Origin of the sequence: Enterobacter sp. SENG-6 (genome assembly GCF_001605945.1) — a bacterium.
GTDB lineage: Bacteria > Pseudomonadota > Gammaproteobacteria > Enterobacterales > Enterobacteriaceae > Enterobacter > Enterobacter cloacae.
In genome coordinates this window covers 1-57671 of record NZ_LOMM01000033.1, presented here as the reverse complement: position 1 = coordinate 57671, position 57671 = coordinate 1, and the positions used below count along the sequence as shown (strand labels likewise).

General features: G+C 55.4%; 47 protein-coding genes, 2 tRNA genes and 2 pseudogenes (1 of these 51 running past the window's edge). 33 read left to right on the top strand and 18 right to left on the bottom strand.

Going from position 1 to position 57671, the window contains the following annotated elements:
• Positions 1-184, top strand: the 3' end of a protein-coding gene (locus AX755_RS16035) for a MerR family transcriptional regulator (protein ID WP_062857071.1). It extends 875 nt beyond the left edge of the window; 184 of the gene's 1059 nt are visible here — the last part of the coding sequence; the start codon falls outside the window, past its left edge; the stop codon is at positions 182-184.
• Here AX755_RS16035 and dauA read toward each other — a convergent pair.
• From dauA to lolB, 4 genes are all read right to left on the bottom strand, one after another.
• The gene (dauA, locus tag AX755_RS16030; RefSeq protein WP_062857070.1) at positions 170-1849 is read right to left on the bottom strand and encodes a C4-dicarboxylic acid transporter DauA; all 1680 of its coding nucleotides are present in this window, start codon (positions 1847-1849) and stop codon (positions 170-172) included. The genes AX755_RS16035 and dauA overlap by 15 nt on opposite strands.
• A gap of 245 nt (positions 1850-2094) precedes the next feature.
• Positions 2095-3042: a ribose-phosphate diphosphokinase gene (gene prs / locus AX755_RS16025; protein ID WP_003856663.1), complete on the bottom strand. Its 948-nt coding sequence runs from the start codon at positions 3040-3042 to the stop codon at positions 2095-2097.
• A gap of 127 nt (positions 3043-3169) precedes the next feature.
• The gene (ispE, locus tag AX755_RS16020; protein ID WP_062857069.1) at positions 3170-4039 is read right to left on the bottom strand and encodes a 4-(cytidine 5'-diphospho)-2-C-methyl-D-erythritol kinase; all 870 of its coding nucleotides are present in this window, start codon (positions 4037-4039) and stop codon (positions 3170-3172) included.
• Positions 4036-4647, bottom strand: a complete 612-nt coding sequence (gene lolB / locus AX755_RS16015; protein WP_062857068.1) for a lipoprotein insertase outer membrane protein LolB — start codon at positions 4645-4647, stop codon at positions 4036-4038. The genes ispE and lolB overlap by 4 nt, the downstream gene beginning before the upstream one ends.
• A gap of 201 nt (positions 4648-4848) precedes the next feature.
• Here lolB and hemA point away from each other — a divergent pair, with 201 nt between their 5' ends.
• From hemA to kdsA, 7 genes and pseudogenes are all read left to right on the top strand, one after another.
• Positions 4849-6105 carry a glutamyl-tRNA reductase gene (hemA, locus tag AX755_RS16010; protein WP_062857067.1) on the top strand — a complete coding sequence of 419 codons (1257 nt, stop codon included), beginning with the start codon at positions 4849-4851 and terminating at the stop codon, positions 6103-6105.
• A gap of 41 nt (positions 6106-6146) precedes the next feature.
• Entirely contained in the window at positions 6147-7229 is a 1083-nt protein-coding gene (gene prfA / locus AX755_RS16005) for a peptide chain release factor 1 (RefSeq protein WP_013096233.1), read from the top strand.
• Positions 7229-8059, top strand: a complete 831-nt coding sequence (prmC, locus tag AX755_RS16000) for a peptide chain release factor N(5)-glutamine methyltransferase (RefSeq protein WP_062857066.1) — start codon at positions 7229-7231, stop codon at positions 8057-8059. Before prfA ends, prmC begins: the two co-directional genes overlap by 1 nt.
• A pseudogene (locus AX755_RS25160) lies at positions 8035-8127 on the top strand (siroheme synthase); the annotation flags it as partial. The gene prmC and the pseudogene AX755_RS25160, both read left to right, overlap by 25 nt.
• 123 nt (positions 8128-8250) lie before the next feature.
• A pseudogene (locus tag AX755_RS15995) lies at positions 8251-8393 on the top strand (siroheme synthase); the annotation flags it as partial.
• Between the two features lie 3 nt (positions 8394-8396).
• A complete protein-coding gene (gene sirB1 / locus AX755_RS15990; protein WP_013096236.1) occupies positions 8397-9206 on the top strand; it encodes an invasion regulator SirB1 in 810 nt (269 codons plus the stop codon).
• A gap of 36 nt (positions 9207-9242) precedes the next feature.
• Complete coding sequence (gene kdsA / locus AX755_RS15985) at positions 9243-10097, top strand: 3-deoxy-8-phosphooctulonate synthase (RefSeq protein WP_013096237.1); 855 nt, start codon at positions 9243-9245, stop codon at positions 10095-10097.
• 87 nt (positions 10098-10184) lie between these two features.
• Here kdsA and chaA read toward each other — a convergent pair whose 3' ends face one another.
• Positions 10185-11285, bottom strand: a complete 1101-nt coding sequence (chaA, locus tag AX755_RS15980) for a sodium-potassium/proton antiporter ChaA (protein WP_013096238.1) — start codon at positions 11283-11285, stop codon at positions 10185-10187.
• A gap of 269 nt (positions 11286-11554) precedes the next feature.
• Here chaA and chaB point away from each other — a divergent pair, with 269 nt between their 5' ends.
• Positions 11555-11785, top strand: a complete 231-nt coding sequence (chaB, locus tag AX755_RS15975; RefSeq protein ID WP_013096240.1) for a putative cation transport regulator ChaB — start codon at positions 11555-11557, stop codon at positions 11783-11785.
• A gap of 177 nt (positions 11786-11962) precedes the next feature.
• A complete protein-coding gene (locus tag AX755_RS15970) occupies positions 11963-12658 on the top strand; it encodes a gamma-glutamylcyclotransferase (RefSeq protein WP_013096242.1) in 696 nt (231 codons plus the stop codon).
• A 41-nt stretch (positions 12659-12699) separates the two neighbouring features.
• On the opposite strand, the gene AX755_RS15965 is transcribed toward AX755_RS15970, so the two are convergent.
• From AX755_RS15965 to AX755_RS15955, 3 genes are all read right to left on the bottom strand, one after another.
• On the bottom strand, positions 12700-12939 hold the full coding sequence (locus AX755_RS15965; protein WP_013096243.1) for a DUF1883 domain-containing protein: 240 nt from the start codon (positions 12937-12939) through the stop codon (positions 12700-12702).
• Between the two features lie 212 nt (positions 12940-13151).
• Complete coding sequence (locus AX755_RS15960; protein ID WP_062857065.1) at positions 13152-14936, bottom strand: methyl-accepting chemotaxis protein; 1785 nt, start codon at positions 14934-14936, stop codon at positions 13152-13154.
• Between the two features lie 106 nt (positions 14937-15042).
• Entirely contained in the window at positions 15043-15396 is a 354-nt protein-coding gene (locus AX755_RS15955) for a DsrE/DsrF/TusD sulfur relay family protein (protein WP_020690905.1), read from the bottom strand.
• Between the two features lie 72 nt (positions 15397-15468).
• Here AX755_RS15955 and nasR point away from each other — a divergent pair, with 72 nt between their 5' ends.
• The 7 genes from nasR to AX755_RS15920 all read left to right on the top strand — a co-directional run bounded on the left by nasR (position 15469) and on the right by AX755_RS15920 (position 27832).
• The gene (nasR, locus tag AX755_RS15950) at positions 15469-16653 is read left to right on the top strand and encodes a nitrate regulatory protein NasR (RefSeq protein WP_038419844.1); all 1185 of its coding nucleotides are present in this window, start codon (positions 15469-15471) and stop codon (positions 16651-16653) included.
• A 228-nt stretch (positions 16654-16881) separates the two neighbouring features.
• Positions 16882-18129 (top strand): CmpA/NrtA family ABC transporter substrate-binding protein, encoded by a 1248-nt coding sequence (locus AX755_RS15945; RefSeq protein ID WP_062857064.1) that lies wholly within the window; start codon positions 16882-16884, stop codon positions 18127-18129.
• A gap of 2 nt (positions 18130-18131) precedes the next feature.
• Positions 18132-19013, top strand: coding sequence for a nitrate ABC transporter permease (gene ntrB, locus AX755_RS15940; RefSeq protein WP_058678629.1), 882 nt, complete (start codon positions 18132-18134; stop codon positions 19011-19013).
• Positions 19014-19022: 9 nt separating this feature from the next.
• Positions 19023-19811 (top strand): ABC transporter ATP-binding protein, encoded by a 789-nt coding sequence (locus AX755_RS15935; RefSeq protein WP_013096250.1) that lies wholly within the window; start codon positions 19023-19025, stop codon positions 19809-19811.
• A 13-nt stretch (positions 19812-19824) separates the two neighbouring features.
• The gene (nirB, locus tag AX755_RS15930) at positions 19825-23814 is read left to right on the top strand and encodes a nitrite reductase large subunit NirB (RefSeq protein ID WP_073971466.1); all 3990 of its coding nucleotides are present in this window, start codon (positions 19825-19827) and stop codon (positions 23812-23814) included.
• Positions 23811-26288: a nitrate reductase gene (locus tag AX755_RS15925; RefSeq protein ID WP_062857063.1), complete on the top strand. Its 2478-nt coding sequence runs from the start codon at positions 23811-23813 to the stop codon at positions 26286-26288. Before nirB ends, AX755_RS15925 begins: the two co-directional genes overlap by 4 nt.
• Positions 26289-26425: 137 nt before the next feature.
• Positions 26426-27832, top strand: coding sequence for a YchO/YchP family invasin (locus tag AX755_RS15920; protein ID WP_062857062.1), 1407 nt, complete (start codon positions 26426-26428; stop codon positions 27830-27832).
• A 3-nt stretch (positions 27833-27835) separates the two neighbouring features.
• Here the strand turns inward: AX755_RS15920 and narL are convergent, their stop codons facing one another.
• Entirely contained in the window at positions 27836-28486 is a 651-nt protein-coding gene (narL, locus tag AX755_RS15915; protein ID WP_003856701.1) for a two-component system response regulator NarL, read from the bottom strand.
• Positions 28479-30275 (bottom strand): nitrate/nitrite two-component system sensor histidine kinase NarX, encoded by a 1797-nt coding sequence (gene narX / locus AX755_RS15910; protein WP_013096254.1) that lies wholly within the window; start codon positions 30273-30275, stop codon positions 28479-28481. The genes narL and narX overlap by 8 nt, the downstream gene beginning before the upstream one ends.
• A 309-nt stretch (positions 30276-30584) precedes the next feature.
• Here narX and AX755_RS15905 point away from each other — a divergent pair, with 309 nt between their 5' ends.
• The 5 genes from AX755_RS15905 (at position 30585) to narI (ending at position 39023) form a co-directional block, all read left to right on the top strand.
• A complete protein-coding gene (locus tag AX755_RS15905; RefSeq protein ID WP_013096255.1) occupies positions 30585-31982 on the top strand; it encodes a NarK family nitrate/nitrite MFS transporter in 1398 nt (465 codons plus the stop codon).
• Positions 31983-32363: 381 nt separating this feature from the next.
• Positions 32364-36107, top strand: coding sequence for a nitrate reductase subunit alpha (locus AX755_RS15900; RefSeq protein WP_062857061.1), 3744 nt, complete (start codon positions 32364-32366; stop codon positions 36105-36107).
• On the top strand, positions 36104-37639 hold the full coding sequence (narH, locus tag AX755_RS15895; protein WP_013096257.1) for a nitrate reductase subunit beta: 1536 nt from the start codon (positions 36104-36106) through the stop codon (positions 37637-37639). The genes AX755_RS15900 and narH overlap by 4 nt, the downstream gene beginning before the upstream one ends.
• On the top strand, positions 37636-38346 hold the full coding sequence (gene narJ / locus AX755_RS15890) for a nitrate reductase molybdenum cofactor assembly chaperone (protein WP_062857060.1): 711 nt from the start codon (positions 37636-37638) through the stop codon (positions 38344-38346). Before narH ends, narJ begins: the two co-directional genes overlap by 4 nt.
• The gene (gene narI / locus AX755_RS15885) at positions 38346-39023 is read left to right on the top strand and encodes a respiratory nitrate reductase subunit gamma (RefSeq protein WP_013096259.1); all 678 of its coding nucleotides are present in this window, start codon (positions 38346-38348) and stop codon (positions 39021-39023) included. Before narJ ends, narI begins: the two co-directional genes overlap by 1 nt.
• On the opposite strand, the gene AX755_RS15880 is transcribed toward narI, so the two are convergent.
• Positions 39020-39916 (bottom strand): DMT family transporter, encoded by an 897-nt coding sequence (locus AX755_RS15880; RefSeq protein WP_062857059.1) that lies wholly within the window; start codon positions 39914-39916, stop codon positions 39020-39022. The genes narI and AX755_RS15880 overlap by 4 nt on opposite strands.
• 107 nt (positions 39917-40023) lie before the next feature.
• Between AX755_RS15880 and AX755_RS15875 the strand changes: the two genes are divergently transcribed.
• A complete protein-coding gene (locus tag AX755_RS15875) occupies positions 40024-40467 on the top strand; it encodes an Lrp/AsnC family transcriptional regulator (protein WP_062857058.1) in 444 nt (147 codons plus the stop codon).
• Positions 40468-40605: 138 nt separating this feature from the next.
• On the opposite strand, the gene AX755_RS15870 is transcribed toward AX755_RS15875, so the two are convergent.
• The 4 genes from AX755_RS15870 to AX755_RS15855 all read right to left on the bottom strand — a co-directional run bounded on the left by AX755_RS15870 (position 40606) and on the right by AX755_RS15855 (position 42316).
• Positions 40606-40690 (bottom strand) — tRNA-Tyr (locus AX755_RS15870).
• Positions 40691-40725: 35 nt separating this feature from the next.
• Positions 40726-40810, bottom strand: a tRNA-Tyr gene (locus tag AX755_RS15865).
• A gap of 156 nt (positions 40811-40966) precedes the next feature.
• Complete coding sequence (purU, locus tag AX755_RS15860; RefSeq protein ID WP_013096262.1) at positions 40967-41809, bottom strand: formyltetrahydrofolate deformylase; 843 nt, start codon at positions 41807-41809, stop codon at positions 40967-40969.
• A 48-nt stretch (positions 41810-41857) separates the two neighbouring features.
• Positions 41858-42316, bottom strand: coding sequence for a YchJ family protein (locus AX755_RS15855; RefSeq protein WP_029883447.1), 459 nt, complete (start codon positions 42314-42316; stop codon positions 41858-41860).
• A 115-nt stretch (positions 42317-42431) separates the two neighbouring features.
• On the opposite strand from AX755_RS15855, the gene rssA reads away from it, so the two are divergent.
• The 3 genes from rssA (at position 42432) to galU (ending at position 45548) form a co-directional block, all read left to right on the top strand.
• A complete protein-coding gene (gene rssA, locus AX755_RS15850) occupies positions 42432-43334 on the top strand; it encodes a patatin-like phospholipase RssA (RefSeq protein ID WP_013096264.1) in 903 nt (300 codons plus the stop codon).
• Positions 43335-43425: 91 nt separating this feature from the next.
• Positions 43426-44439 carry a two-component system response regulator RssB gene (rssB, locus tag AX755_RS15845; RefSeq protein ID WP_013096265.1) on the top strand — a complete coding sequence of 338 codons (1014 nt, stop codon included), beginning with the start codon at positions 43426-43428 and terminating at the stop codon, positions 44437-44439.
• A 200-nt stretch (positions 44440-44639) separates the two neighbouring features.
• Entirely contained in the window at positions 44640-45548 is a 909-nt protein-coding gene (gene galU, locus AX755_RS15840) for a UTP--glucose-1-phosphate uridylyltransferase GalU (protein ID WP_029883446.1), read from the top strand.
• Positions 45549-45747: 199 nt separating this feature from the next.
• Here galU and hns read toward each other — a convergent pair whose 3' ends face one another.
• A complete protein-coding gene (hns, locus tag AX755_RS15835) occupies positions 45748-46161 on the bottom strand; it encodes a histone-like nucleoid-structuring protein H-NS (protein WP_008502781.1) in 414 nt (137 codons plus the stop codon).
• A 549-nt stretch (positions 46162-46710) separates the two neighbouring features.
• Between hns and tdk the strand changes: the two genes are divergently transcribed.
• A complete protein-coding gene (gene tdk / locus AX755_RS15830) occupies positions 46711-47325 on the top strand; it encodes a thymidine kinase (RefSeq protein ID WP_013096267.1) in 615 nt (204 codons plus the stop codon).
• 73 nt (positions 47326-47398) lie between these two features.
• On the opposite strand, the gene adhE is transcribed toward tdk, so the two are convergent.
• Positions 47399-50077, bottom strand: coding sequence for a bifunctional acetaldehyde-CoA/alcohol dehydrogenase (gene adhE / locus AX755_RS15825; protein ID WP_013096268.1), 2679 nt, complete (start codon positions 50075-50077; stop codon positions 47399-47401).
• A gap of 297 nt (positions 50078-50374) precedes the next feature.
• Positions 50375-50650 (bottom strand): hypothetical protein, encoded by a 276-nt coding sequence (locus tag AX755_RS25600; protein ID WP_162185062.1) that lies wholly within the window; start codon positions 50648-50650, stop codon positions 50375-50377.
• Here AX755_RS25600 and AX755_RS15820 point away from each other — a divergent pair.
• The 6 genes from AX755_RS15820 (at position 50556) to oppF (ending at position 57557) form a co-directional block, all read left to right on the top strand.
• Complete coding sequence (locus AX755_RS15820) at positions 50556-51203, top strand: YchE family NAAT transporter (protein WP_020690921.1); 648 nt, start codon at positions 50556-50558, stop codon at positions 51201-51203. The two genes, AX755_RS25600 and AX755_RS15820, sit on opposite strands and share 95 nt — an antisense overlap.
• A gap of 771 nt (positions 51204-51974) precedes the next feature.
• A complete protein-coding gene (gene oppA / locus AX755_RS15815) occupies positions 51975-53606 on the top strand; it encodes an oligopeptide ABC transporter substrate-binding protein OppA (protein ID WP_020690922.1) in 1632 nt (543 codons plus the stop codon).
• An 83-nt stretch (positions 53607-53689) separates the two neighbouring features.
• Positions 53690-54610: an oligopeptide ABC transporter permease OppB gene (oppB, locus tag AX755_RS15810; protein ID WP_013096271.1), complete on the top strand. Its 921-nt coding sequence runs from the start codon at positions 53690-53692 to the stop codon at positions 54608-54610.
• A gap of 12 nt (positions 54611-54622) precedes the next feature.
• On the top strand, positions 54623-55531 hold the full coding sequence (gene oppC / locus AX755_RS15805; protein WP_013096272.1) for an oligopeptide ABC transporter permease OppC: 909 nt from the start codon (positions 54623-54625) through the stop codon (positions 55529-55531).
• 11 nt (positions 55532-55542) lie between these two features.
• Positions 55543-56556 (top strand): ABC transporter ATP-binding protein, encoded by a 1014-nt coding sequence (locus AX755_RS15800; RefSeq protein WP_013096273.1) that lies wholly within the window; start codon positions 55543-55545, stop codon positions 56554-56556.
• Positions 56553-57557 (top strand): murein tripeptide/oligopeptide ABC transporter ATP-binding protein OppF, encoded by a 1005-nt coding sequence (gene oppF / locus AX755_RS15795; protein ID WP_020690924.1) that lies wholly within the window; start codon positions 56553-56555, stop codon positions 57555-57557. Before AX755_RS15800 ends, oppF begins: the two co-directional genes overlap by 4 nt.
• Positions 57558-57671 lie beyond the last annotated feature (114 nt).

The following is a 57671-nucleotide window of genomic DNA, read 5'->3' as shown; positions in this document are numbered from 1 at the left end:
GTTCCAGTCATACGCAGGAACAAACCCTGAGACGCAGCAAAAGTTTCGCGCTGCTATGCAGCAGGAGCCGCATCTGATGAAAGGGACGTGGATGACGCCTGCTGTGCTTGAATGGCTCCAGCAGGCGATAGGGATAATGATGCAGAGACGTTTCTCCGCATCAGATGAATCACAGATCCGCTAACGCGGCGTCGCGGTTGGGATAGAAGGCAAGGCGGCCAGGGATCGGCTGCACGCCAGCGCGCGCCATAGTGCGCAGCGGCTGAAATTCCAGATTACTCACCCGGAGCTCACAGCCTTCCGGCAGACGTTTTACAAAGCGCTGGAAGGCGTCCAGCCCACCGGCGTCCAGCACCGGTACGGCATCCCATTTCAGCACCACAATCCGTTTGCCCGCAATGCGGGATTCCAGATCGCTGAACAGGCCTTCCGCCGCAGCGAAGAACAGCGGACCGATTACCCGCAGCACCAGTACATCATCAGGCACCTCCACATTTACCGGGGAAAGGCGCGTCATCTGCGCGATCCGGCGCATAAACAGCAGGGAGGCCAGCACGATGCCGACGCTGATGGCGATCACCATATCGAACAGCACGGTCAGCGACATACAGATCAGCATGACGATGATGTCGTCTTTCGGTGCGCGACGCAGCAGGTTCACCACCTTATGCGCTTCGCTCATGTTCCAGGCCACCATCAGCAGCAGGGCGGCCATGGCGGAGAGCGGCAGCCAGGAGAGCAGCGGCGCGAGGATCAGCAACGCGAGGATCACCAGCAGGGAGTGGATAACCGCTGAAACCGGTGAGGTTGCACCCGCGCGCACGTTGGCCGCAGAACGGGCGATAGCCGCGGTGGCTGTAATACCGCCGAAGAACGGAGCGATGAGGTTACCTAAGCCCTGGCCGACCAGCTCGCTGTTGGCTTTGTGCTTGGTACCGGTCATGCCATCGAGCACTACGGCGCAGAGCAGAGATTCAATCGCCCCCAGCATCGCCATTGAAAAGGCGGCGGGCAGCAGTGCACGCAGCGAATCCCAGCTTAAGGTAAAGCTGGAGCCGGGCATGTCCCAGGGAAGAACCAGCTGCGGTAACAGTTGAGGAATACCGCTGCCCTGAGAACCGTCCGCCAGAACATAGTGGAACTGCGAGCCGATGGTGGCGACATGACTACCTAACATGTTGACGATGGCCATTACCGCACAGCCCAGCAGCAACGCGGGCAGGTGGCCAGGCAGACGAATGCCTAAGCGCGGCCAGACGATGAGCGTACCCAGCGTAACGATCCCGATGGCGGCATCGCCCATGTTGGCCGTGGGCAGTGCCATAAACAGCGCTCCCACTTTCTGCAGATAGTGCTCAGGAACGTGAGGCATCTGCAGCCCCAGGAAATCTTTAATTTGCATCGTTCCGATGGTGATGCCGATCCCGGAGGTGAATCCCAGCGTTACGGAAAGGGGAATATATTCAATCAGCCGGCCAAAGCGGGCCAGGCCAAAGAGAATCAAAAAGAGGCCAGACATGAGCGTGGCAACCAGCAGGCCTGCCAGACCAAACTGCTGTGATACCGGATAGAGGATCACCACAAAAGCAGCGGTAGGGCCGGACACGCTGAAACGCGAACCGCCCGTGAGGGCAATCACGATCCCGGCGACGGCCGAGGTATACAGGCCATACTGTGGAGCCACGCCGCTGCCAATTGCCAGCGCCATGGCCAGCGGAATGGCGATAATACCAACGGTGATCCCGGCAATCAGGTCACGGATAAAGCGTGACGAGGTGTATTTCTCTTTCCAGCATGCGTCGATGAGGGCGCGAAAGGGCAGAACATGTGAGGAAGTGATGTTTTTCACAATTATCTATCATCCGTATGCGCATCATCTGTCATATCAATGGCAGGTGAAGGAGGCATTAATCATTGCTCGTCATACTTCGCGCTGCAGATGCGTTGGCTGCGCTCATTCATCCCAGTCACTTACTTAAGTAAGCTCCTGGGATTCATTCACTTGCCGCCTTCCTGCAACCCGAATTATTTAGAGCATTAATAAATATCAGAAACAAAAAAACCCGCCGCAGCGGGTTTTTCGGCCGTGTTCGATTAGTGTTCGAACATTGCAGAGATGGATTCTTCGTTGCTGATACGACGAATCGCTTCGGCCAGCATCCCGGACAGGGTCAGGGTACGCACGTTTGGCAGTGCCTTGATCTCGTCACTCAGTGGGATGGTATCGCATACCACAACTTCGTCAATGACGGAGTTACGGAGGTTGTTTACCGCGTTACCGGAGAAGATCGGGTGAGTCGCGTACGCAAACACGCGCTTGGCACCACGCTCTTTCAGCGCTTCAGCGGCTTTACACAGCGTACCGCCGGTATCGATCATGTCGTCAACCAGCACGCAGTCACGGCCAGCAACGTCACCGATGATGTGCATCACCTGAGAAACGTTAGCGCGCGGACGGCGTTTGTCGATGATTGCCATGTCGGTATCGTTCAGCAGCTTAGCGATAGCACGGGCACGTACCACGCCGCCGATGTCCGGAGAAACCACAATCGGGTTGTCCAGGTTCAGCTGCAGCATATCTTCCAGCAGGATTGGGCTGCCGAATACGTTATCAACCGGGACGTCGAAGAAGCCCTGAATCTGCTCTGCGTGCAGGTCAACGGTCAGTACGCGGTCAACGCCAACGCTGGACAGGAAGTCCGCGACAACTTTAGCGGTGATTGGCACACGCGCGGAACGGACGCGACGGTCCTGGCGGGCATAGCCAAAGTAAGGGATTACAGCAGTGATACGGCCTGCAGAAGCGCGACGCAGGGCATCGACCATAACAACCAATTCCATCAGGTTGTCATTCGTTGGAGCACAGGTGGACTGGATGATGAAAATATCACCACCGCGTACATTTTCGTTAATTTGTACGCTGACTTCGCCGTCGCTAAAGCGACCTACAGCGGCGTCGCCGAGGGAAGTGTACAGGCGGTTGGCAATACGTTGTGCTAGTTCCGGGGTGGCGTTACCAGCAAAAAGCTTCATATCAGGCACGAGAAGAACCTCAGGCATGCGTCCATTGGTGGATAGCGTTCGCCGCAAACTGTGCGGGGCCAGGCGAAATGCTATCCAGGCGGTGTATTAAAGAGCGCGATGCAACGTCTGGAACAGGGTGACGTTGTCACCGAAACTCAGTCTGCGCCAGAATGGCCTGCTGTAGGGGGGAGGTGTTCATCCCGCGCGCTACAAAACCATGCAGCCAATCCGGCGCTTGCTCAAGCACCTGACGAGCGGCGGATTCGGTGTCAAATTCAGCAAAGACACAGGCCCCTGTACCAGTCAGGCGCGACGGCGCGTATTCTAACAGCCAGGAAAGCGCCGCATCAACCTCGCGAAAACGTTTTCTTGCGATAACCTCGCAATCGTTGCTGAATTCACAATTTAATAACGTTTCTATTGACCGCGCCGGGGTATTGCGTGGCAGCTCAGGATCTTTGAAGATGACCGGAGTCGGAATGCTGACGCCTGGATGGGCTACGAGGTACCATTTTTCCGGCGGTTCAACCGGGGAGAGGATTTCACCCACCCCCTCAGCAAATGCAGCATGACCGCGCACAAACACCGGGACATCCGCCCCCAGGGTTAACCCTAACGCGGCCAGTTCATCCGTTGACAATCCGCAGCCCCAGAGATGATTCAGGGCGACCAGGACGGTCGCGGCATTGGATGAACCGCCACCCAGCCCACCGCCCATCGGCAGACGCTTCGTAATGCGAATATCCGCACCGCTCCCGGCGGGCAAGCGCCCGGCGTCAGCCGCTGCGTTCATCAGCAGACGCGCGGCGCGCACGATCAGGTTATCCTCATGCGCTACGCCTTCCACCGGCGTCAGCAGACAAATCTGCCGGTCCTGACGCAGCTCAATCGAGAGCGTGTCGCCATAATCGATAAACTGAAACAGCGTCTGCAGGGTGTGATACCCGTCAGCACGTTGGCCGGTGATATATAAAAACAGGTTAAGTTTTGCCGGAGAGGGCCAGTGGGTCATCATTTAACGATCCAGTTGTCCATTTTCAGCTTGATGCGCTGGTTACCCTGCGTCAGCTCCATATTCGATGGCAGCGATGGTTTACTGTTGCTGTCATAGGCGCTGTACACCACCTTCCAGGTTTTACCGTTCTGCGTGTAGTTCACCTGGCTCAGACGGTACTGATCGTCCAGGGTGTAGTCGGTGGCGTCACCCGGCAGGCCCAGGATCCACTGGCGCAGGCTGTTCAGCGGGATAGGCATTCCGGTCAGTTTGCCAATCATCTCTTCCGCGTCGGTGGAGGTGTAGTGCTGGCCTTTGTTATCCGTGATCTGCGCTTCACCCGGCTTAGCGTTAAGCTCCAGCTCGGTACTGCCCAACGGGTTCAGCAGCAGCAGGCGGTAGTTATCCTGCCCCGTTTGCTGCCAGAAGAAGCGGGCATAAACCTTTTGTTCGTCAGAGAGATAAGCAAACGCGCCGCGGGTCTGGTACTGACTTAAATTACGTACGTCCTGCTGGTGCTGACGCCACTGTGGTGAGTCAGGGCTTTTGCCCGGGCCTTTTGGTTGAGTGACAGAACATGCGGTCAGAACCAGTGCTGCCAGCGGCAGCAGGCGAATCAGTCGGGTCATAATGAGGACAAATCCTTGAGATACGTTGCAGTTATAACTGTTAATGCTAGCGTTGAAGGGTGTCACCGTCTACGTTCAAATTATCTCAAAGCGTTGAGTAACCTATTACTCCGAAAGGGGGCAGTCTCTTTTATTGATCTCGCGCATCCTGTATGATGCGTCTTGCTAACCTTATTAACGCTGGTACTACTCCCGCTCAACATGACCCTATTAGCACTCGGCATCAACCACAAAACCGCCCCGGTTTCGCTGCGAGAACGCGTCACGTTTTCGCCGGATACGCTTGACCTGGCGCTGGATAGCCTGCTTGCACAACCGATGGTGCAGGGCGGGGTGGTGCTCTCGACGTGCAACCGTACCGAGCTTTACTTAAGCGTGGAAGAGCAGGATAACCTGCATGAAGCGCTGATCCGCTGGTTATGCGACTACCACAATCTCAACGAAGACGAGCTGCGTAAGAGCCTGTACTGGCATCAGGATAACGATGCGGTGAGCCATCTTATGCGTGTCGCGAGCGGTCTGGATTCGCTGGTACTGGGCGAGCCGCAAATTCTCGGTCAGGTAAAAAAAGCGTTTGCGGATTCGCAAAAAGGGCATCTGAAAGCCAGCGAGCTGGAGCGTATGTTCCAGAAGTCATTCTCCGTGGCGAAGCGTGTGCGAACCGAAACCGACATTGGTGCCAGTGCGGTTTCTGTTGCGTTCGCGGCCTGTACCCTTGCACGTCAAATCTTCGAATCCCTGTCGACCGTCACCGTGATGCTGGTCGGCTCGGGCGAAACCATTGAGCTTGTGGCGCGCCATCTGCGCGAGCATAAAGTGAAAAAGATGGTTATCGCTAACCGCACCCGCGAGCGGGCACAAGTGCTGGCAGACGAAGTCGGGGCCGAGGTGATTGCGCTGAGCGAGATCGACGAACGCCTGAAAGAGGCGGATATCATCATCAGTTCTACCGCCAGCCCGCTGCCGATTATCGGTAAAGGGATGGTAGAGCGCGCGCTGAAATCCCGTCGTAATCAGCCAATGCTGCTGGTGGATATCGCCGTACCGCGTGATGTCGAACCGGAGGTTGGCAAACTGGCCAACGCCTATCTCTACAGCGTGGATGATCTGCAAAGCATCATTTCACACAACCTTGCTCAGCGTAAAGCGGCAGCGGTGCAGGCGGAAACCATTGTCGAGCAGGAAGCCAGTGAATTTATGGCCTGGCTGCGCGCGCAAAGCGTCAGCGAGACCATCCGCGAATATCGCGGTCAGGCGGAGCAGGTGCGTGATGACCTGACTGCCAAAGCGTTAGCAGCTCTGGAACAGGGCGGCGACGCACACGCTATTATGCAGGATCTGGCCTGGAAACTGACCAATCGCTTGATCCATGCACCAACCAAATCACTCCAGCAGGCTGCCCGTGACGGGGACGATGAACGCCTGACTATTCTGCGCAACAGCCTCGGGCTGGAATAGCGCCCTATACCCATTTTCTATTACAAGGTGCACTTACGCCTATGAAGCCTTCTATCGTCGCTAAACTGGAAGCTCTGCACGAGCGCCATGAAGAAGTCCAGGCGCTGCTCGGCGATGCCGGGACCATTGCGGACCAGGAACGTTTTCGCGCACTGTCGCGTGAATATGCGCAGTTAAGTGATGTTTCAAAATGCTTTACCGACTGGCAACAGGTTCAGGAAGATATCGAAACCGCGCAGATGATGCTCGACGATCCTGAAATGCGCGAAATGGCGCAGGAAGAGCTGCAGGATGCCAAAGCGCGCTCAGAAGAGATGGAGCAACAGCTGCAGGTGCTTCTGCTGCCGAAAGATCCAGACGACGAGCGTAATGCGTTTGTGGAAGTCCGCGCCGGAACGGGCGGTGATGAGGCAGCACTGTTCGCCGGAGACCTGTTCCGCATGTACAGCCGTTACGCCGAATCGCGTCGCTGGCGCGTGGAGATCATGAGCGCCAACGAAGGCGAGCACGGCGGTTTTAAAGAGGTGATCGCCAAAATCAGCGGTGACGGCGTGTACGGCCGTCTCAAGTTTGAGTCCGGCGGCCATCGTGTGCAGCGTGTACCGGCGACCGAGTCGCAGGGCCGTATTCACACTTCAGCCTGCACGGTTGCGGTGATGCCAGAGCTGCCGGAAGCGGAACTGCCGGACATTAACCCGGCGGATCTGCGTATTGATACCTTCCGTTCTTCCGGGGCGGGTGGTCAGCACGTTAACACCACCGACTCCGCCATCCGTATTACCCACCTGCCAACCGGCATTGTGGTGGAGTGTCAGGACGAACGCTCTCAGCACAAAAACAAAGCCAAAGCGCTGTCCGTACTGGGTGCGCGTATTCACGCGGCGGAAATGGCAAAACGTCAGCAGGCGGAAGCGTCAACCCGTCGTAACCTGCTGGGCAGCGGCGATCGTAGCGACCGTAACCGTACCTACAACTTCCCGCAGGGCCGTGTGACCGACCACCGCATCAACCTGACGTTATACCGTCTGGATGAGGTGATGGAAGGCAAGCTCGATATGCTGATTGAGCCTATCGTGCAGGAATACCAGGCCGACCAGCTGGCGGCATTGTCCGAGCAGGAATAATGGATTTTCAGAGCTGGTTACGCCTGGCCACCGGCGCGCTCTCTGACAGTGAAAGCCCGAAGCGCGACGCCGAAATTTTGCTGGGATATGTGACGGGAAAAGCCCGCACGTATCTGCTGGCCTTCGGTGAAACTGAACTGACCGTAGAGCAGGAAGCGCAACTGTCCGCGCTGCTTGCCCGCCGTAAAACCGGCGAGCCGGTGGCACATCTGGTCGGGGAGCGCGAGTTCTGGTCGTTACCCTTGTTCGTCTCAGCGGCGACGCTGATCCCGCGTCCCGACACCGAATGTCTGGTGGAGCAGGCGCTGGCGCGGTTACCCGCAGCGGCCAGCCGCATTCTCGATCTCGGAACGGGCACTGGCGCAATCGCGCTGGCGCTCGCCACCGAGCGGCCCGATTGCGCGGTAACGGCGGTCGATGTGATGCCCGACGCGGTGGCACTTGCGCAGCGTAACGTTGAGCGACTGGGCGTGACTAATGTGACCGTGCAGCAAAGCAGCTGGTTCAGTGCGCTGGAGAAGCAGACGTTCGCGATGATTGTCAGTAATCCGCCCTATATTGACGAACACAACCCGCACCTGGCGCAGGGGGATGTTCGCTTTGAACCGCTGACGGCGCTGGTCGCAGGTAATGCAGGGCTGGCCGATCTGGAACACATTGTGACGACGTCACGACAACATCTCCTGCCCGGCGGCTGGCTGCTGGTGGAGCATGGCTGGACGCAGGGGGAGGCGGTGCGTGGGCTCTTCAGGCAGACGGGTTATGCTGCTGTCGAGACCTGCCGCGACTACGGCGGCAACGAGCGTCTGACGCTGGGGCAGTGGCAGTGAAAACAGGTTATCTGCCATTTACTGATAAAGGCGCATGGCTGACTGAAAAGCTGTTTGGCGTTATCATCTATACCCAAAATAATTCGAGTTGCATGAAGGCGGCAAGAGAGCGAGTCCTCAGGAGCATAGTTAACTATGTGACTGAGGTGAGCGAGCGCAGCCAACGCGCATGCAGCTTGAAGTATGATGGGTATATATCGTTTTGGGTTTTATCGCGCCTGGACGTCGTCGTCCGCGCAGCCAGCAGGTCGGGTTTATCGCCTTTCTGCTGGGTCTGGTGGTGCTGTACATCATCATTAAACTCGCCACCACTAGAATACCGTTACTGGGGTAAGTCATGAGGTCCTTAGCCGATTTCGAATTTAATAAAGTGCCGCTCTGCGATGGCATGATCCTGATTTCGGAGATGATTCGCGACGATTTTACGTCGCAGTATGTCTACGATGAGCTGGAAAGTCTGGTCAGCCTGGCGCGCGAAGAGATCAATCAGGCGCGTCCGCAGGACTGGCAACTGGAAAAGCTGCTGGAGCTTTTCTACGGCGAGTGGGGTTTCTGCGACACGCGTGGCGTGTATCGCCTGTCTGACGCTTTATGGCTGGACCAGGTCTTAAAAAATCGTCAGGGCAGCGCCGTTGCGCTGGGCTCTATTTTGCTGTGGATCGCGCACCGTCTGGATATTCCACTGGTGCCGGTCATTTTCCCGACGCAGATGATCCTGCGCGCTGAGTGGCTGGACGGGGAGATGTGGTTAATCAATCCGTTTAACGGCGATACGCTGGATGAACATACGCTGGATGTCTGGCTGAAAGGTAATATCAGCCCGGTGGCCGAGCTCTTTAACGAAGATCTCGACGAAGCCGATAACGCCGAAGTGATCCGCAAGCTGCTGGATACGCTGAAATCTGCACTGATGGAAGAGCGGCAGATGGAGCTGGCCTTGCGCGCCAGCGAAGTGCTGCTGCAGTTTAATCCGGAAGACCCGTACGAAATTCGCGACCGCGGGCTGATTTATGCCCAGCTCGACTGCGAGCATGTGGCGCTGAACGATTTAAGCTATTTCGTCGAGCAATGCCCGGAAGATCCGATCAGCGAAATGATTCGCGCGCAGATCAACGCGATCTCGCACAAACAAATTACACTGCATTAATCTTAATTCCGATTCACACCTGAATAAGGCGATCCTATGAAACAAAAAGTGGTTAGCATTGGTGATATCAACGTGGCAAACGACCTGCCGTTCGTGCTGTTTGGCGGTATGAACGTGCTGGAATCCCGCGATCTCGCCATGCGTATCTGCGAGCACTACGTGACCGTGACCCAGAAGCTGGGCATCCCGTACGTGTTTAAAGCCTCTTTTGACAAAGCCAACCGCTCTTCCATTCACTCCTACCGTGGCCCGGGCCTGGAAGAGGGGATGAAAATTTTCCAGGAGCTGAAGCAGACCTTTGGCGTGAAAGTGATCACCGACGTTCACGAGGCGTCTCAGGCGCAGCCTGTGGCTGACGTGGTTGACGTTATTCAGCTGCCAGCGTTCCTGGCTCGTCAGACTGACCTGGTGGAAGCGATGGCCAAAACCGGTGCGGTCATCAACGTGAAGAAGCCGCAGTTCGTGAGCCCAGGGCAGATGGGGAACATCGTCGATAAGTTTATCGAAGGCGGTAACGACAAGGTGATCCTGTGCGACCGTGGTTCCAACTTCGGTTACGACAACCTGGTTGTGGATATGCTCGGCTTCACCGTGATGAAAAACGTCTCTAACCAGTCTCCGGTGATCTTTGACGTGACCCACTCTCTGCAGTGCCGCGACCCGTTTGGTGCCGCGTCTGGCGGCCGTCGTGCGCAGGTGACCGAACTGGCGCGCGCCGGTATGGCGACCGGGCTGGCGGGTCTGTTCATTGAAGCGCACCCGGATCCGGCGAATGCGAAATGCGACGGTCCGTCCGCGCTGCCGCTGGACAAACTGGAGCCGTTCCTGAAACAGATCAAAGCGATTGACGATCTGGTGAAGAGCTTCGACGAGCTGGATACCAGCAATTAATAAAAAAACCCGCTTCGGCGGGTTTTTTTTCTCCCTCTCCCCGTGGGAGAGGGTTGGGGTGAGGGCATCAGCCCGCACCAGATAAAACTACGCAAATATCGTCATCAGATACGCCACAAACAGCGCCATATGCGCCGCGCCGTTGAGTACATTGGTGCGCCCGGTTGAGAACGAAATCTGACACAGCAGCAGTGACGCTACCATCACAATCATCTCCGGCGCCCCCAGCGCAAACTGCAGCTCGTTACCGGTCATAAAGGCAATCAGCGTCACCACCGGAACGGTAAGCGAAATGGTCGCCAGTACCGAGCCGAAGAACAGGTTCATGGCGCGCTGTACCTGATTGTTCAGCACCGCTTTCAGCGCGCCCAGCCCTTCCGGCGAGAGGATCAGCAGCGCCACCAGGAAGCCGGTAAACGCCACCGGGGCATTCATCTCGGTTAACAGTGTCTCCAGCGGGTTGGCGTTCATCTTGGTGACGGCGATAACCGCAATCAGATGTACGATCAGCCAAACCGTGTGCCACGCGCTGCTGTGGGCAGACGGTTTGCCATGGTGCGGGTCATCGTCGTCGCTGTCGTCTTCATGTTCGTACACAAAAAGACTCTGGTGCGTTTTGGTCTGAATCAACAGGAACACGCCGTACATGGCGGCGGAAATCAATGCGACCAGCAGCGCCTGACCGGTAGAGAAGTTTGCTCCCGGCAGCGCCATCGGGAAGACCAGCACGATAATCGCCAGCGGGAACAGGGCGATCAAATACTGTTTAATGCCAAACAGGTTCATATACTGGGTGGCGAACTTACGGCCGCCCAGCAACAGTGAAAAGCCCACCAGACCACCGGTCACAATCATAATGATGGAATAGAGCGTATCGCGCATCAGGGTTGGTGCGGCGTCGCCGGTCGCCATCAGCGCGGAAATGAGGCTGACCTCAAGAATCACAACGGAAAGGCTGAGAATTAACGATCCATACGGCTCGCCCAGACGGTGAGCCAGGACATCGGCATGGCGAACCACGCTAAAGGCACTGGTTAAAATCCCTACCAGCGCAAGAATATTGATACCAACCACCACTGGCAGTGACTGACTGCTTCCCCAGAAGAGCAGCACAGCCAGTGCCAGAACCGGGAAAATGAGCGACGTCTCCTTGTGGCGGGTTTTTACCGCCTCGTGTGCTGCTGTCATGTGCTTCTCCATCAATGCAGGTGCTTGTAATTATAGATAGAATTTTGAGGTCATTAAATTAACAGATCTCTGTTAAATACCCTTTATCTTTTACTTAATTTTACCCTAATCCTGTTTTAAGTCTCCTGATATCTATAATGTCATATTTTTGATTAATACATATTAAATAACATGTAATTAACTTCATTAATCTTCAAAATTTATCCGCGACTGGCAGCTTGCAGCATCGTCGTCCACACTTATCTTTTTAAGCAAAAGAGAGGTTAATGATGCCATATAAAACGAAACGCGATTTACCCGATAACGTGCAAAACGTACTGCCCGCACATGCGCAGGATATCTATAAAGAGGCGTTTAACAGCGCCTGGGATCAATACAAAGATAAAGACGATCGTCGGGACGATGCCAGCCGGGAAGAGACGGCGCATAAAGTGGCCTGGGCGGCAGTAAAACATGACTACGAGAAAGGAGACGATGATAAATGGCATAAAAAGAAATAGCCGTAAAATAATAAGCTGCCTTCATTTTGACTTTTCAGGCGGTTGAACTGCCGTTGTATTGCAACTGGCCCGCGAATTGCTTATCGTTATTCAACTGCTGGCAAAATGACCAGTAGATAATGCCGGGAAGGTGAATTACAGATGTCGCAAGGAAGCATGCAGTGGCGGAGGTGTAAAGTGTTAACGCGTGATTTCTTAATGAAGGCAGATTGTAAGACGGCATTTGGTGCTATTGAGGAATCGCTTCTCTGGTCAGCTGAACAACGTGCGGCGTCGCTCGCTGCCACGCTTGCCTGCCGCCCGGATGATGGCCCGGTATGGATTTTTGGCTACGGTTCGCTGATGTGGAACCCGGCTCTGGAATTTGTCGAATCGGCGACAGGTACGCTCCCGGGGTGGCATCGCGCATTTTGTCTGCGATTAACCGCCGGACGCGGAAGTGCCTGTCAGCCGGGACGTATGCTTGCACTGAAAGAGGGCGGACGCACCACGGGGGTGGCGTATCGCCTGCCGGATGCCACCCTCGAAGAGGAGCTGACGCTGCTCTGGAAGCGCGAGATGATCACCGGCTGCTATATGCCAAGCTGGTGCAAGCTGGAACTTGATGACGGACGCACCGTCAACGCGCTGGTGTTTATTATGGATCCGCGCCATCCCCTGTATGAAGCGGATACCCGCACGCAGGTGATCGCGCCATTGATTGCGGCGGCCAGTGGACCGCTCGGCACAAACGCGCAGTATCTGTTTTCACTCGATCAGGAACTGACGCGCCTCGGCATGCAGGACGAGTGTCTGAATGAGCTGGTAGCGAAGGTGAAAGCGCTGCTGGAAGGAAATCCGCTGAATAACCCGCTGCGTCCGGGTTTTGCCTGATAATACGCCCGGCTGCGAGAGTGCAGACCGGGCGTCTGTTTTTAAGCGGCCACGTAGCTGACTGAGTGTTCGAGTGACTGACTATGGCTGTCAATCAGGACATCCCATGTGCCGGTATAAGGGACGGTAAGCCACGCCTTATCATCCTGCACGGTCAGGATATCTGCCTGCGATTGTTTTTGTGCCTTCGCACTCATCAAATGAATACGGCAGCGCTCTGAACAACGCACCACTACCGTATCCCCGCCAAACAGTTTCAAACTTGTTTTTACCAGTGCCATTTATTTACCCCGTAGTCTTAAACAACGCTCTCCCTGCTGCCATTTCCGAGCGTGATGTTGTTCACAATTCACTCATGGCATAACACCAAAGGGGGAGCGTCGGGATGCTGATTTTGATCAAAAAATGGCATAACGTTTAAACAAAAATGACAAAATACCTGAAAGCATTCAGCTGGCGCGTGTTTACACGGTGAAGGCGCACCAGAAGAAAATTAAATGCGGAAATGTCCGGCAGTTTCAGCAAGGTCGCCCGCCTGGCTCTGCAGGGCGCTGGCGGCTGCGGCGGATTGCACCACCAGTTCAGCGTTCTGCTGCACCATTCTGTCGAGGTGCGTGACAGCATGGTTGATCTCATGAATGCCTTTCATCTGCTCGCTGGTGGCGATGGAAATTTCACGCATGATACCCGAGACGCTGCCGATGCTGGCGCGGATCTCATCCATGCTTTCCCCGGCCAGATGTACATAGCGGGAGCCGGTTGCCACGCTGTCGGTGGTGGAGTCGATAAGCGATTTGATCTCCTTCGCCGCCTGGGCGCTGCGGCTCGCCAGGTTACGTACTTCGCCTGCCACCACGGCAAACCCGCGGCCCTGCTCACCGGCGCGCGCCGCTTCCACCGAGGCGTTCAGCGCCAGGATATTGGTCTGGAAGGCGATGCCATCAATCACGCTGGTGATATCGCCAATTTTTGCCGAAGCCACTTCAATGGATTGCATGGTGCTGATGGCCTGAGAGACGACCTCACCGCCGCGTGAGGCCGCAGCGGAGGCTTTACTGGCCTGTTCATTCGCTTCTGCCGCGGACTCATTTGACTGAGTCACCGACGCGGTGATCTGCTCTACGGCGCTGGCGGTTTCACGCAGGCTGGAGGCTGCCTGCTCGGTACGCCCGGAGAGATCCTGGTTGCCAGCCGCAATCTCCTGGGCGGCATTTTTCACCGAGGCGCTGGCGTCACGCAGTTGGATCATCACCACCGAGAGCTTATCGCTAAAGGCGTTAAACGCCTGGGCAATTTGCGCCACTTCGTCGTTACCGCTCTCCGGCAGGCGCTGGGAGAGGTCGTTGGTACCGTTGGCGATGTTATGCATCGCGTCGCGGATATCGGACAACCGCTTGAGCAGGCAGGCAATCAGGATGTGGACAAGCGCGCCGCTCAGCAGGGCGAGGATCACCAACGAGAGTGCCGAGGCTTTCAGCAGCGAGCGCATGCCGGAGGTGGCGTCGTTATTGTCGAGTGCGACCACCAGAATCCAGTTTGTTCCCGGAACGGCCGTGGCGACGAGGGTTTTATCACCGCCGTCAAATGTGCCATCAACCGGTTCACCGCTTTTCAGGGTCGCTAAATCGGTGCCGGTAATGGTCTCTGCAAACGGTTTTAACGTCAGGGCCGGATCGTTGGCGGCGATAACGCTGCCGTCGCTGTTCAGAAGTAACCCGCTGCTGGCCGGGGTCGGGTGAATGCCGCGCACGTTAGCCACCACGCTATCCATGGCCACATCGCCCGCCACCACTGCTTTCAGGGTCCCGTTTTCTTTTACCGGTACCGCAAAAGTTACCACCAGTTTTCCGGTTCCGGCGTCCACGTAAGGCGCGGTCACCACCGGTCCGTCCTGGCTGACCACCTGCTGATACCAGGGGCGAATGGTCGGGTCATAATCCGCAGGCACGCCCGCAGGCTCAGAGAATTTCGCCGTTTTAGTGGCATAGCCCACATAGACGTTGGTGAAGCCTCCCGCCTGGGCGAGTTGTTTAAAGACCGGTACCGGGTCGTCACTCAGCGCCACGCTCTGGGCGGAGGTAATGACCGTCATTTTGCTTTTCACCCAGTCGGCAATCGCCATGTTATGGCTGGCGCTGGTGCTGGTCAGAATGTCACGCTGCGACTGCTGATTATCCTGGCGCGTGACCTGGAAATTAATGACGGTATTGAGAAGAAGGGCGACGACCAGGCAGCCTGTCGTCGCGACAATGATGCGAGCACGAATCGATCTGAACATAAGTGAAATACCTGCTGTGTTGTTTCCATGCCTATCGGCAACCCCGCAGGTAAACTTGATGCTGAAACCGCGTCCATAAGAAAATAATATTTTTACGGGTTTATTATTAAAAAGTTAATACTTTATCGGCGGCTAACGTCCACTCGGCCAGCTCGACAAGTGTGCCAATTTCCACGCCGTCAATCAGCGGCAGCCCGGTAATACCGCGCCCGTCAGTGCAGGTTTTGCAGAGCTTAACCGGCACGTTTTGCGCCGTCAGGATCTCCAGCATCTGCTGAATGTTGTAGCCCTCTGCCGGTTTTTGGCCTTTCAGACCGGCGGTGACCGCGTCGGACATCAAAAAGATCCGCAGATCCAGCTCGCTCGCGTTATCGCGCAGCGCTATGGCCAGACGCAGGCTGTTAAAAAGGGATTCGCTGCCGTAGGCCGCCCCGTTGGCGACGATCACAATCTTCTGCATGTTAACTCCTGTTTATATTAAGGCACGAATATTGCTTCATTCTCCCAGGTAGGGTTATCCGGGAGAGTAAGCATGACATTAATGGCTGGCAATTCGTCGGGTGCAACCGAATGGCTCCAGCGCGCAAAAGCGTTGCGTCAGGAGCAGCTCAGCAAGCTGGCACAGCTGGGCGTACTGGTGAATGGCATTAGCCAACTGGTGCATATGCTACAGTGCGAGCGCGGTGCATCAAACGTCTGGCTCTGCTCACAGGGTAAGCTCTATGCCCCCGAATGCAAAGCCAGCCGGGCGCTGGTGGATGAAAATCTCACCATACTGTATGGCATTCTGGATAGACACTCCCCAGTGCCGGGCAGCGCCGTATGTGAGCGCATCGCCGCTGCGTTGCAGAGCCTTGAATCACTCCCCGCCCTGCGAGAAGGGGTGAATCAACAAACCGTTACCGCCCCGCAGGCGATGGAACATTACTGTCGCATGCTTCGCCATCTGCTCAGTATCGTGCCGCAGCTCAACGACAGCATTGACGATCCGCAACTGGCGGGGCGTTTTGTTGCCCTCTACAGCCTGATGCAGGGCAAAGAGCTGGCGGGACAAGAGCGGGCGCTGGGGGCCATTGGCTTCACGCAGGGTTTTTTTGATGATGTCACCCGCCAGAGGCTGGTGGATCGCATTGACGGGCAGCAGGCCTGTTTTGAGATCTTTTTAAGCCACAGCCCGGCGGATGTGCAGAGCACCTTTTCCCGGGACTGCCAGCCCGACCGCGAGACGGAGCAACTCCGGCGTGTGGCCTGTACCCGCCAGCCTGCTGCGGATAATGGCGACACGGCGCTGAACTGGTTCGCCCTGCAAACGTCGCGTCTTGAGCACCTGCGCACCCTGGAGGAGATGGTTATCGCCGACCTGATGCTGGCGGTTGATGAGCGTATCCATCATGACCCTCAACATCCGGTAAGTGCCGATGAGAATGACGATCCGCTCGCGCTTTATCCGGATAAACCTTTGCTGCCGCTGGTTCGCCAGCAGGCTCGTGAAATAGAACAGCTTTCCCGCCAGCTCGCGACGCTGCGCGATACGCTGGAAGAGCGCAAGACCATTGATAAAGCCAAAAGCGTGCTGATGACCCACCACAACATGAGTGAGGAACAGGCGTGGACGGCACTGCGCAAAATGGCGATGGACAAGAACCAGCGCATGGTGGATATCGCCCGCGCGCTGCTTACCGTGAAGCGATTGTGGCAGCTAACCCCTAAGGAGTAGCTGCACAATCAGTGGGCACGTTGTGCCTGATTGAGGTGCGTTTTTGCAGAGCCAGTGGGGCAAAAGCCACAAAAACAAGGCATTAAAACCTGGCATTACCTTTGCATTATTTCAGTAACCAATTTTGACGGTGCGCCAACGGCGGTGCATCAGTCTTCGGGATAAAGGCGTCCAGCGGTGCTTCGGCACTGTCGGGCGCTTTTTTTTGTCTTTTTTTCAGGAGTGGTCATGGCGGATTTGTCGAGACGGCGGTTTTTGCAGGCCAGCGTGCTGGCGAGCAGTGCAATGTTGTTACCGGGTGCCATGCAGGCCGCGTGGGCGGCAGGCTCGGATAAACCCGAGCAGGAGACGGTGCGCATCGGGTTTATCCCGCTGACCGACTGCGCTCCGGTGGTCATCGCGGCGCTGAAAGGGTTCGATAAAAAGCATGGCATTACCATCGTGCCCACCAAAGAGGCGAGCTGGGCGGCCGTGCGCGATAAGTTAGTCGCGGGGGAGCTGGACGCGGCGCATATTCTTTACGGTCTGCTGTACGGACTGGAACTGGGGATCGCCGGTAAGCCACAGCAGATGGCGAATCTGATGACCCTCAACCAGAACGGCCAGGCGATTACGCTCTCTGCCGATCTGGCAGAGAAGGGCGTTCGCGATCTCGACGGGCTGAAGAAACTGATTGGTCAGCAGGCACCGGGCACGTACACCTTCGCGCATACCTTCCCGACGGGCACGCACGCCATGTGGCTCTACTACTGGCTGGCCAGTGCGGGCATTAACCCGTTTGACGATGTTCGCACCGTGGTGGTACCGCCGCCGCAGATGGTGATGAACATGCGTATTGGCAATATGGTCGGCTTTTGCGTCGGCGAGCCGTGGAATGCCCGGGCCATTAACGATCGCATCGGTTTTACCGCTGCAACGTCGCAGTCTATCTGGGCTGACCACCCGGAAAAAATCCTCGGTACCCGTCGCGACTGGGTGGAGAAAAATCCGCACACCGCGCGGGCGCTGGTGAGCGCAGTACTGGAAGCCGCGCGCTGGATCGACGCTTCACCGGAAAACAAACGTGAAACGGCGCAGATCCTCTCGCGTCGCGCATGGCTGAACACCAAAGAGCAGTACCTCACCGGACGGATGCTGGGTGAGTACGACAACGGGGTGGGCACGCGCTGGCAGGACGCGCATCCGATTCGTTTCTTCAACGAGGGGGCTGTGAGCTACCCGTATCTCTCCGACGGCATGTGGTTCTTAACCCAGTTCCGCCGCTGGGGTTTGCTCAAAGCCGCGCCGGACTACGCGGGCATCGCGCAGCGCATTAACCAGACCGCGGTCTGGCAGGATGCCGCCACCGCGGTGGGGGGCATTACCACACCGACTTCACCACTACGCAGTAGCACCCTGATGGACGGCACCGTCTGGAACGGTACCGATCCTGAAGGCTATGCCAACCGCTTCGCTATTCACCGTAAAGGGGCCTGATTATGCAGCATCTGCACAGCACGAAAGCAAAACACGAGACGCCGGTGAGTGGCGAGGTGATTACCCTGCCACCGGTTCAGGTTCGCCGTCGTCCTCCGGCGATTGCCCGCCGGATTAACAACGTGCTCCAGCGTATCATTCCGGCGCTGCTGGGGCTGGGGCTGCTGGTGGTGCTCTGGCAACTGGCGGCAATCAACAGCAAAGGCTTTCCGACGCCGCTGAGCACGCTGGATTCTGCCATCACCCTGTTTGCCGATCCGTTTTATCGCGACGGGCCAAACGACATGGGGATCGGCTGGAACGTACTTGCCTCCCTGCAGCGCGTGGCGGTGGGCTTTGGCCTGGCCGCGTTAGTCGGTATCCCGCTCGGTTTTCTGATTGGCCGTTTCACCTTTTTCTCACGCATGTTCAGCCCGCTGATTGCGCTGCTGCGCCCGGTCAGCCCATTGGCCTGGCTGCCTATCGGCCTGCTGCTGTTCCAGAAAGCAGAGCCTGCTTCCAGCTGGACCATTTTTATCTGTTCGATCTGGCCAATGGTGATTAACACCGCCGAAGGGGTACGCCGTATTCCGCAGGATTACCTCAATGTCGCACGCGTGTTGCAGCTTTCTGAGTGGACCATTCTGCGTCGGATCCTCTTCCCGGCGGTGCTGCCTGCGGTGTTGACCGGGGTACGTCTTTCCATCGGTATCGCCTGGCTGGTGATTGTCGCCGCCGAAATGCTGACAGGCGGCTTAGGGATCGGTTTCTGGATCTGGAATGAGTGGAACAACCTCAACGTCGAAAACATTCTCATCGCCATCGTCATCATTGGCGTGGTCGGGTTACTGCTGGAGCAGGGGCTGATGCTGATCGCCCGTCGCTTTAGCTGGCAGGAAAAATAAGGAGCGAACATGAAACCAATCATTCAGGTCCAGGCCGTAAGCCAGCGTTTTTCTACCGCCAGCGGAGAATTTCTGGCGCTGCAGAACGTCTCGTTTGATATCCACGAAGGTGAAACCGTGAGCCTGATAGGCCACTCCGGCTGCGGCAAATCAACGTTGCTGAACTTAATCGCCGGGATCACCCTGCCGACGGAAGGGGGACTGATTTGCGACAACCGTGAAATTGCGGGTCCGGGACCGGAGCGTGCGGTGGTCTTTCAGAACCACTCCCTGCTGCCGTGGCTGACCTGTTTCGACAACGTTGCGCTGGCGGTCGATCAGGTGTTCCGCCACACCATGAGCAAGGCGGAGCGTCGTGAGTGGATTGAACACAACCTCGATCGCGTGCAGATGGGGCACGCCCTGCATAAACGCCCGGGGGAGATCTCAGGCGGTATGAAGCAGCGCGTGGGCATTGCCCGTGCGCTGGCGATGAAGCCGAAAGTGTTGCTGATGGATGAACCGTTTGGCGCGCTGGATGCCCTGACGCGTGCCCATCTGCAGGACTCCGTGATGCAAATCCAGCAGGCGCTCAACACCACCATTGTGCTCATCACCCACGACGTGGACGAAGCGGTGCTGCTCTCTGACCGCGTGCTGATGATGACCAACGGCCCGGCGGCGACCGTCGGCGAAATCCTGGAGGTTGACCTGCCGCGTCCGCGTAACCGGGTGCAGCTGGCGGACGACAGCCGCTACCACCACATGCGCCAGCAGATCCTCCATTTCCTCTATGAAAAACAGCCCAAAGCGGCGTAGTGGGGGCACCACGATGCGACTGGTCATTATCGGCAATGGAATGGCAGCAACACGGCTGATTGCCTCGCTGACCGGGCGTGCGCCTGGCCGCTTCGCGATCACCGTGTTGGGTGAGGAGCCTGAGCATGCGTACAACCGCATCCAGCTTTCGCCGGTGCTGGGTGGGGAAAAACGTCCGGAACAGATCCGCCTGCAGGACGATGACTGGTACCGCGAGCGCGGCGTCACGGTGCTCAGGGGGCAAAAGGTGCTCGCCGTGGACGTGGCGAAACGGGAAATCCGTACCGCGCAGACCACGCTGGGGTGGGATGAACTGGTCTTCGCCACCGGGTCGATACCGTTCGTGCCGCCGATCCCCGGGGGCGATGCGCCACACGTCTTTACCTTCCGCCGCCTTGAGGATACGCGAGCCATTGCGCAGATCCCGGGGTCAGCGGTGGTGTTGGGCGGCGGCGTGCTGGGCGTTGAGACGGCAGCGGCGCTGGCACAAACTTGTGACAACGTCACGATGGTGCATCGCGGACCGTGGTTGATGGAACAACAGCTGGATCGGCAGGCGGGGCTGCTGCTGGAGGCTGCGCTGGCGGAGCGCGGCGTGCGCTGCGAGCTGTCGTCCGGGATCGCGGCAATCGCGCCGGATTCAGTGACGCTACACAACGGACGCCAGGTTAGCGCCGCGCGCGTGGTGCTGGCTACCGGCGTACTGCCCAACATCGCCCTGGCAAGCGCCAGCGGTATTCACTGCGCCCGTGGCATTGTGGTCGACCAGCAGATGAAGACCTCCGTCCCGGCTATTAGCGCCATTGGGGAGTGCTGCGAAATCGACGGTCAGACGTTTGGCCTGGTTGCCCCCTGCCTGTCGCAGGCGGACATTCTCGCCGCCCGGCTGGCAGGGGACGCCCCTGTGCCTTTTGCCCATACCGACAGCGGGATGCGCCTGAAGGTCACCGGTGTGGAGCTCTTCAGCGCCGGGCGCGTAACGGCGCAACCGGAGGATACGGTCTGGGACGCGTGGGATCCGCTGACCTGTCACTACCGTCGCTTACTGATTCATCGCGGTGCGCTGGCTGGCGTACTGCTGATGGGAGATTGCCGCAGCGCGGCAACATTTACCGATTTACTGGCAACGGCTGCGCCCGCACACGTGGACTGGCTGTTCGATCGATTCACTACGACGCAACCGCAGGTTGCAGGACAGAACGCTATGACAAAACCTACTCTGGTGGTGGTTGGGCACGGTATGGTCGGCCACCATTTTCTTGAAGACTGCGTAAACCGCAATCTGCATCAGCAATACCAGATTGTCGTCTTTGGCGAAGAGCGTTATGCCGCTTACGACCGCGTCCATCTCTCAGAGTATTTTGGCGGCCGCAGCGCGGAGTCCCTCTCGCTGGTGGAGGGCGATTTCTTTGCCAGACACGGCATAGAGTTGCGTTTGTCGCGGCAAATTGTCGCCATCGATCGCGACGCGCACGTTGTGCGTACCGCCAGCGGTCACGAAACCCACTGGGACAAACTGGTGCTGGCGACCGGCTCGTATCCGTTTGTGCCGCCGGTGCCGGGCAACACGCTGCCGGGCTGCTTTGTCTACCGTACGCTGGACGATCTCGATAACATTGCCGCGCATGCGAAGGGATCACGACGCGGCGTGGTCATTGGCGGTGGCCTGCTCGGGCTGGAGGCGGCCAACGCCCTCAAACAGCTGGGGCTAGAAACCCACGTGGTGGAATTTGCCCCCAACCTGATGGCTGTACAGCTCGACAACGACGGCGCGGCGATGCTGCGTAAAAAAATAGAAGCGCTCGGCGTCGGGGTTCACACCAGCAAAGCCACTACTGAAATTGCGGCCACTGACGACGGGCTGGTCCTGCGTTTTGCCGACGGTGAACAGCTGGACACCGATATGGTGGTCTTCTCTGCCGGGATCCGCCCGCAGGATGCGCTGGCGCGCAGCAGCGGCCTGGCGATCGGGGAGCGTGGCGGGATCTGCATTGATACCGCCTGCCAGACCTCAGATAAGGACATCTTCGCCATCGGGGAATGTGCGCTGTGGGAAGGTAAAATCTTCGGTCTGGTGGCGCCGGGTTACCAGATGGCACGCGTGGCGGCGGCCACGCTGGCGGGTGAGGAGAAATCCTTCACCGGGGCGGATATGAGCACCAAACTTAAGCTGCTGGGCGTGGACGTGGCCTCGTTTGGGGATGCCCATGGCCGTACGCCGGGGGCATTGAGCTACCAGTGGACCCACGGCCCGCAGCAAATCTATAAAAAAATTGTCGTCAGCCATGACAACAAAATCCTGCTCGGCGGCGTGCTGGTGGGGGATGCCAGCGAATACGCCACGCTGGTGCAGATGATGCTTAACGGAATCAGCCTGCCAAAAGAGCCTGAAACGCTCATCTTGCCAGCCTTCTCCGGTAGCGCGCCAAAAGCGCTGGGGGTGGCGGCACTGCCGGACAGCGCGCAGATCTGCTCCTGTCATAACGTCAGCAAAGGCGATATCTGCCAGGCAGTGAGCGCCGGTGCGACGGAGATCGGTGCCATCAAGCAGTGCACCAAAGCGGCGACCGGCTGCGGTGGGTGCAGCGCGCTGGTGAAACAGGTGATGGAGTTCCAGCTGGCTGAGCAGGGCGTGGAGGTGAAAAAAGATATCTGTGAGCACTTCCCGTACTCACGTCAGGAGATATATCACCTGGTGCGCGTCAACCATATTCGTACCTTCGACCAGCTGATTAGCCGCTACGGCCAAGGGCACGGCTGTGAGATCTGTAAACCGCTGGTGGGGTCAGTGCTGGCCTCCTGCTGGAACGAATACCTGCTGAAACCGGCGCATCTGCCGCTGCAGGACACCAACGACCGCTACTTTGCCAATATTCAGAAGGACGGAACGTACTCCATCGTGCCGCGCATGCCCGCCGGGGAAGTAACGGCCGACGGGCTGATTGCTATCGGGCAGATCGCAAAGCGCTACGGGCTGTACAGCAAGATCACCGGCGGCCAGCGTATTGACCTGTTTGGTGCCACGCTGGAGCAGTTGCCGGAGATCTGGCAGGCGCTGGTGGAGGCCGGATTTGAAACCGGGCATGCGTACGGTAAATCCCTGCGTACCGTGAAATCCTGCGTCGGGTCAACCTGGTGCCGCTATGGCGTGCAGGACTCCACTGGTCTTGCGGTAAAACTGGAGCACCGTTACAAAGGGTTACGCGCGCCGCACAAAATCAAAATGGCGGTGTCCGGCTGTACCCGCGAGTGTGCCGAGGCGCAAAGCAAAGATGTCGGCGTGATCGCCACGGACAAGGGCTGGAATCTTTATCTGTGCGGCAACGGCGGCATGAAGCCGCGACACGCGGATCTCTTCGCCAGCGATCTGGATGAAGAGACGCTGATCCGTACCGTCGACCGTTTTCTGATGTTCTACATTCGCACGGCGGATCGCCTGCAGCGGACCAGCACCTGGATGGACAACCTTGAAGGCGGTCTCGACTATCTGCGGGAGGTGATCCTCGACGATAGTCTCGGCATTGCGCACGAGCTGGAGCAGGAGATGGCCCGTGTGGTGGAAACGTATCAGTGCGAATGGCAGACCACGCTTAACGATCCGAACCGTCTGGCGCTGTTCCGCACGGCGGTGAACGGTCCGGCGACGGAAGAGAGTAAACGCTGGCAGGAAATTTGCGGTCTGGATGAGATCCCGGAGCAGGCGGGGATCGGCGCCCGGCTGGGGCGTAAGCCGATCGCGCTGTTCCGTTTTGGCAAATCGGTCTATGCCCTTGACGATCAGGAGCCAGGCAGCGATGCGAACGTGCTGTCACGCGGTATTCTTGGCGATGCGGCGGGTGAGCCGGTGGTTATCTCGCCGCTCTATAAACAGCGTATTCGCCTGCGCGACGGCTGCCAGGTGGATAACGGTGAGCCTGCGGTGCGCGCCTGGCCGGTGAAAATCGAAAACGGCAAGGTATGGGTGGGGAACGACGCGTTGCTGGTCCGTGCGGAGGCATCATGAATGAAACCCGAACAACGTGCCCGTACTGCGGCGTCGGTTGCGGCGTGGTGGCCCGGGTTGAGGGCGACAAGGTCACGGTGCGCGGCGATGAACGCCATCCCGCCAGTTTTGGACGGCTGTGCGTCAAAGGCGCGGCGTTAGGTGAAATCACGGGCCTGCAGGGGCGGCTGCTGCAACCGGTGGTGGACGGGCTGGAGGTGGAATGGCCGCAGGCGTTAAGCGCGGCCGGCGAGCGGCTGCGGGCGATTATCGACACCTGGGGGCCGCAGGCGGTGGCGTTTTACGCCTCCGGCCAGCTACTCACCGAGGATTACTACGCTGCCAATAAGCTGATGAAAGGGTTTATCGGCGCGGCGAACATCGATACCAACTCGCGGCTCTGCATGTCGTCGGCGGTAGCAGGCTATAAGCGCGCATTTGGCGAAGATGTGGTGCCGTGCAGCTATGAGGACGTGGAGAACAGCGATCTGGTGGTGCTGGTGGGTTCAAACGCGGCATGGACGCATCCGGTGCTTTATCAGCGGCTGGTTCAGGCGCGGCAAAACAATCCGCAAATGAAAGTGGTGGTGATCGATCCGCGTAAAACCGCCACCTGTGATATCGCCGACCTGCATCTGGCGCTCGCGCCCGGCAGTGACGCCGGGCTGTTTGTCGGTTTGCTCAACCTGATCCAGGGTACCGACGACTGGCCGATTGCCCGCGTGGCCGGGTTTTGTGGTCTTGATGCACAGGAGATTGTCACGTTTTACGACTGGTTCCTCACGGCGCCGCGTGCCATTACGCTCTACACCATGGGGATCAACCAGTCTTCCAGCGGCAGCGACAAGTGCAACGCCATCATTAACGTCCATCTTGCCAGCGGGAAATTTGCCCGTCAGGGCTGCGGGCCGTTTTCGCTGACCGGCCAGCCAAACGCGATGGGGGGACGGGAAGTGGGTGGCCTCGCGAATCAACTGGCGGCGCATATGAACTTCGAGCCGGACGATCTCTCGCGGGTGGCGCGTTTCTGGGGAACAGAACGGCTGGCGCAAACGCCGGGCCTGATGGCCGTTGAGCTGTTTGACGCCATTGCCCGCGGTGAGGTAAAGGCGGTATGGGTCATGGGCACCAATCCGGCTGTCTCGCTGCCGGACAGTCACGCGGTATGCCAGGCGCTGGCGAACTGTCCGCTGGTCATTGTTTCTGAGGTGATGCAGGAGACCGACACCAGCCGCTACGCCCATATTCGTTTCCCGGCGCTGGGCTGGGGAGAGAAAAACGGTACGGTTACCAACTCCGAACGGCGGATCTCGCGCCAGCGCGCCTTTCTGGCTGCCCCGGGCCAGGCAAAACCGGACTGGTGGATAGTTGCCCAGGTGGCGAAACAGCTGGGCTATGGTGAGGCCTTTGCCTGGGAACATCCGCGGGAGATTTTTTGTGAACATGCGGCGCTGTCGGCGTTTGAGAATGACGGGGCACGGGCGTTTAATCTGCATGCGCTGGCGGGGCTTACCCGTGAGGCCTGGGATCAGCTTGAGCCTTATCAGTGGGCGGCGGGCGATTTTCCCCACCGGAATATGGTGCCCGTTGACCCGCGTCCGCACGGCGCGGCGCCAGATGCGTTATATCCGTTGCTGCTGAATACCGGACGCATCCGCGATCAATGGCATACCATGACCCGTACGGGATATGTTCCCGGGCTGATGCAGCATATCTCTGAGCCCTGCGTTGAGATCTGCGCTGCAGATGCCGCGCGTTTCGCCCTTTGCGACGGGCAACTGGCACGGATCAGTTCTCCGCGTGGAGTGATGGTGGCAAAAGCACGTATCAACGATGGACAAAGGGAGGGGGAAGTATTCGCGCCCATGCACTGGAATGCGCAGTTTGCCCGTCAGGGAAAGGTTAATACGCTGGTGGAGGGGCGCTGCGATCCTCAGTCTGGCCAGCCGGAGAGTAAACAGACCGCCGTCAGGATCATGCCATGGCAGCCTGAGTGGCAGGGAGAGCTGTATGCCCGTGTGCTGCCGGAACTGCCGCCTTCGGTACACTGGTGGCGCAAAGCATCACGCCTGACGGTGGCGGCTGACGAACCGTTGATGCCGTGGGTGAAAGAGTATGCTGAACAGCAGGGCTGGCAGCTGCAACTTGCCCGGACGGATGCGCGCAGCAGCGTACTGGCATGGCATAACGGCGAGCTGATGCTCGGATTCTGGGAAGGGACTTCGTTGCCAGCGCTGGCGCATGCGACTATTGAAGAGGCTTTCCGTCGGGCTCCAGATACGCTTGCGGAGCGGCATGCGCTCCTGAACGGCGCGGGCGCGGGGGAGAGTGTCGATCCGGGACGCATTATCTGTAGCTGTTACTGCGTCGGGGAAAATGCGATACGGGAGGCGATTGTCGGCGGGTGCGATTCCGTTGCAGCGCTGGGGGCGAAACTACGGTGTGGCACCAACTGCGGCTCCTGCGTGCCGGAGCTGAAAGGGCTGTTTGGATAATGGTCTAAGAGTGTCGGGTAAGGCGACAATAATGTTCAGGATATTCCTGAAATTTGCGCTAAGACTGCATTTCACAGCTTATCGCGTTAACATTAAAAGCGTTGCCTCATAAACACAGGTTCTTATTTACGACGTTGATGGCTGTATCGTCCCGCATTCGCTTTCTATTATTACTCCCACTTCTTACGGCGGGTGCCGTTCACGGTGCCCCGAATTCCTTTATGCATCAGGCAGAAAACCCCTTTGATAACAACGGGGACAGTTTGCCCGATCTCGGCATGGCGACGCCAACAGACGAGGGGGAAAAGCACCTGGCCGAAATGGCAAAAGCCTTTGGCGAAGCCAGTATGACCGATAACGGCCTCACCACCGGCGAGCAGGCGCGTCAGTTCGCGTTTGGTAAGGTGCGTGACGCGGTGAGCGGCGAGGTGAATCAGCAGATTGAGTCCTGGCTCTCGCCCTGGGGCAACGCCAGCGTCAATTTACTGGTGGATGACGAGGGGAACTTTAACGGCAGCAGCGGGAGCTGGTTCATCCCCTGGAATGATAACAACCGTTACCTGAGCTGGAGCCAGCTGGGGCTGACGCAGCAGAGTGACGGCCTGGTGAGCAATGCCGGCATCGGTCAGCGCTGGGTTGCCGGAAAATGGCTGCTCGGCTACAACACCTTTTACGATAACCTGCTCGATGAAAACCTGCAGCGTGCCGGGTTGGGCGCGGAGGCGTGGGGCGAGAATCTGCGTCTGTCTGCCAATTACTATCAACCGCTGGCCAGCTGGCGCGAGAGTTCGTACGTGCAGGAGCAGCGCATGGCGCGTGGCTATGACGTGACCGCTAAAGCCTGGCTGCCGTGGTTTCATCATTTCAACACCAGCGTCAGCTTTGAGCAGTACTTTGGTGACAACGTTGACCTGTTCAACAGTGGAACCGGCTATCACAACCCGGTGGCGGTCAACCTGGGGCTTAACTATACGCCTGTTCCGCTGGTCACCCTGACGGCGGCGCATAAGCAGGGCGAGAGCGGTGCGAGTCAGAACAACCTCGGGCTTAAGCTCAACTACCGCTTCGGCGTGCCCCTTGCCAAGCAGCTTTCTGCCAGCGAAGTTGCCGCCACGCGCTCCCTGCGCGGCAGTCGCTATGATTCACCGGAGCGGGATAATCTGCCGGTAATGGAGTTCCGCCAGCGCAAAACGCTCTCCGTCTGGCTGGCGACCCCGCCGTGGGATCTGAAAGGGGGCGAGACCGTGATGCTCAAGCTTCAGGTACGCAGCACTCACGGTATTCGGCAGATCCACTGGCAGGGCGATACCCAGGCATTGAGCCTGACCGCACCGGCCAACACGCACAGCAGCGACGGCTGGAGTGTGATTATGCCTGCCTGGGATGACAGTGACGGGGCGAAGAACCGCTGGCACCTGTCGGCGGTGGTTGAAGATGAAAAAGGACAGCGCGTCTCATCCAATGAGATCACGCTTACCGTGGTTCAGCCGCTTGTCGCGTTACCTGACGACGACCCGCGCTGGAAGTTACTCCCGAATGAGTAATCCTCAGAAAATGCGTTCCTGATGCACCCACACGGCGGCTTCAACGCGGGATTTTAACTTCATCTTCTTCAGCATATGTTTCACATGCACCTTGACCGTGCTTTCGGTGATATCCAGACGACGGGCGATCATTTTGTTCGGCAGACCCTGGGCAATCAGCTTCAGAATATCGCGCTCGCGCGGGGTTAACTGGCTGACGTCGCGGTCGGAGGTGGCGCGGTTTGCCCGCAGGCTGGCGGCCAGCACCGGGGTTAACGCCTCGCTCAGTACCATTTCGCCTGCGGCAGCCTGTTGCAGGGCCTTGAGCAGATCTTCCGGCTCCATATCTTTCAGCAGGTAGCCGTCTGCACCGCGTTTTAACGCCGTGACGACATCTTCTTCATGGTTTGAGACGCTGAAGACCACCACGCGTCCAGACAGCGATTTTTCACGCAGCTTATCGAGCGTCTCCAGACCGTTCATGCCTGGCATGTTGAGATCGAGCAGGATCAAATCAGGATCAAGCGATTCGGCAAGTTCAATGCCCTGTTCACCGTTGCTGGCTTCGCCAACGACGGTGATATCAGGTGCCATGCTGACCAGCTGTTTTACGCCAGTACGCAGCATCGGATGGTCGTCAATCAACAGGATGGATGCCGGTTCCTGATTAGTCATGGGTTTCTCCCTGGATAGTTGTGAGGGGTTTTTCGGGGATAAAGGTGACAACCACTTCTGTGCCACCTGTTTCTCGCCGACGAACCTGGCAATCACCGCGCAGGCTTTGGGCGCGGTCTCGCATGATAATTAAACCGTAATGGTTTGTCCGTTCGGCATTTTCCGGCACGCCGCGGCCGTTGTCATGAACCGTGAGCTTCACCTGATTATCGTGCTGGCTAACGGTAACGGTGACCGCCGTCGCGTCAGCGTGTTTTAGCACGTTGCTCAGCGCTTCGCGGGCGATCTGCAGTAAATGAATGGCCTGATGAGAAGGCACAAAACGAGGCGGTAACTGGTAATCGAGCTTCACCGGGAACCCCAGTCGGGCGCTAAATTCCTGGCAGCTTGCTTCCAGCGCCGGGCGCAGGCCGGGCTCGGTGAGCTGCAGGCGGAAGGTGGTCAGCAGTTCGCGAAGCTGTACCCAGGAGGTGTTCAGCTCGTTGCGGATCTGGCTCAGCAGCGCTTTGTTGCTTTCCGGCATTTCTGCGGCCTGCATTTGCAGACAGCTGACCTGCATTTTCATACAGGAGAGCGATTGGGCGATAGAGTCGTGGAGTTCGCGGGCGATGGTGGCGCGCTCTTCCATCACGATCAGCTGCTGCTGCTTCTCCTGATGGCGGTCTAGGGCCAGCGTGGCCGTCAGTTGTTCAACCAGCGTATCCACCAGTTGCTGCTGGTCGTGGCTCAGATGACGCCCGGCGGGCAGGGTCGCCAGCAGAATACCGTACTGGGTGTGGCTGTCTGTCAGCCGCCATTTTAGCGTCGTGCCGCTGGTGGTCAACGGCGGTAAGCCGCGTGGGCACAGGTGGCAGCCTTTGTCATCGCAGGTCATGTCTGACTGACAGGTAAACTCCTGGTGATTTTCTTCATCTTCCATGTCGTACACCCGAAGCTCCAGATCGTGCAGCAGGGTCAGATTCTGCAGGCCATTCAGGACCGGGGAGAGACGTTCGCACAGCGGCACCTGCATATGCAGGCGGCGATTAGCCTGCCACAGGAACGAGAGGATCTCGTTTTTCTGCTCCAGCCCCGCGGTTTTCTCCTGTACGCGTTTTTCCAGTACCGCGTAACTCTCGGCGAGTTCATCTGACATGGTGTTGAGCGCCTGGCCCAGCATCGCCATTTCGTTACGTCCGCTGATGTGGGTGCGCTGGGTAAAATCCCGGGCGGTCACCGCGCGGGCCATCGCCAGCAGTTGCTTCCAGGGATTCAGCAGCCGGGCGCGCAGCCAGACAATGGTGAAAATCAGCAGCAGCCCCATAAACAGCGCCATCGCCCGGTGGATCATCACCACCCGGTCGATGCGTAATTCGGTGGTTTGATCGAAAGAGGAGACCAGGGTATCAATGCGGGAAACGAACCCGGCGACATCATGGGCAACGGTATCAGGATTTTTCGCCTGCTTTAACCCCGGCTCCAGCTGAGTGTGCCAGTAGCCCTGAAGGGCTTTAAGCTGGGATTCCTGACCGGCACGAATCGCCGCACTTTCCAGTTCGGTGCTGAAAGCGGTATGTTCCATATCGTCCAGCAGCTTCTGATCGTCCTGGGTTAACGGCACCGATGCCAGTAGACGATAACTCTGCATGCGTAGTGAGCCTGCCTCGTTGATGGCATGGGCATTACCCTGTACACCCTGTACCAGCCAGCCGGAAATCGCCATGCCGGTCACGCCGATGGCGGTGGACAGCAAAACGATCAGGGCGACCTGATTGACGAGTGTTAGCGGAGATAAACATCTTTTTAACATAGAGTTGCCGGGCTCCTGACGTGGCCTGCTTGCAGGAATGGCGTTATTCTGGTGCATACCCTGGAGTATACCCATACCAATAAAGGATTACCTCTAAATTGCCAATGGGGTAAGGCTCAGGGGGAGGAATGGACAGCGAGACGTCAGTCCTGTGAAAAACCACGTCTTTTTTACCGTTTTACTCTACTCACTAAGGATGATGGCTTTTTTTTCGCCGCAAATCCTCCCACTTTTCCTTTGATTTATATCAACTTACCGCCGCCCTAAAACCCTAATGTTTGCAGCATCATTCGAGAATCAGAGGTGTCTATGAGTCACACATCCGCTCCCGAAAGGGAAAATGGTGCCGTTATAACTGACTGGCGTCCGGAAGATCCGGCGTTCTGGCAGCAGCGCGGCCACCGTGTCGCAAGCCGAAATCTGTGGATTTCCGTTCCATGTTTATTGTTAGCGTTTTGCGTATGGATGTTGTTCAGCGCGGTAGCGGTGAACCTGCCTAAGGTCGGATTTACCTTTACCACCGATCAGCTGTTTATGCTGACCGCGCTGCCGTCGCTGTCGGGAGCCTTGCTGCGCGTGCCTTACGCGTTCATGGTGCCGGTTTTTGGCGGCCGTCGCTGGACGGCGTTCAGTACCGGTATCATGATCGTGCCTTGCGTGTGGCTCGGTTTTGCGGTGCAGGACACCTCCACGCCGTTTAGCGTGTTCGTGATCATCTCTCTGCTCTGCGGCTTTGCGGGCGCAAACTTCGCGTCCAGCATGGCAAACATCAGCTTCTTCTTCCCGAAAGCGAAGCAGGGCGGTGCGCTGGGAATTAACGGCGGCCTGGGTAACATGGGCGTCAGCGTAATGCAGCTGATTGCACCGCTGGCGATCTCCGTCTCTATCTTCGCGGCGTTTGGCGGCGGTGGGGTGACGCAGGCAGATGGCTCTTCCCTCTATCTGCAAAACGCGGCCTGGATCTGGGTACCGTTCCTTGTGGTCTTTACCCTTGCGGCCTGGTTCTTTATGAATGACCTGTCTGCATCGAAGGCATCCCTGAGCGAGCAGTTGCCGGTGCTGAAGCGCGGCCACCTGTGGGTGATGGCGCTGCTCTATCTGGCGACCTTCGGCTCGTTCATTGGTTTCTCTGCGGGCTTTGCCATGCTGTCGAAAACCCAGTTCCCGGAGGTGCAAATTCTGCAGTTCGCCTTCTTCGGACCGTTTATTGGCGCGCTGGCGCGTTCGCTGGGCGGCATGGTCTCTGACCGTCTGGGCGGGACCCGCGTGACGCTGATTAACTTCGTTGTGATGGCTGTCTTCTGTGCGCTGCTGTTCCTGACCCTGCCAGCCGACGGACAGGGCGGTAACTTCATCGCCTTCTTCGGCGTGTTTATGGTGCTGTTCCTGACGGCCGGGCTGGGAAGTGCTTCTACCTTCCAGATGATCTCCGTCATCTTCCGTAAGCTGACCATGGACCGCGTGAAAGCGCAGGGCGGTAGCGAAGAGCAGGCCATGCGCGAAGCGGCAACGGATACGGCGGCAGCGCTGGGCTTTATCTCCGCGATTGGCGCTATCGGTGGCTTCTTTATTCCAAAAGCGTTCGGGATCTCTCTGGACCTGACCGGCTCTCCGGCAGGAGCAATGAAAGTATTCCTCGTTTTCTATATCGCCTGTGTCGCCATCACGTGGCTGGTATATGGCCGTAATTCCAAGAAAAATAAGTAAGTTTGATTATCCGTTTACGCGACCTTCGGGTCGCGTTTTTTTGTTTCCTCAGTAGTTACAACATACTCATGACTTTTCTAACGTCCCGCCCGCAGGTAACTCTGTGATCGCCATCGCTTTTCAGCCGAGCCTACCCCTTAATACCCGAGATGTTAAAAACAGGCGGGCTTATTGTACGATAAATAAAAAATTCTTTTAAAAATCATTATGATATAAAAATAAAAATTCTACCGCTTTGGTGGTATTCGCTATAACACCTTACTTCATAGTCCCCCTCCGTCTTGATCGTTATCAATTCTCCCTCTCTTACAGGACGTTACCTTCGCTGCAAATCAGCAATGTCGATTTAGAGAGCCACAGGCTCCACACAGGAGATACCCGATGAGCAAATTTTTGGACCGGTTTCGCTACTTCAAACAGAAGGGTGAAACTTTTGCCGATGGGCACGGCCAGGTTCTGGATACCAACCGGGACTGGGAAGACGGTTACCGCCAGCGCTGGCAGCATGACAAAGTCGTCCGTTCAACCCACGGTGTAAACTGCACGGGCTCGTGTAGCTGGAAGATTTTCGTTAAAAACGGTCTGGTGACCTGGGAAATGCAGCAGACCGACTATCCGCGCACCCGCCCGGATATGCCGAACCATGAACCACGTGGCTGCCCGCGTGGCGCCAGCTACTCCTGGTATCTCTACAGTGCGAACCGTCTTAAATATCCTCTGATGCGCAAGCGCCTGATGAAAATGTGGCGTGAAGCGAAGGTGCAGCACAGCGATCCGGTAGAGGCGTGGGCATCCATCATCGAAGACGCCGACAAAGCGAAAAGCTTCAAGCAGGCGCGTGGCCGCGGTGGTTTTGTTCGCTCCTCCTGGAAAGAGGTGAATGAGCTGATTGCCGCCTCTAACGTCTATACCGTCAAAACTTACGGTCCTGACCGCGTGGCAGGCTTCTCGCCGATCCCGGCGATGTCGATGGTCTCTTACGCTTCCGGCGCGCGCTATCTTTCCCTGATTGGGGGAACCTGTCTGAGCTTCTACGACTGGTACTGCGACCTGCCGCCAGCGTCTCCACAGACCTGGGGTGAGCAGACCGACGTGCCAGAGTCCGCCGACTGGTATAACTCCAGCTATATTATCGCCTGGGGTTCAAACGTACCGCAGACCCGTACCCCGGATGCCCACTTCTTTACTGAAGTGCGTTACAAAGGCACCAAAACTGTTGCGGTGACCCCGGACTACGCCGAAATTGCCAAGCTGTGTGACCTGTGGCTGGCGCCTAAACAGGGTACTGACTCCGCGATGGCGCTGGCGATGGGCCACGTCATGCTGCGTGAATTCCACCTCGATAAACCAAGCCAGTACTTCACCGATTACGTGCGTCGTTATACCGACATGCCTATGCTGGTGATGCTGGAAGAACGTGACGGCTACTACGCAGCAGGCCGTACGCTGCGTGCGGCAGATCTGATGGACGCGCTGGGCCAGGAAAACAACCCTGAGTGGAAAACCGTCGCGTATAACAGCAACGGTGAGCTGGTGGTGCCAAACGGTTCAATCGGCTTCCGCTGGGGTGAGAAGGGCAAATGGAACCTTGAACAACGTAACGGTACAACCGGCGAAGAGACCGAGCTGCGCCTGAGCATGCTGGGCAGCCAGGATGAGATCGCAGAAGTGGGCTTCCCGTACTTTGGCGGCGAAGGTTCTGAGCACTTCAACAAGGTCGAGCTACAGAACGTCCTGATGCACAAACTGCCGGTGAAACGCCTGCAGCTGGCCGACGGCTCTAGCGCCCTGGTGACCACCGTGTATGACCTGACGCTGGCCAACTACGGCCTAGAGCGCGGTCTGAACGATGAAAACTGCGCGACCAGCTATGACAATGTGAAGGCGTACACCCCAGCCTGGGCGGAGCAGATCACCGGCGTACCGCGTGCGCAGATCACCCGTATCGCCCGTGAATTCGCAGAAAACGCTGACAAAACCCATGGTCGTTCAATGATTATCGTCGGTGCCGGTCTGAACCACTGGTATCACCTCGATATGAACTACCGTGGCCTGATCAATATGCTGATCTTCTGCGGCTGTGTCGGTCAGAGCGGTGGCGGCTGGGCGCACTACGTGGGCCAGGAAAAACTGCGTCCGCAGACCGGCTGGCAGCCGCTGGCGTTTGCCCTTGACTGGCAGCGTCCGGCGCGTCATATGAACAGCACTTCCTACTTCTATAACCACTCCAGCCAGTGGCGCTATGAGACGGTTACCGCGCAGGAGCTGCTGTCGCCAATGGCGGATAAATCCCGCTACAGCGGTCATCTGATCGACTTTAACGTCCGCGCTGAACGCATGGGCTGGTTGCCGTCCGCGCCTCAGCTGGGCACTAACCCGCTGCGTATTGCGGAAGAGGCGAAGCAGGCAGGGATGTCGCCGGTGGATTACACCGTTAAGTCTCTGAAAGACGGTTCAATCCGTTTTGCGGCCGAGCAGCCGGAAAACGGTAAAAACCATCCGCGTAACCTGTTCATCTGGCGTTCCAACCTGCTGGGCTCGTCCGGTAAAGGCCACGAGTACATGCTGAAATACTTGCTCGGTACCGAAAACGGTATCCAGGGTAAAGATCTCGGCAAGCAGGGCGGCGTGAAGCCGGAAGAGGTGGAGTGGAAAGACAACGGTCTCGACGGCAAGCTGGATCTGGTGGTGACCCTCGACTTCCGTCTCTCCAGCACCTGCCTGTACTCCGATATCGTGCTGCCTACCGCTACCTGGTACGAAAAAGACGACATGAATACCTCGGATATGCATCCGTTTATTCATCCGCTGTCTGCGGCCGTTGACCCGGCGTGGGAATCAAAAAGCGACTGGGATATCTACAAAGACATCGCGAAGAAATTCTCTGAAGTCTGCGTAGGGCACCTGGGCAAAGAGACCGACGTGGTGACGCTGCCTATCCAGCACGACTCAGCTGCCGAACTGGCGCAGCCGCTGGACGTGAAGGACTGGAAAAAAGGTGAATGTGACCTGATCCCGGGCGTAACGGCACCGCACATTATTCCGGTGGAACGTGACTACCCGGCGACCTACGAGCGCTTTACCTCTATCGGCCCGCTGATGGAGAAAATCGGCAACGGCGGGAAAGGGATTGCCTGGAACACCCAGAGCGAAATGGATCTGCTGCGCAAGCTCAATTACACCAAAGCGGACGGCCCGGCCAAAGGCCAGCCAATGCTGAATACGGCGATTGATGCGGCAGAAATGATCCTGACCCTGGCACCGGAAACCAACGGCCAGGTTGCCGTGAAGGCCTGGAAAGCGCTGAGCGAATTTACCGGCCGCGACCACACGCATCTGGCGCTCAACAAAGAAGACGAAAAAATCCGCTTCCGCGATATTCAGGCGCAGCCGCGCAAAATTATCTCCAGCCCGACCTGGTCTGGCCTGGAAGATGAACATGTCTCTTATAACGCCGGGTATACCAACGTTCACGAGCTGATCCCATGGCGTACTCTGTCCGGTCGTCAGTCGCTGTATCAGGATCACCAGTGGATGCGTGACTTCGGTGAAAGCCTGCTGGTTTACCGTCCGCCAATCGACACCCGCTCCGTGAAAGCGGTGATGGGCGCGAAATCGAACGGTAACCCGGAGAAGGCGCTGAACTTCCTGACGCCGCACCAGAAGTGGGGGATCCACTCTACTTATAGCGACAACCTGCTGATGCTGACCTTGTCCCGCGGTGGTCCGATTGTGTGGATGAGTGAAGCGGACGCCAAGGATCTAGGTATTGAAGATAACGACTGGATCGAAGTGTTCAACAGCAACGGCGCCCTGACGGCGCGTGCGGTGGTGAGCCAGCGCGTACCGGCCGGGATGACCATGATGTACCACGCGCAGGAACGTATCGTGAACCTGCCGGGTTCAGAGATCACCGAGCAGCGCGGCGGTATTCACAACTCCGTGACCCGTATTACGCCGAAGCCGACCCACATGATCGGTGGCTATGCACAGCTGGCCTACGGCTTTAACTACTACGGTACGGTAGGTTCTAACCGCGATGAGTTCGTGGTGGTACGTAAGATGAAAAATATTAACTGGTTAGATGGCGAAGGTAATGACCAGGTACAGGAGAGCGTAAAATGAAAATTCGTTCACAAGTCGGCATGGTGCTGAATCTGGATAAATGCATCGGCTGTCATACCTGCTCAGTCACCTGTAAGAACGTCTGGACCAGCCGTGAAGGGATGGAATACGCCTGGTTCAACAACGTGGAAAGTAAGCCGGGTACCGGCTTCCCGACCGACTGGGAAAACCAGGAGAAGTGGAAGGGTGGCTGGATCCGTAAAATCAACGGTAAGCTGCAGCCGCGCATGGGTAACCGTGCGATGCTGCTGGGTAAAATCTTCGCCAACCCGCATCTGCCGGGTATCGAAGATTATTACGAGCCGTTTGACTACGACTACCAGAACCTGCATAACGCGCCGGAAAGTAAGCACCAGCCGATCGCCCGTCCTCGCTCCCTGATCACCGGTCAGCGCATGGACAAAATTACCAGCGGTCCAAACTGGGAAGAAATTCTGGGCGGCGAGTTCGAAAAACGCGCCAAAGACCAGAACTTCGAGAACATGCAGAAGGCGATGTACGGCCAGTTTGAAAACACCTTCATGATGTACCTGCCGCGTCTGTGTGAGCACTGCCTCAACCCGGCGTGCGTGGCGACCTGCCCGAGCGGCGCCATCTACAAGCGTGAAGAAGACGGCATCGTGCTGATCGACCAGGACAAGTGCCGCGGCTGGCGTATGTGCATCACCGGTTGTCCGTACAAAAAAATCTACTTCAACTGGAAGAGCGGTAAGTCTGAGAAGTGCATCTTCTGTTACCCGCGTATCGAAGCCGGTATGCCGACCGTTTGCTCTGAGAGCTGCGTAGGCCGTATTCGTTACCTCGGCGTGCTGCTGTATGACGCGGACGCGATTGAAAATGCCGCGAGCACCGAGAACGAGAAAGATCTGTACCAGCGTCAGCTGGACGTGTTCCTTGACCCGAACGATCCGAAAGTGATTGAGCAGGCGCTGAAAGACGGCATTCCGCAGAGCGTAATCGACGCGGCGCAGCAGTCTCCGGTATACAAAATGGCGATGGACTGGAAGCTGGCCCTGCCGCTGCACCCGGAATACCGCACGCTGCCGATGGTCTGGTACGTGCCGCCTCTGTCGCCGATTCAGTCAGCCGCGGATGCAGGCGAGCTGGGCAGCAACGGCATTCTGCCGGACGTGGAGAGCCTGCGTATCCCGGTTCAGTACCTGGCAAACCTGCTGACCGCAGGCGATACCCAGCCGGTACTGCTGGCGCTGAAACGTATGCTGGCGATGCGCCACTTCAAACGTGCGGAAACCGTGGACGGCGTGACCGACACCCGTGCTCTGGAAGAGGTCGGCCTGACCGAAGCGCAGGCCCAGGAGATGTACCGCTACCTGGCCATTGCCAACTACGAAGATCGTTTCGTGGTACCAAGCAGCCACCGTGAACTGGCCCGCGAAGCCTTCCCGGAGAAAAACGGTTGTGGCTTCAGCTTTGGCGACGGTTGCCACGGGTCTGACAGCAAATTCAACCTGTTCAACAGCCGCCGCATCGATGCCATGGATGTGACCAGCAAAACGGAGCCGCACCCATGATTGAACTCGTGATTGTTTCGCGTCTGCTGGAGTACCCGGATGCCGCGCTGGCGCAGCATCAGCAGGAACTCTTTGATGCGCTCGCGTCCTCTGAAAACCTCGATAAAGAAGATGCCCAGACACTGGGCATTTTCCTCCGCGACCTGTTAGCGCGCGATCTTCTCGATGCGCAGGCGGATTACAGCCAGCTGTTTGATCGCGGTCGTGCAACCTCGCTGCTGCTGTTTGAACACGTTCACGGGGAATCCCGCGATCGGGGTCAGGCGATGGTGGACCTGATGGCCCAGTACGAGCAGCACGGCCTGCAGCTCGATAGCCGCGAGCTGCCGGATCATCTGCCGCTGTACCTGGAGTATCTGGCGCAGTTGCCAAAAGAAGAAGCGCTGGGTGGTCTGCAGGACATCGCGCCGATTCTGGCGTTGCTCAGCGCCCGTCTTCAGCAGCGCGAGAGCCGCTACGCGGCGCTGTTTGGGGTGCTGGTGAAGCTGGCGAATGCCTCGGTCGACAGTGAAAAAGTGGCGGAGAAAATTGCGGACGAAGCCCGCGACGACACGCCACAGGCGCTGGATGCAGTCTGGGAAGAAGAGCAGGTGAAATTCTTTGCTGACCAGAGCTGCGGCGAATCTGAAATTTCGGCTCACCAGCGTCGTTTTGCCGGCGCGGTTGCCCCGCAATATTTGAATATCTCTAACGGAGGACGGCACTAATGCACTTCCTGAATATGTTCTTCTTTGACATTTACCCGTATATCGCGGGCACCGTGTTCCTGGTGGGAAGCTGGCTGCGTTATGACTATGGCCAGTACACCTGGCGTGCTGCCTCCAGCCAGATGCTGGATCGTAAAGGGATGCACGTTGCGTCTAACCTGTTCCACATCGGTATTCTGGGGATTTTTGCCGGCCACTTCCTGGGAATGCTGACGCCACACTGGATGTATGAAGCGTGGCTGCCCATCGAAGTGAAGCAGAAGATGGCGATGATCGCGGGTGGCGCTTGCGGCGTGATGACCCTGGTGGGTGGTCTGCTGCTGCTGAAACGCCGTCTGTTCAGTCCGCGTGTGCGGGCTACCACTACCACGGCGGATATCCTGATCCTCTCTCTGCTGATGGTTCAGTGCGCACTGGGTCTGCTGACCATTCCATTCTCGGCGCAGCATATGGACGGTAGCGAGATGATGAAGCTGGTGGGATGGGCGCAGTCCGTAGTGACCTTCCACGGAGGCGCATCTGAACATCTGGATGGGGTGGCGTTTATCTTCCGCCTGCACCTGGTGTTGGGTATGACCCTGTTTGTGCTGTTCCCGTTCTCTCGTCTGGTGCACATCTGGAGCGCGCCGGTGGAGTACCTGACGCGCAAATACCAGATTGTGCGTGCCCGTCGCTAATTTGTCGTTTTGATACTAACCCCGCATTCGCGGGGTTTTTTTTCGCCCCAGCCCAGATTATTGCCTGCCGCAGCAAACAGGATCAGCGCGCCGCCCGCCAGTTGGGTAATATCCAGCGAATGCCCGAAGACCACATTATCGACAACGATGGCTACTACCGGATAGATAAAGGACAGTGAACCGGTAATGGGCGTCGGAAGTTTTTGGATGGCGCTATACAACAGCTGATACATGATACCGGTATGGACAATGCCCAGCGTCAGTAAAATTGGCCACGGAAAATCAGCGGACAAGGCGGGCATACGGGCAAACGGCAGTAGCATTACCACGCCTGTCAGCACCTGAATAAACGCTATATGCTGTGGCGCGATGGATTTCAGTTTGCGGGCAATAATCGCCGTCAACGCATAGAAGAACGCCGCACCCAGTGCCAGACCGATCCCCGCGAGCCAGGCTGAGCCATGGGAACCGGACAGTTCGCCTGAGAGCAAAATTACCACCCCGCCGAAGGCAAGAAACAGCCAGCCCCATTTGACCAGACTGACGCGTTCGCCTAATAACATACCCATCATCACCAGCATAAAGGGCTGAGTGTTATAGACCACAGTGGAAAGGCCAATCGAAATACGTTCATAGGCAGCGAACAGCAGCAGCCAGTTCACCACTAATGCTACCCCGCCGAGAATAGCCAGCAGCAGAGAGGTGCGGGTGAGGGGACTAAAGGGTTTTTGGCTCATCCGAATGAAAATGAACAGTGCGATTGCGCCGATCAGACAGCGCCAGAAAACCACTTCTGACACTGGCAGTCCGGAGAGTAAAACAAACGCGCCAATCGAGCCGGAAATTAACATCGCCAGGCTCATTTGCCAGACGCCTTTATGTAAGTCACGCATCATTCACCTCCTGGTTGATGACGCTATTGTCGAAAATTGCTGTCGGGTGTTACAGGGTTGAGATAAGGTTAAATACGCGAATGACTTTTTAAAATTAGGTGAAAACGATGGAATACCTTCTCGATGATATCGATCGGCAAATTTTGGCTTGTCTGGTCGACGATGCGCGTATGTCGCTGAAGGTGCTCAGCGGCCGTATCGGTCTGACCTCGCCCAGCACGGCAGAACGCCTGAAAAGGCTGGAAGAGCGTGGAGTGATTCAGGGTTACGGTGCCCGGGTCAATCTGGCGGCGTTAGGTTATACGCTGCAGGCGCTGGTGCGGGTTCGCCCGTTGCCTGGACTGTTACATAAAGTGGATAAATACATCCATGCGATGCCGGAGTGCATTGAAAGTGACAAAGTGACCGGTGAAGACTGTTTTGTCATCCGGCTGGTGGTGCGGTCAATTGAGCAACTGGATGTGTTGCTGGACGGGCTGGCGGAGCATGCCCAGTGTAATACGTCGATTGTGAAGAGCTCACCGGTGAAGCGACGCTTGCCGCCGATGTAAACGTCTGTCGCCGGGTAGCGGCTACGCCTTACCCGGCCTACGAAAGTGTGCTCGGTTAGGTTTTATTATGATTTTTTGGAATTGATGGTGGTGGGGGAAGGATTACTCGGCGCGTTGCGCCCTGAGGCATGGAAGTAATGGTGGTGGGGGAAGGATTCGAACCTTCGAAGTCGATGACGGCAGATTTACAGTCTGCTCCCTTTGGCCGCTCGGGAACCCCACCAGGGGTAATTCAAATTTTGAGGTCGTGCTGAGAGATGGTGGTGGGGGAAGGATTCGAACCTTCGAAGTCGATGACGGCAGATTTACAGTCTGCTCCCTTTGGCCGCTCGGGAACCCCACCACGGGGTAATGCTTGTACTGGCCTGCTTCCTGCTGGAAGCGGGGCGCATCATATCAAATGACACGCCCCTGTAAAGCGTTACCACAAGAAAAATAAACTGGTTGCCTGATTTTTACCCGCAAAGCTGTAAAGCTAACCAATTCATTTCACTGTCGATTAAAGAATGATCGTTCTGTTCCCGTACACGAATACGCGCTGCGCCAGCACCTGATAGAGTGCGCGGCTCAGAACGTTTTTCTCAACATCGCGCCCGGCACGCATCATGTCTTCCGCCGTGTAGGTGTGATCCACATGAATCACATCCTGCATGATGATTGGGCCTTCATCCAGATTGTCATTTACGTAATGCGCCGTTGCGCCGATGATCTTCACGCCGCGTTCATAGGCCTGGTGGTATGGGCGTGCGCCAATAAAGGCGGGCAGGAAGGAGTGGTGAATGTTGATAATTTTGTTCGGGAAACGCGCCACGAAGGAGGGTGTCAGCACGCGCATGTATTTCGCCAGGACAACGTAGTCCGGGTTGTGCGCTTCAATAGCCTCAGCCATCAGGTTGTCGTGCTCTTCACGCGTATGGCCTTCATGGCTCACCAGCTCGAACGGAATATCAAAACGCTCTACCAGCGTACGCAGCGTCTCGTGGTTACCGATAACGGCGGCGATTTCGACATCCAGACCGCCGTAGTTTGCTTTCATCAGCAAATCGCCCAGGCAGTGGGCTTCTTTGGTCACCAGAATCACGATGCGACGACGTCCTGCTGGCGTCAGCTCGCGTACGGAACCTTCCGGCAACGCGCTGTCCAGATCGGCAAGCAGAGTGGTGTCGTTGAAAATACCTTCCAGTTCGGTACGCATGAAGAAACGACCGGTACGGTGGTCAACGAATTCGTTGTTCTGCACGATATTCAATTCATGTTTGTAACAGATGTTGGTAATTCGTGCGATCAGTCCTTTTTGATCGGGACAGATGGTGCGCAGAACTTTACGTTGTAGTGATTGCATCGCCGGGAAATCCTGTTTGAGTATTTGCGAAGTCTCGGTTGTCGGGCGTTACTGCCCGCAACACTTTTTAAATTTTTTACCAGAACCACAAGGGCAGGGATCGTTACGACCAAACTGCGGGCGCGTTCCGTCAATATAATACCATTGCCCGCTTTCCTTTAAGAACCGGGAACGCTCGATAATGGCACCCGGTTTATTGTGTTCAGTAAACCGGGCAACAAAGCTGACGTAACCTTCATTTTCGTGACTACCGGGTGCGGATTCATAAACGGTAAGACCGAGCCACTGGGTATTGGCGAACCCGGCTTCGATCTCCTGTTTGAAACTGGCGGCCTGGCATGAGGGGTGCCAGGTTTTAATCAGGTAGTCTGCGTCTTTGATCACAAAAGCGGTATACCGTGAACGCATAAGGTGTGATGGGTCTGGTGCAACCTGATCGCCAGAAAGATATCGCTGGCAACATAGGCTATACTCCAGAGCGCTACCACAGGGGCAGAGTTGAGACACGATTCTCTTCCTGGAACAAAAAATTAAGGGCGTAAAACGCTTCGGGTAGCACCATGTTAACTGAGCTGTTGCGTTGACGCTATGTCGGGAATCCAGGGGAAGTAAAACAGGGCTAATGAGAAAGGTTAAAATTGGACTGGCGCTGGGCTCAGGTGCAGCCCGCGGATGGTCACACATCGGCGTGATAAATGCCTTAAACCAGATGGGCGTCGATGTCGATATTGTTGCAGGATGTTCGATTGGATCGCTGGTAGGTTCCGCCTATGCGTGCGGCAAATTGCCCGAACTTGAAGCGTGGGTGCGATCCTTCAGTTACTGGGACGTGCTGCGCCTGATGGACCTTTCCTGGCAGCGCGGTGGGTTGCTTCGCGGTGAACGTGTCTTTAACCAGTTCCGTCAGATTATGCCTCTTCAGGACTTCAGCGATTGTCAGCTGCCATTTGGCGCCGTGGCAACGAATCTCAGTACGGGACGTGAGCTGTGGCTGACCGAAGGGGATATCCACCTTGCCGTTCGCGCCTCCTGCAGTATGCCGGGCCTTATGGCTCCTGTCCCGCATAATGGGTACTGGCTTGTTGATGGCGGAGTCGTTAACCCCGTGCCAATCTCTTTGACGCGCGCAATGGGGGCTGACATCGTGATCGCGGTCGATTTACAACACGACGCTCACCTGATGCAGCAAGACCTCATGCCGGTCAATTTGCAAAGCGAAGATGCCGAGGCGGAAAAACTGGCCTGGCATGAGCGCTTACGCGGGCGAATTGGTCGGATAGCCGCGCGCCGCTCGGTCGCTGCACCCACGGCAATGGAGATTATGACCACCTCAATCCAGGTGCTGGAAAACCGCCTCAAACGTAACCGTATGGCGGGCGACCCACCGGATATTCTGATTCAACCCTATTGTCCACAAATCTCTACCCTTGATTTCCATCGGGCTGAGGCCGCCATCGCAGCGGGCTCTTTAGCCGTCGAAAAGAAAATGGACGAATTATTGCCATTTGTGCGAACCGCACGTTGAGCACCTTTTTTTGACTACTTCAGCAAAATCTGACAGGCGATAGTGCCGATAGCATGCCACTATTTAGTAACTGTCAGCCAGGGGAGGAACCATGACGCAGCCATTGGCCGGAAAACACATTTTGATTGTTGAAGACGAGCCCGTTTTCCGATCGCTACTGGATTCGTGGTTATCCTCGCTGGGGGCAACCACTGCCCTGGCTGAAGATGGTGTTGATGCCCTGGAAAAAATGGTCAGTATCACGCCCGATCTGATGATCTGTGATATCGCAATGCCACGGATGAATGGCCTGAAGTTGGTTGAACATCTGCGTAATGAGGGCAACCAGACGCCCATACTGGTGATCTCCGCGACGGAAAATATGGCGGATATTGCCAAAGCATTGCGTCTGGGGGTGCAGGATATTCTGCTGAAACCAGTAAAAGATCTGAACCGTTTGCGTGAAACGGTATTGGCCTGCCTTTATCCGAATATGTTTAATTCCCGCGTCGAGGAAGAAGAGCGCCTTTTCCAGGACTGGGATGCTTTAGTCAGTAATCCGCCTGCCGCGGCCAAGCTATTGCAGGAACTTCAGCCGCCGGTACAACAGACCTTTTCACACTGTCGAATAAATTATCGCCAGCTTGTGGCCGCGGATCAGCCCGGTCTGGTGCTTGATATTGCGCCATTATCGGATTCCGATCTTGCGTTTTATTCCCTGGATGTTACCCGTGCCGGGGATAATGGTGTATTAGCAGCATTATTACTTCGTGCGCTATTTAACGGGCTGTTGCAGGAACAGTTATCGCATCAGGGGCAACGGCTTCCGGAGTTAGGCAGTTTACTTAAACAGGTTAACCAGCTTTTTCGCCAGGCCAATTTACCAGGACAATTTCCATTGCTGGTTGGCTATTACCATAGTGGATTGAAAAATCTTATCCTCGTTTCAGCGGGTCTGAACGCCTCTCTGAATACCGGGGAACATCATATTCAGGTTAGCAACGGTGTGCCGCTGGGTACATTGGGTACGGCTTATCTTAATCAAATTAGCCATCGCTGTTCTTCCTGGCAGTGCCAAATTTGGGGTGCCGGCGGGCGGTTGCGGTTAATGTTGTCCACGGAATAAGCAGTTGGATCTTAATTTTAAGATTGCCTTACCTGTGTTTTGTGGGGAGTGCTACTATCGCTGCCCAGATTCATGCGTATTTATCCTAATTGATCGGCAACGCGTTCTTTTCAGACCCGGACTGTGTGATGAGGCTGATATACTCAACGCGTTATTTAATGCATAAAAGTTCAAAACTTGAACAGCTCAGGAGAATTTGAATGGCTGCCCTAAATTCGAAAGTCAGAAAAGCCGTCATCCCGGTAGCGGGATTGGGGACCAGGATGTTACCAGCAACTAAGGCAATTCCTAAAGAGATGTTGCCACTGGTTGATAAGCCATTAATTCAGTATGTCGTAAACGAATGTATCGCGGCCGGCATCACTGAAATTGTGCTGGTTACACATTCATCTAAAAACTCTATCGAAAACCATTTCGATACCAGTTTCGAACTCGAAGCCATGCTGGAAAAACGCGTTAAGCGTCAGCTGTTAGAAGAAGTTCAGTCTATTTGCCCTCCGCACGTTACCATTATGCAGGTGCGTCAGGGGCTTGCGAAAGGTCTGGGCCACGCGGTACTTTGTGCATATCCTGTTGTGGGTAATGAACCTGTTGCGGTCATTCTGCCAGACGTCATTCTGGACGAATATGAATCCGATCTGTCTCAGGATAACCTTGCTGAGATGATCAAGCGCTTTGACGAAACGGGTAGCAGCCAGATTATGGTTGAACCTGTTGAAGACGTGACGGCTTACGGTGTTGTTGACTGTAAAGGCGTTAATCTTGAACCCGGTGAAAGCGTGCCAATGGTAGGCGTCGTAGAGAAGCCTAAAGCCGACGTAGCGCCGTCTAATCTGGCGGTAGTAGGTCGCTATGTCCTGAGTGCTGAAATCTGGCCACTGCTGGCGAAAACGCCTCCAGGAGCAGGAGATGAGATCCAGCTGACCGATGCCATCGATATGCTGATCGAGAAAGAGACCGTTGAAGCCTACCATATGAAAGGTAAGAGCCATGACTGCGGTAATAAACTCGGTTATATGCAGGCATTCGTGGAATATGGCATCCGCCACAATTCACTGGGTGAAGAATTTAAAGCCTGGCTGAAAGAGAGCGTGGGTATTAAAAAATAACCCCGCCTGCAAATGATCAAGACCGGTGAGGCGATGCCCACCGGTTTTTTTATGCCCACAACTCAGGGTAACCACGCCGGCCTGTAAGGAACGTTAAATAGTACGATGTCCCAATATGACGGTATGTAAGGGGATGTTTGCAGGAATTGAGGATAAAAAAAATCCCGCATTAAGCGGGATTTTTCTGAATACGTTAGGATTAATCCTTGATCAGGAAGTCGTCCAGCTGTTTACCTTGCTCATCCATGGCTTTTTTGATAACAGCAGGTGTACGACCCTGGCCAGTCCAGGTTTTAGTTTCGCCGTTCTCGTCGACATAGCTATATTTAGCAGGACGAGCAGCGCGTTTTGCTTTAGTACCGGTCTTCGCTGCTGCCATGCTGTTCAGCAATTCATTTGGATCGATACCATCAGCAATCAGCATTTCACGATATTGCTGCAGTTTACGCGTACGCTCTTCGATTTCAGCAGCAGCAGCGCTTTCTTCTTCGCGACGTTCATTAACTACAACTTCTAATTTTTCCAGCATTTCTTCAAGCGTTTCCAAGGTGCATTCTCTTGCCTGCGCACGAAGAGTACGGATGTTGTTCAGAATTTTAAGTGCTTCGCTCATTGTAGTAATCTCAAACTTATAATGGGGGGTGGTTTGTTGTCCTAATAATAGAGCGATAAATTCAGTTGTGCAATAGGTGGGAATGTAAGGAATTCAAAAAATACGGAATAATGGGCGCTATTATTAATTACGCTAACTTAAATTTCATACCCACACAGGCTCGCTTGTTATCACGCTTACCTGCTTAACCCGTTCGGTTGCATCTTTTTTTTGTGACATTTACCGCAGGAATTATAGTTGCGGCGGATAAATATCAGCCTTTTGTATTAGTTTCTGCCAGCGTTGCCAGGGCAAAAATAGTTAATAAATAGTGAATTTTAATGAACGTGGATTCCAGTATAAAAAGAAGTGTTATGTTTAGTGGGTTCGCGACATATAGAGCATGCTGAATCCGTTTACCTCCTGTTTTATCGCATTATTTTCCTGTGCATCTCGTGGTTAACAGCGGCTTGAACCCCATACTCTGTGTGGTGTATCGCTGATGACCAGACAAAATATGGTACAATGAATCATTGGGAATATTACACATTGATTAGGGTTTGACGGCCAATGGCACAACTTTATTTCTACTATTCGGCAATGAATGCCGGAAAATCCACGGCGTTACTGCAATCCTCCTACAATTATCAGGAACGAGGGATGCGCACCGTTGTTTACACCGCTGAAATCGACGATCGCTTCGGTGCAGGTAAGGTGAGTTCAAGAATTGGTCTCTCGTCTCCGGCCAGACTGTTTAACCCACAAACGGACCTGTTGCAGGATATCCGTGCCGAGCATACTTCCCAGCCCATTCATTGCGTTCTGGTCGATGAAAGCCAGTTCCTGACGCGTGAACAGGTGCATGCGCTTTCAGAGGTCGTAGATGAACTTGATATTCCCGTTCTCTGCTATGGTTTGCGCACGGACTTTCGCGGGGAGCTATTTGCCGGCAGCCAGTATTTGCTTGCCTGGTCCGATAAACTGGTCGAACTGAAAACCATCTGTTTTTGCGGCCGTAAAGCCAGTATGGTGCTTCGTCTTGATCAGTCTGGTAAACCCTATGCAGACGGTGAGCAGGTGGTGATAGGGGGCAATGAACGCTATGTGTCGGTCTGTCGTAAGCATTATAAAGAGGCGTTGTCTGTGGGCTCCCTGACGGCGATTCAGCACGATAACAGGAAGTAGTTACAAAGAACTTAAAGCCTGATCTTCAGACATAAAAAAACCCGCCAGAGGCGGGTTTTTTAACAGCGGTCAATTAAGCGCTTTTCTTCGCTTTTTTGTCAGCTTTAATGACGGGTGCTTCTGTTTTCACAGCAGCGACGTCACCTTCTTTGAACTCACGTCCGTAGAATGTATCCAGCAGGATCTGTTTCAGCTCGGAGATCAGTGGGTAGCGCGGGTTCGCACCAGTACACTGGTCATCGAATGCATCTTCAGACAGCTTATCAACGTGTGCCAGGAAGTCAGCTTCCTGAACACCCGCTTCGCGGATAGATTTAGGAATGCCCAGTTCAGCCTTCAGGCTTTCCAGCCATGCCAGCAGTTTCTCGATCTTAGCAGCAGTACGGTCGCCCGGTGCGCTCAGACCCAGGTGGTCTGCGATTTCAGCGTAACGACGACGTGCTTGCGGACGGTCGTACTGGCTGAAAGCAGTCTGCTTGGTTGGGTTGTCATTCGCGTTATAACGGATAACGTTGCTGATCAACAGGGCGTTCGCCAGACCGTGAGGAATGTGGAACTGAGAACCCAGTTTGTGAGCCATGGAGTGGCAAACCCCGAGGAAGGCGTTAGCAAACGCGATACCGGCGATGGTTGCTGCACTGTGGACACGCTCACGGGCAACCGGGTTTTTAGACCCTTCGTTGTAAGACGCTGGCAGGTTTTCTTTCAGCAGTTTCAGCGCCTGCAGAGCCTGACCATCAGAGAACTCAGAAGCCAGTACGGAAACATAGGCTTCCAGGGCGTGAGTCACAGCGTCCAGACCACCGAATGCACACAGTGATTTCGGCATATCCATCACCAGGTTGGCATCAACGATGGCCATATCTGGGGTCAGCGCGTAGTCAGCAAGTGGGTATTTCTGACCCGTTGCGTCATCAGTGACCACCGCGAACGGCGTAACTTCAGAACCTGTACCGGAAGTGGTGGTAACGGCGATCATCTTCGCTTTTACGCCCATTTTCGGGAACTTGTAGATACGTTTACGGATGTCCATAAAGCGCAGCGCCAGTTCTTCGAAGTGGGTTTCTGGATGTTCGTACATTACCCACATGATTTTCGCGGCGTCCATTGGGGAACCACCACCCAGTGCGATAATCACATCTGGTTTGAAGGAGTTAGCCAGCTCCGCACCTTTACGCACAACGCTCAGGGTTGGGTCAGCTTCAACTTCAAAGAACACTTCAGTTTCTACGCCAGCGGCTTTCAGAACAGAGGTGATCTGGTCAGCGTAACCGTTGTTGAACAGGAAACGGTCAGTCACGATGAGCGCACGTTTGTGGCCATCAGTAATCACTTCATCCAGCGCGATTGGCAGAGAACCACGGCGGAAGTAGATAGATTTCGGAAGTTTGTGCCACAACATGTTTTCAGCTCGCTTAGCAACGGTTTTCTTGTTGATCAGGTGTTTTGGACCAACGTTTTCAGAGATGGAGTTACCACCCCAGGAACCACAACCCAGAGTCAGGGAAGGTGCGAGTTTGAAGTTGTACAGGTCGCCGATACCACCCTGAGAAGCCGGGGTGTTGATCAGGATACGTGCAGTTTTCATCATCTGACCAAAGTGAGCAACACGTTCTGGCTGGTTATCCTGGTCAGTGTACAGGCACGAGGTATGGCCGATACCACCCATCGCAACCAGTTTCTCTGCTTTCTCTACTGCGTCTTCGAAATCTTTGGCGCGGTACATCGCCAGAGTAGGGGACAGTTTTTCGTGAGCGAATGGTTCGCTTTCGTCGACAACTTTAACTTCACCAATCAGAATTTTGGTGGTTGCCGGAACAGTGAAGCCTGCCAGTTCAGCGATTTTATACGCTGGCTGACCCACGATAGCCGCGTTCAGCGCGCCATTTTTCAGAATGATATCCTGAACCGCTTTCAGCTCTTTGCCCTGCAGCAGGTAGCCGCCGTGGCTGGCGAAACGTTCGCGAACAGCATCATAAACGGAATCAACAACAACAACAGACTGTTCAGAAGCACAGATAACACCGTTGTCGAAGGTTTTGGACATCAGCACGGACGCAACAGCACGTTTGATATCGGCCGTTTCATCAATAACCACTGGGGTATTACCCGCGCCTACGCCGATAGCAGGTTTACCGGAACTGTATGCCGCTTTAACCATGCCAGGACCACCGGTCGCCAGGATCAGGTTAATGTCCGGGTGGTGCATCAGCGCGTTAGAAAGCTCAACGGACGGTTGGTCGATCCAGCCGATCAGGTCTTTAGGGGCACCGGCAGCAATCGCAGCCTGCAGAACGATGTCAGCGGCTTTGTTGGTCGCATCTTTTGCACGTGGGTGCGGGGAGAAGATGATTGCGTTACGGGTCTTCAGGCTGATCAGAGATTTGAAGATAGCGGTAGACGTTGGGTTGGTGGTTGGAACGATACCGCAAATAATGCCGATAGGTTCTGCAATGGTGATAGTACCGAAAGTGTCGTCTTCAGACAGCACGCCACAGGTTTTCTCATCTTTATAGGCGTTGTAGATATACTCTGAAGCGAAGTGGTTTTTGATCACTTTATCTTCAACGATACCCATGCCGGATTCGGCAACGGCCATTTTAGCGAGAGGGATTCGAGCATCTGCAGCAGCCAGAGCGGCCGCGCGGAAGATTTTATCAACCTGTTCTTGGGTGAAATTGGCATATTCACGCTGGGCTTTTTTAACGCGCTCGACGAGGGCGTTCAGTTCAGCGATATTAGTAACAGCCATAATGCTCTCCTGATAATGTTTAAACTCTTTTAGTAAACCAGCGCTCGATACGTCAGACAGTATAGACAGAGCCAATACGACTTGCGTAACACACAGTAAAACAATGGGTTACTTCCTGCACCAGCACACTAATTTACTAAAAGAGCCTTACCTTAGCATCATCCTTTTTTGGCAGGTCATCTCCCTGGGGGCGTAATCAAGATTACTCACTTCTGAGTACGAAAATCATGATCTGCGTCAATTTTCCCCCAAGCTGATACCTTTCAGCAGGGTTATTTCTTTGAGATTATTCCAGTGTTAAATAATTAAGTAACTATTGGAAGTGGCGCTATCATTGCTTATACAAATATTTAACATCATGAATTGATAACGTTTTGGCACAGATTTCTGGTGAAGTATGCTGATAAAAAGCGTATCTTCAGCGCGATTTTCACTGACAGTTGTCAGCCCCGGGGCATACGCATAAGCGGAGCAAAATGTGATCTTATCGCTCTTTGATTTTCCTACATATTTTAAGTTTTTTATTGGTTTGTTTGCATTGGTCAACCCGGTGGGGATCATTCCTGTCTTCATTAGTATGACCAGTTACCAGACGGCGGCGGCCAGAAATAAAACCAATCTTACCGCTAACCTGTCAGTGGCGATTATTCTCCTGACCTCCCTTTACCTTGGGGATGCCATTCTTCAGGTGTTCGGCATCTCGATTGATTCTTTCCGTATTGCGGGTGGGATCCTGGTGGTCACCATCGCTATGTCGATGATCAGCGGTAAGCTGGGGGAAGACAAACAGAACAAGCAGGAAAAATCAGAAACCGCCATTCGCGAGAGCATAGGCGTAGTGCCGCTGGCGTTACCGCTGATGGCCGGTCCCGGCGCTATTAGCTCGACGATTGTCTGGGGTACGCGCTACCACAACTGGATGCATCTGATTGGCTTTTCTGTTGCCATTGCCATTTTTGCGCTTTGTTGTTGGGGCGTTTTCCGCATGGCACCCTGGCTGGTGCGTCTGCTTGGGCAGACAGGCATCAACGTCATTACCCGTATTATGGGGTTGCTATTGATGGCCCTGGGCATCGAATTCATTGTGACCGGCATCAAAAGCATTTTCCCCGGCTTATTGCACTGACATTTCATATGAAAGAACGGAGCCAACGGCTCCGTTTTTTTTACGTGAATATCAGCAAATCATATAAATAAAGTTGAAATGCTTACCTGTCATAATAAATTCTACTAATAATGTTCAATTCTTATATTTCAACAAGTTATTAATCCCACCGTTTCCTGCCTGCACAGAAAACCCGCGATCATTCTGTTATTTTACTCACACGATACTCTGGGGCTTGCTGAGTGATAACCGAAATGATATTAGTAAATTCAACGTTCCCTTAGAGGAATGTGCTAAATAATAATCAGTTGTTAAATTTTTGTACAAAATGACGTGATGGTAGCGCAGCGACGCGCGCAGAGAGACTGATTTTTTTATCTCCTTGAATGAAAAGATTTTTCTTGTCCTTTCATGTCAGGCAGGGCTGCCCTCAACGATTTAGTACACTTCGTAAAAGAGAATTGCTTAACAAATTTGCAAAATGTATTGGCGTGCGTTTACGCCTTTTGATACTTTCCGGCCTAATATTTTGCAGCATAAAACAAGAAGATGAGAATTATTTTCATATAGTCATCTTCGCGAATATCCAACACATGTCTCAGACAGGGGAGACGTGTAAAGAATCGACGCAAGACGGCCATACGAGCGGTCAGTAATAAAGAAGTCGGTGATAGCAAGAAGTAAAAAAAGAACCTGACAGCAGCAAAAAAAACTCCTGCGCTGTACAGGCCCCAACAGGGGATTACACAGCTGGCGAAGGCCAGTAATTATAATGAGTGGAGTACCAACACAATGTCCATCATCACAAAAAAAAATCTGGTAGCGGCGGGGATTTTAACTGCGCTAATCGCGGGCAACGCTGCAATGGCTGCGGACGTGCCTGCAGGGGTACAGCTGGCTGAGAAGCAGACGCTGGTACGTAACAACGGGGCTGAAGTTCAGTCTCTTGATCCGCACAAAATTGAGGGCGTGCCAGAGTCAAACGTCAACCGCGACCTGTTTGAAGGGCTGCTGGTTACTGACGTAGAAGGCCACCCGGCGCCGGGTGTCGCCGAAAAGTGGGAAAACAAAGATTTTAAAGTCTGGACCTTCCATCTGCGCAAAGATGCTAAATGGTCCGACGGTACACCGGTTACCGCCGAAGATTTCGTTTACAGCTGGCAGCGCCTGGCGAATCCAAACACCGCCTCTCCGTATGCGAGCTATCTGCAATATGGCCATATCGCCAATATCGATGACATCATCGCCGGTAAAAAACCGGTCACCGATCTGGGTGTAAAAGCGATTGATGCCAACACGTTTGAAGTGACGTTGAGCGAACCTGTTCCGTACTTCTATAAACTGCTGGTTCACCCGTCTGTCTCCCCGGTACCGAAATCCGCAGTGGAAAAATTCGGTGAAAAATGGACCCAGCCTGCCAATATTGTGACCAACGGTGCTTATAAACTGAAAGACTGGGTGGTCAACGAACGTATGGTTCTGGAGCGTAACCCGCAATACTGGGATAACGCCAAAACCGTGATTAACCAGGTGACCTACCTGCCAATCTCTTCTGAAGTGACTGACGTGAACCGCTACCGCAGCGGTGAAATCGACATGACCTATAACAACATGCCGATTGAACTGTTCCAGAAACTGAAGAAAGAGATCCCGAAAGAAGTTCATGTCGATCCATACCTGTGTACTTATTACTACGAAATTAACAACCAGAAAGCACCGTTCACCGACGTACGTGTCCGTACGGCGCTGAAGCTGGCACTGGATCGCGATATCATCGTGAACAAAGTGAAAAACCAGGGCGATCTGCCAGCCTACAGCTACACTCCTCCGTACACCGACGGCATGAAACTGGTTGAGCCTGAGTGGTTCAAGTGGTCACAGGAAAAACGTAACGAAGAAGCGAAAAAACTGCTGGCCGAAGCGGGGTATACCGCAGATAAGCCGCTGACGTTTAACCTGCTGTACAACACGTCCGATCTGCATAAAAAACTGGCGATTGCCGTTGCCTCTATCTGGAAGAAAAACCTGGGCGCGAACGTTAAGCTGGAAAACCAGGAGTGGAAAACCTTCCTGGATACCCGTCATCAGGGCACCTTTGACGTGGCGCGTGCAGGCTGGTGTGCGGACTATAATGAACCGACATCCTTCCTGAATACCATGCTCAGCGACAGCTCAAACAACACTGCGCACTATAAGAGCCCGGCATTCGATAAGCTTATCGCTGAAACGCTGCAGGTTACTGACGATGCAAAACGCGCAGACCTGTACGCCAAAGCAGAACAACAGCTCGATAAAGACTCGGCAATTGTACCGGTTTACTACTACGTGAACGCCCGCCTGGTGAAACCATGGGTTGGCGGCTATACCGGTAAAGACCCGTTGGATAATATTTCCGTTAAGAATCTTTATATTATCAAGCATTAATGGCAATACGTGGGGCGGGCCTGGCTTGCCCCACTGTGTCTACTTTGTAACATTCATCAGGCACACGCCAGAAGGTACGGGCAATGTTGAAATTTATCCTGCGTCGCTGTTTAGAAGCGATACCAACGTTATTTATTCTAATTACAATTTCCTTCTTTATGATGCGTCTCGCGCCGGGAAGTCCATTCACGGGGGAACGTACGCTGCCACCTGAAGTGATGGCGAATATCGAAGCGAAATATCATTTAAACGATCCTATCTCCACGCAATACTTCAACTATCTGAAGCAACTGGCGCATGGCGATTTCGGGCCGTCATTTAAATATAAAGACTATTCCGTTAACGACCTGGTGGCGTCCAGCTTCCCGGTATCGGCAAAACTGGGTGCTGCGGCATTCTTGTTGGCCGTGGTTCTCGGGGTCACCGCAGGCGTTATCGCCGCGCTTAAACAAAATACCAAATGGGATTATACGGTAATGGGGGTCGCAATGACCGGGGTGGTTATCCCCAGCTTCGTTGTCGCGCCGTTGCTGGTGATGATATTTGCCATCACGCTGAAATGGCTGCCCGGCGGCGGCTGGAACGGCGGGGCACTGAAATTCATGATTTTACCGATGGTGGCGCTTTCTCTGGCTTACATCGCCAGTATCGCGCGTATCACCCGTGGTTCGATGATTGAAGTGTTACATTCAAACTTCATCCGTACCGCGCGCGCGAAAGGGTTGCCGATGCGCCGGATTATCTTCCGCCATGCGCTCAAGCCGGCTCTGTTACCTGTGCTCTCGTACATGGGACCGGCGTTCGTCGGTATTATTACCGGTTCAATGGTTATTGAAACCATCTACGGTCTGCCGGGTATTGGCCAGCTGTTTGTTAACGGTGCCCTCAACCGCGACTATTCTCTGGTGCTGAGCCTGACGATCCTCGTGGGTGCGTTGACCATTCTCTTTAACGCTGTTGTCGATGTGCTGTATGCCGTTATCGACCCGAAAATCCGTTACTAACTGGAGCACGCCATGATGTTGAGTAAGAAAAACAGCGAGGCGCTGGAAAACTTCAGTGAAAAACTGGAAGTCGAAGGTCGTAGCCTCTGGCAGGACGCCCGCCGTCGCTTTATGCATAACCGCGCAGCGGTCGCCAGTCTGGTTGTTCTGGTGCTGATCGCGCTGTTTGTGACCCTGGCGCCGATGCTGTCGCAATTCACCTATTTCGATACGGACTGGGGCATGATGTCCAGCGCGCCGGATATGGAGTCCGGCCACTACTTTGGTACGGACTCGTCCGGACGTGACCTGCTGGTCCGCGTTGCCATTGGTGGCCGTATTTCATTGATGGTGGGGATTGCAGCAGCGCTGGTGGCCGTGATCGTCGGCACGCTCTATGGCTCGCTCTCCGGCTATCTCGGCGGGAAAGTGGACTCGGTCATGATGCGTCTGCTGGAGATTTTAAACTCCTTCCCGTTCATGTTCTTCGTGATCCTGCTGGTGACCTTCTTCGGCCAGAACATCCTGTTGATCTTCGTGGCCATCGGCATGGTTTCCTGGCTGGATATGGCGCGTATCGTACGTGGCCAGACGCTGAGCCTTAAACGCAAAGAGTTTATCGAAGCGGCGCAGGTGGGTGGTGTATCAACAGGGAATATCGTTGTCCGCCACATTGTTCCTAACGTGCTGGGCGTGGTGGTGGTGTATGCCTCACTGCTGGTACCAAGCATGATCCTGTTTGAATCTTTCCTGAGCTTCCTGGGGCTGGGCACGCAAGAGCCGCTGAGCAGCTGGGGCGCGCTGTTGAGCGATGGCGCAAACTCAATGGAAGTTTCACCGTGGCTGCTGTTATACCCGGCGGGTTTCCTGGTCGTGACCCTGTTCTGTTTCAACTTTATCGGCGATGGCCTGCGTGATGCCCTCGACCCGAAAGACCGTTAAGGAGCGCCGTCATGACAATTATTGAAACGGCAACTGCGCCACAGGCGCAACAGCGGAGTGACCTTCTGCTGGATGTAAACGATCTCCGCGTCACCTTTAAGACGCCGGACGGGGATGTCACCGCCGTAAACGATCTCAACTTCAACCTGCGCGCGGGTGAAACGCTGGGTATCGTGGGCGAATCCGGCTCCGGGAAATCTCAGACGGCGTTCGCGCTGATGGGGCTGCTGGCTGCAAACGGTGTGATTGGCGGATCCGCCAAATTCAACGGACGTGAGATCCTCAACCTGCCTGAACACGAGCTGAACAAGCTGCGTGCCGAGCAGATTTCGATGATTTTCCAGGATCCGATGACCTCGTTGAACCCGTACATGCGCGTCGGTGAGCAACTGATGGAAGTCCTGATGCTGCACAAAGGGTTGAGCAAAGCTGAAGCCTTTGAAGAGTCCGTTAAAATGCTCGATGCGGTAAAAATGCCAGAGGCGCGTAAGCGCATGCGCATGTTCCCGCATGAGTTCTCTGGCGGTATGCGTCAGCGTGTCATGATTGCCATGGCACTGCTGTGTCGTCCAAAACTGCTGATTGCCGATGAACCGACCACCGCGCTGGATGTGACCGTCCAGGCGCAAATCATGACCCTGCTGAACGAGCTTAAGCGTGAGTTCAACACGGCGATTATCATGATCACCCACGATTTGGGCGTGGTTGCCGGTATCTGTGACAAAGTGCTGGTGATGTATGCCGGCCGTACGATGGAATATGGCAAAGCGCGCGATGTTTTCTATCAGCCTGCGCACCCGTACTCGATCGGTTTGTTGAATGCGGTGCCACGTCTTGATGCGGAAGGGGAATCCCTGTTGACCATTCCGGGCAACCCGCCAAACCTGCTGCGCCTGCCGAAAGGCTGCCCGTTCCAGCCGCGCTGCCCGCACGCGATGGAGATTTGTAACAGCGCTCCGCCGCTGGAAGAGTTTGCACCAGGCCGTCTGCGCGCCTGCTTTAAGCCGCAGGAGGAGCTGGTATGAACGCATTAGATGAAAAAAGAAATGTGCTGCTCGAAATTGCCGATCTTAAAGTGCATTTCGACATCAAAGACGGTAAACAGTGGTTCTGGCAGCCGCCCAAGACCCTGAAAGCTGTGGATGGCGTAACGCTTCGTCTGTATGAAGGGGAAACGCTGGGCGTGGTGGGTGAGTCCGGATGCGGTAAATCGACCTTTGCGCGTGCCATTATCGGGCTGGTGAAAGCGACCGGCGGTAAAGTGGCGTGGCTGGGTAAAGATCTACTGGGGATGAAGCCCGAAGAGTGGCGCGACGTACGCAGCGATATCCAGATGATATTCCAGGATCCGCTGGCGTCCTTAAACCCGCGTATGACCATCGGTGAGATCATTGCCGAGCCGCTACGGACCTATCATCCGAAGATGCCACGTCAGGAAGTACGCGATCGTGTTAAGGCGATGATGATGAAAGTGGGGCTGCTGCCAAACCTCATCAACCGCTATCCGCACGAATTCTCCGGCGGCCAGTGTCAGCGTATCGGTATTGCCCGCGCGTTAATCCTTGAGCCGAAGCTGATCATCTGCGATGAGCCTGTCTCCGCGCTGGACGTGTCGATTCAGGCGCAGGTGGTTAACCTGCTGCAGAAGCTGCAGCGTGAGATGGGGCTGTCGCTGATCTTCATTGCGCACGACCTGGCGGTGGTGAAGCACATTTCTGACCGCGTACTGGTTATGTACCTGGGCCATGCCGTGGAGCTGGGCACCTATGATGAGGTGTACCACAATCCACTGCACCCCTACACCAAAGCGCTGATGTCCGCGGTGCCAATTCCCGATCCCGATCTGGAAAAAAATAAAACCATCCAGCTGCTGGAAGGCGAATTGCCGTCGCCGATTAATCCGCCATCAGGCTGCGTGTTCCGTACGCGATGCCCACTGGCCGGGCCGGAGTGTGCGAAAACACGACCGGTTCTGGAAGGCAGTTTCCGACATGCGGTTTCCTGCCTGAAAGTAGACCCGTTATAATCGCAAGGGCTGACATGATGTCAGCCCTTATTTTTGTGCACTGAAAACCCCCAGCTAGGCTGGGGGTTCCGGAAAGCTTTCAGCTTTAAGTCAGTTATAAAAACCCCTTTTGAT

Excerpts from the sequence above, each read along its gene's own strand:
- purU (WP_013096262.1), bottom strand. The coding sequence starts at position 41,809 with ATGCAATCACTACAACGTAAAGTTCTGCGCACCATCTGTCCCGATCAA.
- AX755_RS15960 (WP_062857065.1), bottom strand. The coding sequence starts at position 14,936 with ATGTTCAGATCGATTCGTGCTCGCATCATTGTCGCGACGACAGGCTGC.
- narX (WP_013096254.1), bottom strand. The coding sequence starts at position 30,275 with ATGTTAAAAAGATGTTTATCTCCGCTAACACTCGTCAATCAGGTCGCC.
- AX755_RS25600 (WP_162185062.1), bottom strand. The coding sequence starts at position 50,650 with ATGAAGACAGGAATGATCCCCACCGGGTTGACCAATGCAAACAAACCA.
- adhE (WP_013096268.1), bottom strand. The coding sequence starts at position 50,077 with ATGGCTGTTACTAATATCGCTGAACTGAACGCCCTCGTCGAGCGCGTT.
- AX755_RS15900 (WP_062857061.1), top strand. The coding sequence starts at position 32,364 with ATGAGCAAATTTTTGGACCGGTTTCGCTACTTCAAACAGAAGGGTGAA.
- kdsA (WP_013096237.1), top strand. The coding sequence starts at position 9,243 with ATGAAACAAAAAGTGGTTAGCATTGGTGATATCAACGTGGCAAACGAC.
- AX755_RS15875 (WP_062857058.1), top strand. The coding sequence starts at position 40,024 with ATGGAATACCTTCTCGATGATATCGATCGGCAAATTTTGGCTTGTCTG.
- AX755_RS15800 (WP_013096273.1), top strand. The coding sequence starts at position 55,543 with ATGACAATTATTGAAACGGCAACTGCGCCACAGGCGCAACAGCGGAGT.
- nasR (WP_038419844.1), top strand. The coding sequence starts at position 15,469 with ATGACATTAATGGCTGGCAATTCGTCGGGTGCAACCGAATGGCTCCAG.
- ntrB (WP_058678629.1), top strand. The coding sequence starts at position 18,132 with ATGCAGCATCTGCACAGCACGAAAGCAAAACACGAGACGCCGGTGAGT.
- AX755_RS15920 (WP_062857062.1), top strand. The coding sequence starts at position 26,426 with ATGGCTGTATCGTCCCGCATTCGCTTTCTATTATTACTCCCACTTCTT.
- prmC (WP_062857066.1), top strand. The coding sequence starts at position 7,229 with ATGGATTTTCAGAGCTGGTTACGCCTGGCCACCGGCGCGCTCTCTGAC.
- AX755_RS15905 (WP_013096255.1), top strand. The coding sequence starts at position 30,585 with ATGAGTCACACATCCGCTCCCGAAAGGGAAAATGGTGCCGTTATAACT.
- chaB (WP_013096240.1), top strand. The coding sequence starts at position 11,555 with ATGCCATATAAAACGAAACGCGATTTACCCGATAACGTGCAAAACGTA.
- AX755_RS15945 (WP_062857064.1), top strand. The coding sequence starts at position 16,882 with ATGGCGGATTTGTCGAGACGGCGGTTTTTGCAGGCCAGCGTGCTGGCG.
- oppC (WP_013096272.1), top strand. The coding sequence starts at position 54,623 with ATGATGTTGAGTAAGAAAAACAGCGAGGCGCTGGAAAACTTCAGTGAA.
- hemA (WP_062857067.1), top strand. The coding sequence starts at position 4,849 with ATGACCCTATTAGCACTCGGCATCAACCACAAAACCGCCCCGGTTTCG.
- chaA (WP_013096238.1), bottom strand. The coding sequence starts at position 11,285 with ATGACAGCAGCACACGAGGCGGTAAAAACCCGCCACAAGGAGACGTCG.
- narI (WP_013096259.1), top strand. The coding sequence starts at position 38,346 with ATGCACTTCCTGAATATGTTCTTCTTTGACATTTACCCGTATATCGCG.
- rssA (WP_013096264.1), top strand. The coding sequence starts at position 42,432 with ATGAGAAAGGTTAAAATTGGACTGGCGCTGGGCTCAGGTGCAGCCCGC.
- AX755_RS15965 (WP_013096243.1), bottom strand. The coding sequence starts at position 12,939 with ATGGCACTGGTAAAAACAAGTTTGAAACTGTTTGGCGGGGATACGGTA.
- oppF (WP_020690924.1), top strand. The coding sequence starts at position 56,553 with ATGAACGCATTAGATGAAAAAAGAAATGTGCTGCTCGAAATTGCCGAT.
- AX755_RS15880 (WP_062857059.1), bottom strand. The coding sequence starts at position 39,916 with ATGCGTGACTTACATAAAGGCGTCTGGCAAATGAGCCTGGCGATGTTA.
- prfA (WP_013096233.1), top strand. The coding sequence starts at position 6,147 with ATGAAGCCTTCTATCGTCGCTAAACTGGAAGCTCTGCACGAGCGCCAT.
- AX755_RS15925 (WP_062857063.1), top strand. The coding sequence starts at position 23,811 with ATGAATGAAACCCGAACAACGTGCCCGTACTGCGGCGTCGGTTGCGGC.
- narL (WP_003856701.1), bottom strand. The coding sequence starts at position 28,486 with ATGACTAATCAGGAACCGGCATCCATCCTGTTGATTGACGACCATCCG.
- narH (WP_013096257.1), top strand. The coding sequence starts at position 36,104 with ATGAAAATTCGTTCACAAGTCGGCATGGTGCTGAATCTGGATAAATGC.
- galU (WP_029883446.1), top strand. The coding sequence starts at position 44,640 with ATGGCTGCCCTAAATTCGAAAGTCAGAAAAGCCGTCATCCCGGTAGCG.
- hns (WP_008502781.1), bottom strand. The coding sequence starts at position 46,161 with ATGAGCGAAGCACTTAAAATTCTGAACAACATCCGTACTCTTCGTGCG.
- oppB (WP_013096271.1), top strand. The coding sequence starts at position 53,690 with ATGTTGAAATTTATCCTGCGTCGCTGTTTAGAAGCGATACCAACGTTA.
- rssB (WP_013096265.1), top strand. The coding sequence starts at position 43,426 with ATGACGCAGCCATTGGCCGGAAAACACATTTTGATTGTTGAAGACGAG.
- tdk (WP_013096267.1), top strand. The coding sequence starts at position 46,711 with ATGGCACAACTTTATTTCTACTATTCGGCAATGAATGCCGGAAAATCC.
- ispE (WP_062857069.1), bottom strand. The coding sequence starts at position 4,039 with ATGATGACCCACTGGCCCTCTCCGGCAAAACTTAACCTGTTTTTATAT.
- lolB (WP_062857068.1), bottom strand. The coding sequence starts at position 4,647 with ATGACCCGACTGATTCGCCTGCTGCCGCTGGCAGCACTGGTTCTGACC.
- sirB1 (WP_013096236.1), top strand. The coding sequence starts at position 8,397 with ATGAGGTCCTTAGCCGATTTCGAATTTAATAAAGTGCCGCTCTGCGAT.
- nirB (WP_073971466.1), top strand. The coding sequence starts at position 19,825 with ATGCGACTGGTCATTATCGGCAATGGAATGGCAGCAACACGGCTGATT.
- oppA (WP_020690922.1), top strand. The coding sequence starts at position 51,975 with ATGTCCATCATCACAAAAAAAAATCTGGTAGCGGCGGGGATTTTAACT.
- AX755_RS15935 (WP_013096250.1), top strand. The coding sequence starts at position 19,023 with ATGAAACCAATCATTCAGGTCCAGGCCGTAAGCCAGCGTTTTTCTACC.
- AX755_RS15955 (WP_020690905.1), bottom strand. The coding sequence starts at position 15,396 with ATGCAGAAGATTGTGATCGTCGCCAACGGGGCGGCCTACGGCAGCGAA.
- narJ (WP_062857060.1), top strand. The coding sequence starts at position 37,636 with ATGATTGAACTCGTGATTGTTTCGCGTCTGCTGGAGTACCCGGATGCC.